The sequence below is a fragment of the Alicyclobacillus shizuokensis NBRC 103103 genome (genome assembly GCF_001552255.1).
Taxonomy (GTDB): Bacteria; Bacillota; Bacilli; order Alicyclobacillales; family Alicyclobacillaceae; genus Alicyclobacillus_G; species Alicyclobacillus_G shizuokensis.
Map to the genome: position 1 here is coordinate 1 of NZ_BCQV01000027.1, position 55290 is coordinate 55290.

At 61.8% G+C, this 55290-nt stretch carries 71 protein-coding genes (1 of these 71 only partly in view); 2 read left to right on the plus strand and 69 right to left on the minus strand.

Annotated features, from left to right (window positions below; translation table 11 throughout):
* Window positions 1-207 precede the first annotated feature (207 nt).
* From glmS to ASH01S_RS11220, 6 genes are all read right to left on the minus strand, one after another.
* Window positions 208-2037, minus strand: coding sequence for a glutamine--fructose-6-phosphate transaminase (isomerizing) (gene glmS / locus ASH01S_RS11195; RefSeq protein WP_067928038.1), 1830 nt, complete (start codon window positions 2035-2037; stop codon window positions 208-210).
* Between the two features lie 632 nt (window positions 2038-2669).
* Window positions 2670-4010, minus strand: coding sequence for a phosphoglucosamine mutase (glmM, locus tag ASH01S_RS11200; protein WP_067928233.1), 1341 nt, complete (start codon window positions 4008-4010; stop codon window positions 2670-2672).
* Between the two features lie 166 nt (window positions 4011-4176).
* The gene (locus tag ASH01S_RS11205) at window positions 4177-5367 is read right to left on the minus strand and encodes a CdaR family protein (protein ID WP_067928041.1); all 1191 of its coding nucleotides are present in this window, start codon (window positions 5365-5367) and stop codon (window positions 4177-4179) included.
* Window positions 5367-6182 carry a diadenylate cyclase CdaA gene (gene cdaA, locus ASH01S_RS11210; RefSeq protein WP_067928237.1) on the minus strand — a complete coding sequence of 272 codons (816 nt, stop codon included), beginning with the start codon at window positions 6180-6182 and terminating at the stop codon, window positions 5367-5369. The genes ASH01S_RS11205 and cdaA overlap by 1 nt, the downstream gene beginning before the upstream one ends.
* Window positions 6183-6288: 106 nt before the next feature.
* Complete coding sequence (locus ASH01S_RS11215; RefSeq protein WP_067928045.1) at window positions 6289-6963, minus strand: SGNH/GDSL hydrolase family protein; 675 nt, start codon at window positions 6961-6963, stop codon at window positions 6289-6291.
* A gap of 163 nt (window positions 6964-7126) precedes the next feature.
* Complete coding sequence (locus tag ASH01S_RS11220) at window positions 7127-7753, minus strand: stage II sporulation protein M (RefSeq protein ID WP_067928048.1); 627 nt, start codon at window positions 7751-7753, stop codon at window positions 7127-7129.
* 119 nt (window positions 7754-7872) lie between these two features.
* Here ASH01S_RS11220 and pdaB point away from each other — a divergent pair, with 119 nt between their 5' ends.
* On the plus strand, window positions 7873-8553 hold the full coding sequence (gene pdaB / locus ASH01S_RS11225; protein ID WP_083517084.1) for a polysaccharide deacetylase family sporulation protein PdaB: 681 nt from the start codon (window positions 7873-7875) through the stop codon (window positions 8551-8553).
* Window positions 8554-8599: 46 nt separating this feature from the next.
* Here the strand turns inward: pdaB and ASH01S_RS11230 are convergent, their stop codons facing one another.
* The gene (locus ASH01S_RS11230; protein WP_067928052.1) at window positions 8600-9262 is read right to left on the minus strand and encodes a KinB-signaling pathway activation protein; all 663 of its coding nucleotides are present in this window, start codon (window positions 9260-9262) and stop codon (window positions 8600-8602) included.
* A gap of 164 nt (window positions 9263-9426) precedes the next feature.
* On the opposite strand from ASH01S_RS11230, the gene gerD reads away from it, so the two are divergent.
* A complete protein-coding gene (gene gerD / locus ASH01S_RS11235; RefSeq protein ID WP_067928056.1) occupies window positions 9427-10107 on the plus strand; it encodes a spore germination lipoprotein GerD in 681 nt (226 codons plus the stop codon).
* A 95-nt stretch (window positions 10108-10202) separates the two neighbouring features.
* Here the strand turns inward: gerD and salA are convergent, their stop codons facing one another.
* The 62 genes from salA to disA all read right to left on the minus strand — a co-directional run.
* Window positions 10203-11288 carry an iron-sulfur carrier protein/transcriptional regulator SalA gene (gene salA, locus ASH01S_RS11240; RefSeq protein WP_067928059.1) on the minus strand — a complete coding sequence of 362 codons (1086 nt, stop codon included), beginning with the start codon at window positions 11286-11288 and terminating at the stop codon, window positions 10203-10205.
* Between the two features lie 41 nt (window positions 11289-11329).
* Window positions 11330-11785 (minus strand): hypothetical protein, encoded by a 456-nt coding sequence (locus ASH01S_RS11245; protein WP_067928062.1) that lies wholly within the window; start codon window positions 11783-11785, stop codon window positions 11330-11332.
* 18 nt (window positions 11786-11803) lie between these two features.
* Entirely contained in the window at window positions 11804-12535 is a 732-nt protein-coding gene (locus tag ASH01S_RS11250) for an N-acetylmuramoyl-L-alanine amidase (RefSeq protein ID WP_157067105.1), read from the minus strand.
* Window positions 12536-12705: 170 nt separating this feature from the next.
* Window positions 12706-13098, minus strand: coding sequence for a 30S ribosomal protein S9 (gene rpsI / locus ASH01S_RS11255; protein WP_067928068.1), 393 nt, complete (start codon window positions 13096-13098; stop codon window positions 12706-12708).
* Window positions 13099-13121: 23 nt separating this feature from the next.
* Window positions 13122-13562, minus strand: coding sequence for a 50S ribosomal protein L13 (gene rplM, locus ASH01S_RS11260; RefSeq protein ID WP_067928071.1), 441 nt, complete (start codon window positions 13560-13562; stop codon window positions 13122-13124).
* Between the two features lie 166 nt (window positions 13563-13728).
* The gene (truA, locus tag ASH01S_RS11265) at window positions 13729-14490 is read right to left on the minus strand and encodes a tRNA pseudouridine(38-40) synthase TruA (RefSeq protein ID WP_067928242.1); all 762 of its coding nucleotides are present in this window, start codon (window positions 14488-14490) and stop codon (window positions 13729-13731) included.
* A gap of 44 nt (window positions 14491-14534) precedes the next feature.
* Entirely contained in the window at window positions 14535-14894 is a 360-nt protein-coding gene (gene rplQ / locus ASH01S_RS11270; RefSeq protein ID WP_067928074.1) for a 50S ribosomal protein L17, read from the minus strand.
* A 54-nt stretch (window positions 14895-14948) separates the two neighbouring features.
* Window positions 14949-15887 carry a DNA-directed RNA polymerase subunit alpha gene (locus ASH01S_RS11275; RefSeq protein WP_067928077.1) on the minus strand — a complete coding sequence of 313 codons (939 nt, stop codon included), beginning with the start codon at window positions 15885-15887 and terminating at the stop codon, window positions 14949-14951.
* 52 nt (window positions 15888-15939) lie between these two features.
* Entirely contained in the window at window positions 15940-16569 is a 630-nt protein-coding gene (gene rpsD / locus ASH01S_RS11280) for a 30S ribosomal protein S4 (RefSeq protein WP_067928080.1), read from the minus strand.
* A 105-nt stretch (window positions 16570-16674) separates the two neighbouring features.
* The gene (gene rpsK / locus ASH01S_RS11285) at window positions 16675-17085 is read right to left on the minus strand and encodes a 30S ribosomal protein S11 (RefSeq protein WP_067928082.1); all 411 of its coding nucleotides are present in this window, start codon (window positions 17083-17085) and stop codon (window positions 16675-16677) included.
* 19 nt (window positions 17086-17104) lie between these two features.
* Window positions 17105-17473 carry a 30S ribosomal protein S13 gene (gene rpsM, locus ASH01S_RS11290; protein WP_067928085.1) on the minus strand — a complete coding sequence of 123 codons (369 nt, stop codon included), beginning with the start codon at window positions 17471-17473 and terminating at the stop codon, window positions 17105-17107.
* Window positions 17474-17641: 168 nt separating this feature from the next.
* Window positions 17642-17755, minus strand: coding sequence for a 50S ribosomal protein L36 (gene rpmJ / locus ASH01S_RS11295; RefSeq protein ID WP_007505902.1), 114 nt, complete (start codon window positions 17753-17755; stop codon window positions 17642-17644).
* A 138-nt stretch (window positions 17756-17893) separates the two neighbouring features.
* Entirely contained in the window at window positions 17894-18112 is a 219-nt protein-coding gene (gene infA / locus ASH01S_RS11300; RefSeq protein WP_026962555.1) for a translation initiation factor IF-1, read from the minus strand.
* Entirely contained in the window at window positions 18099-18413 is a 315-nt protein-coding gene (locus tag ASH01S_RS11305) for a KOW domain-containing RNA-binding protein (protein ID WP_083517079.1), read from the minus strand. Before ASH01S_RS11305 ends, infA begins: the two co-directional genes overlap by 14 nt.
* 29 nt (window positions 18414-18442) lie before the next feature.
* The gene (locus ASH01S_RS11310) at window positions 18443-19093 is read right to left on the minus strand and encodes an adenylate kinase (RefSeq protein WP_067928093.1); all 651 of its coding nucleotides are present in this window, start codon (window positions 19091-19093) and stop codon (window positions 18443-18445) included.
* Window positions 19094-19117: 24 nt separating this feature from the next.
* Window positions 19118-20398, minus strand: a complete 1281-nt coding sequence (gene secY / locus ASH01S_RS11315; RefSeq protein ID WP_067928097.1) for a preprotein translocase subunit SecY — start codon at window positions 20396-20398, stop codon at window positions 19118-19120.
* Window position 20399: 1 nt separating this feature from the next.
* Window positions 20400-20843, minus strand: coding sequence for a 50S ribosomal protein L15 (gene rplO / locus ASH01S_RS11320; protein ID WP_067928244.1), 444 nt, complete (start codon window positions 20841-20843; stop codon window positions 20400-20402).
* A gap of 13 nt (window positions 20844-20856) precedes the next feature.
* Window positions 20857-21051: a 50S ribosomal protein L30 gene (gene rpmD, locus ASH01S_RS11325; RefSeq protein WP_067928100.1), complete on the minus strand. Its 195-nt coding sequence runs from the start codon at window positions 21049-21051 to the stop codon at window positions 20857-20859.
* A 13-nt stretch (window positions 21052-21064) separates the two neighbouring features.
* Window positions 21065-21562: a 30S ribosomal protein S5 gene (gene rpsE, locus ASH01S_RS11330; RefSeq protein WP_067928103.1), complete on the minus strand. Its 498-nt coding sequence runs from the start codon at window positions 21560-21562 to the stop codon at window positions 21065-21067.
* A 19-nt stretch (window positions 21563-21581) separates the two neighbouring features.
* A complete protein-coding gene (gene rplR, locus ASH01S_RS11335; protein WP_067928105.1) occupies window positions 21582-21950 on the minus strand; it encodes a 50S ribosomal protein L18 in 369 nt (122 codons plus the stop codon).
* A gap of 29 nt (window positions 21951-21979) precedes the next feature.
* Window positions 21980-22519, minus strand: a complete 540-nt coding sequence (gene rplF, locus ASH01S_RS11340) for a 50S ribosomal protein L6 (RefSeq protein ID WP_067928108.1) — start codon at window positions 22517-22519, stop codon at window positions 21980-21982.
* A gap of 22 nt (window positions 22520-22541) precedes the next feature.
* Entirely contained in the window at window positions 22542-22940 is a 399-nt protein-coding gene (gene rpsH, locus ASH01S_RS11345) for a 30S ribosomal protein S8 (RefSeq protein ID WP_067928110.1), read from the minus strand.
* Between the two features lie 20 nt (window positions 22941-22960).
* The gene (locus tag ASH01S_RS11350; protein ID WP_026962545.1) at window positions 22961-23146 is read right to left on the minus strand and encodes a type Z 30S ribosomal protein S14; all 186 of its coding nucleotides are present in this window, start codon (window positions 23144-23146) and stop codon (window positions 22961-22963) included.
* A gap of 29 nt (window positions 23147-23175) precedes the next feature.
* Entirely contained in the window at window positions 23176-23718 is a 543-nt protein-coding gene (gene rplE, locus ASH01S_RS11355) for a 50S ribosomal protein L5 (RefSeq protein WP_067928113.1), read from the minus strand.
* 26 nt (window positions 23719-23744) lie between these two features.
* Window positions 23745-24056, minus strand: coding sequence for a 50S ribosomal protein L24 (gene rplX, locus ASH01S_RS11360; protein WP_067928247.1), 312 nt, complete (start codon window positions 24054-24056; stop codon window positions 23745-23747).
* A 38-nt stretch (window positions 24057-24094) separates the two neighbouring features.
* Window positions 24095-24463 carry a 50S ribosomal protein L14 gene (gene rplN, locus ASH01S_RS11365; RefSeq protein WP_067928115.1) on the minus strand — a complete coding sequence of 123 codons (369 nt, stop codon included), beginning with the start codon at window positions 24461-24463 and terminating at the stop codon, window positions 24095-24097.
* A 30-nt stretch (window positions 24464-24493) separates the two neighbouring features.
* On the minus strand, window positions 24494-24754 hold the full coding sequence (gene rpsQ / locus ASH01S_RS11370) for a 30S ribosomal protein S17 (RefSeq protein WP_067928118.1): 261 nt from the start codon (window positions 24752-24754) through the stop codon (window positions 24494-24496).
* Window positions 24755-24773: 19 nt separating this feature from the next.
* Entirely contained in the window at window positions 24774-24971 is a 198-nt protein-coding gene (gene rpmC, locus ASH01S_RS11375; RefSeq protein WP_067928121.1) for a 50S ribosomal protein L29, read from the minus strand.
* Window positions 24958-25395 (minus strand): 50S ribosomal protein L16, encoded by a 438-nt coding sequence (gene rplP, locus ASH01S_RS11380; RefSeq protein ID WP_067928124.1) that lies wholly within the window; start codon window positions 25393-25395, stop codon window positions 24958-24960. The genes rpmC and rplP overlap by 14 nt, the downstream gene beginning before the upstream one ends.
* Window positions 25396-25397: 2 nt before the next feature.
* Window positions 25398-26060 (minus strand): 30S ribosomal protein S3, encoded by a 663-nt coding sequence (rpsC, locus tag ASH01S_RS11385; RefSeq protein ID WP_067928127.1) that lies wholly within the window; start codon window positions 26058-26060, stop codon window positions 25398-25400.
* A gap of 6 nt (window positions 26061-26066) precedes the next feature.
* Window positions 26067-26417 (minus strand): 50S ribosomal protein L22, encoded by a 351-nt coding sequence (gene rplV / locus ASH01S_RS11390; RefSeq protein ID WP_067928130.1) that lies wholly within the window; start codon window positions 26415-26417, stop codon window positions 26067-26069.
* 24 nt (window positions 26418-26441) lie between these two features.
* A complete protein-coding gene (gene rpsS, locus ASH01S_RS11395; protein ID WP_067928132.1) occupies window positions 26442-26723 on the minus strand; it encodes a 30S ribosomal protein S19 in 282 nt (93 codons plus the stop codon).
* An 84-nt stretch (window positions 26724-26807) separates the two neighbouring features.
* Window positions 26808-27638 carry a 50S ribosomal protein L2 gene (gene rplB, locus ASH01S_RS11400; RefSeq protein ID WP_067928137.1) on the minus strand — a complete coding sequence of 277 codons (831 nt, stop codon included), beginning with the start codon at window positions 27636-27638 and terminating at the stop codon, window positions 26808-26810.
* Between the two features lie 36 nt (window positions 27639-27674).
* Complete coding sequence (gene rplW, locus ASH01S_RS11405; RefSeq protein WP_067928140.1) at window positions 27675-27965, minus strand: 50S ribosomal protein L23; 291 nt, start codon at window positions 27963-27965, stop codon at window positions 27675-27677.
* Window positions 27965-28585 (minus strand): 50S ribosomal protein L4, encoded by a 621-nt coding sequence (gene rplD / locus ASH01S_RS11410; RefSeq protein ID WP_067928143.1) that lies wholly within the window; start codon window positions 28583-28585, stop codon window positions 27965-27967. Before rplD ends, rplW begins: the two co-directional genes overlap by 1 nt.
* A gap of 21 nt (window positions 28586-28606) precedes the next feature.
* Window positions 28607-29248: a 50S ribosomal protein L3 gene (rplC, locus tag ASH01S_RS11415; protein ID WP_067928146.1), complete on the minus strand. Its 642-nt coding sequence runs from the start codon at window positions 29246-29248 to the stop codon at window positions 28607-28609.
* A 102-nt stretch (window positions 29249-29350) separates the two neighbouring features.
* Window positions 29351-29659, minus strand: coding sequence for a 30S ribosomal protein S10 (rpsJ, locus tag ASH01S_RS11420; RefSeq protein ID WP_067928149.1), 309 nt, complete (start codon window positions 29657-29659; stop codon window positions 29351-29353).
* A gap of 287 nt (window positions 29660-29946) precedes the next feature.
* Complete coding sequence (gene tuf / locus ASH01S_RS11425; protein WP_067928152.1) at window positions 29947-31134, minus strand: elongation factor Tu; 1188 nt, start codon at window positions 31132-31134, stop codon at window positions 29947-29949.
* A 19-nt stretch (window positions 31135-31153) separates the two neighbouring features.
* Complete coding sequence (gene fusA, locus ASH01S_RS11430; protein WP_067928155.1) at window positions 31154-33229, minus strand: elongation factor G; 2076 nt, start codon at window positions 33227-33229, stop codon at window positions 31154-31156.
* Between the two features lie 51 nt (window positions 33230-33280).
* Entirely contained in the window at window positions 33281-33751 is a 471-nt protein-coding gene (rpsG, locus tag ASH01S_RS11435; protein ID WP_067928158.1) for a 30S ribosomal protein S7, read from the minus strand.
* A 115-nt stretch (window positions 33752-33866) separates the two neighbouring features.
* A complete protein-coding gene (gene rpsL, locus ASH01S_RS11440) occupies window positions 33867-34280 on the minus strand; it encodes a 30S ribosomal protein S12 (protein ID WP_067928161.1) in 414 nt (137 codons plus the stop codon).
* A gap of 147 nt (window positions 34281-34427) precedes the next feature.
* Window positions 34428-34679 (minus strand): ribosomal L7Ae/L30e/S12e/Gadd45 family protein, encoded by a 252-nt coding sequence (locus ASH01S_RS11445; protein ID WP_026962526.1) that lies wholly within the window; start codon window positions 34677-34679, stop codon window positions 34428-34430.
* A 135-nt stretch (window positions 34680-34814) separates the two neighbouring features.
* Window positions 34815-38444: a DNA-directed RNA polymerase subunit beta' gene (gene rpoC / locus ASH01S_RS11450; RefSeq protein ID WP_067928165.1), complete on the minus strand. Its 3630-nt coding sequence runs from the start codon at window positions 38442-38444 to the stop codon at window positions 34815-34817.
* Window positions 38445-38528: 84 nt separating this feature from the next.
* Window positions 38529-42059, minus strand: coding sequence for a DNA-directed RNA polymerase subunit beta (rpoB, locus tag ASH01S_RS11455; RefSeq protein ID WP_067928168.1), 3531 nt, complete (start codon window positions 42057-42059; stop codon window positions 38529-38531).
* A 195-nt stretch (window positions 42060-42254) separates the two neighbouring features.
* Complete coding sequence (locus ASH01S_RS11460) at window positions 42255-43001, minus strand: class I SAM-dependent methyltransferase (RefSeq protein ID WP_245629039.1); 747 nt, start codon at window positions 42999-43001, stop codon at window positions 42255-42257.
* Between the two features lie 41 nt (window positions 43002-43042).
* Window positions 43043-43414 (minus strand): 50S ribosomal protein L7/L12, encoded by a 372-nt coding sequence (gene rplL, locus ASH01S_RS11465; protein ID WP_067928171.1) that lies wholly within the window; start codon window positions 43412-43414, stop codon window positions 43043-43045.
* A 51-nt stretch (window positions 43415-43465) separates the two neighbouring features.
* A complete protein-coding gene (gene rplJ, locus ASH01S_RS11470) occupies window positions 43466-43972 on the minus strand; it encodes a 50S ribosomal protein L10 (protein WP_067928175.1) in 507 nt (168 codons plus the stop codon).
* Between the two features lie 266 nt (window positions 43973-44238).
* Complete coding sequence (gene rplA, locus ASH01S_RS11475) at window positions 44239-44940, minus strand: 50S ribosomal protein L1 (RefSeq protein ID WP_067928177.1); 702 nt, start codon at window positions 44938-44940, stop codon at window positions 44239-44241.
* Window positions 44941-45081: 141 nt separating this feature from the next.
* Window positions 45082-45510: a 50S ribosomal protein L11 gene (rplK, locus tag ASH01S_RS11480; RefSeq protein WP_067928180.1), complete on the minus strand. Its 429-nt coding sequence runs from the start codon at window positions 45508-45510 to the stop codon at window positions 45082-45084.
* A gap of 251 nt (window positions 45511-45761) precedes the next feature.
* A complete protein-coding gene (nusG, locus tag ASH01S_RS11485) occupies window positions 45762-46307 on the minus strand; it encodes a transcription termination/antitermination protein NusG (RefSeq protein ID WP_067928183.1) in 546 nt (181 codons plus the stop codon).
* A gap of 93 nt (window positions 46308-46400) precedes the next feature.
* Entirely contained in the window at window positions 46401-46637 is a 237-nt protein-coding gene (gene secE, locus ASH01S_RS11490; RefSeq protein ID WP_245629040.1) for a preprotein translocase subunit SecE, read from the minus strand.
* 88 nt (window positions 46638-46725) lie between these two features.
* On the minus strand, window positions 46726-46875 hold the full coding sequence (gene rpmG / locus ASH01S_RS11495) for a 50S ribosomal protein L33 (protein ID WP_067928186.1): 150 nt from the start codon (window positions 46873-46875) through the stop codon (window positions 46726-46728).
* A gap of 180 nt (window positions 46876-47055) precedes the next feature.
* Window positions 47056-47706 carry an RNA polymerase sporulation sigma factor SigH gene (gene sigH / locus ASH01S_RS11500; protein ID WP_083517083.1) on the minus strand — a complete coding sequence of 217 codons (651 nt, stop codon included), beginning with the start codon at window positions 47704-47706 and terminating at the stop codon, window positions 47056-47058.
* A gap of 75 nt (window positions 47707-47781) precedes the next feature.
* Complete coding sequence (locus tag ASH01S_RS11505) at window positions 47782-48333, minus strand: NYN domain-containing protein (protein ID WP_067928188.1); 552 nt, start codon at window positions 48331-48333, stop codon at window positions 47782-47784.
* The gene (gene rlmB, locus ASH01S_RS11510; protein WP_067928191.1) at window positions 48305-49045 is read right to left on the minus strand and encodes a 23S rRNA (guanosine(2251)-2'-O)-methyltransferase RlmB; all 741 of its coding nucleotides are present in this window, start codon (window positions 49043-49045) and stop codon (window positions 48305-48307) included. Before rlmB ends, ASH01S_RS11505 begins: the two co-directional genes overlap by 29 nt.
* Window positions 49045-49443 carry a Mini-ribonuclease 3 gene (locus ASH01S_RS11515; protein WP_067928258.1) on the minus strand — a complete coding sequence of 133 codons (399 nt, stop codon included), beginning with the start codon at window positions 49441-49443 and terminating at the stop codon, window positions 49045-49047. The genes rlmB and ASH01S_RS11515 overlap by 1 nt, the downstream gene beginning before the upstream one ends.
* Window positions 49443-50867, minus strand: coding sequence for a cysteine--tRNA ligase (cysS, locus tag ASH01S_RS11520; protein ID WP_067928193.1), 1425 nt, complete (start codon window positions 50865-50867; stop codon window positions 49443-49445). Before cysS ends, ASH01S_RS11515 begins: the two co-directional genes overlap by 1 nt.
* Window positions 50868-50898: 31 nt before the next feature.
* On the minus strand, window positions 50899-52344 hold the full coding sequence (gene gltX / locus ASH01S_RS11525; protein WP_067928196.1) for a glutamate--tRNA ligase: 1446 nt from the start codon (window positions 52342-52344) through the stop codon (window positions 50899-50901).
* Window positions 52341-52856 (minus strand): 2-C-methyl-D-erythritol 2,4-cyclodiphosphate synthase, encoded by a 516-nt coding sequence (ispF, locus tag ASH01S_RS11530; protein WP_067928199.1) that lies wholly within the window; start codon window positions 52854-52856, stop codon window positions 52341-52343. The genes gltX and ispF overlap by 4 nt, the downstream gene beginning before the upstream one ends.
* A 132-nt stretch (window positions 52857-52988) precedes the next feature.
* Window positions 52989-54089 (minus strand): PIN/TRAM domain-containing protein, encoded by a 1101-nt coding sequence (locus tag ASH01S_RS11535; RefSeq protein ID WP_067928203.1) that lies wholly within the window; start codon window positions 54087-54089, stop codon window positions 52989-52991.
* A gap of 348 nt (window positions 54090-54437) precedes the next feature.
* On the minus strand, window positions 54438-55166 hold the full coding sequence (gene pssA, locus ASH01S_RS11540) for a CDP-diacylglycerol--serine O-phosphatidyltransferase (protein WP_067928207.1): 729 nt from the start codon (window positions 55164-55166) through the stop codon (window positions 54438-54440).
* A 53-nt stretch (window positions 55167-55219) separates the two neighbouring features.
* Window positions 55220-55290: the final stretch of a DNA integrity scanning diadenylate cyclase DisA gene (disA, locus tag ASH01S_RS11545; protein WP_067928210.1), read on the minus strand. It continues 1009 nt past the right edge of the window; only the last 71 of its 1080 coding nucleotides appear in the window; the start codon falls outside the window, past its right edge — the gene reads right to left on this strand; it ends in the stop codon at window positions 55220-55222.

The window sequence follows — 55290 nt, forward strand, 5'->3', positions numbered from 1 at the left end:
TTTTTCGCATGTATACATGGTTCGCCACATTATTCAAAACTCCTCTTCAATTTTTCCTGCATGCAAAAAATCCCGTAGTGACAAGGATTTTGCCACTACGGGATACTGAAATCAGGGACAAATGATGTTCCTGAACGGGGACAATATTAGTTCCCGACAGGGTCAATTATTGTTCCGGTCCACAAAACACCCACCGCGCCTGCCGCCCTACTCCACCGTCACGCTCTTTGCCAGGTTGCGCGGCTTGTCGACGTCGTTGCCGCGCGCCACGGCAGCGTAATACGCCAGCAGCTGCAGCGGAATCACCGCCACAATCGGCGCCAACAGGGGGTGCAACCGCGGCAGGTGGAGAACCTTGTCCACCGACTTGGCCAGGTCCTCGTTGCCGGCCCAGGTTACCCCAAGCACGAACGCGTCGCGGGCCTTGACCTCCTTGATGTTGCTCAACGTCTTGTCATACAGCTGCTCCTGCGTGGCCATGGCGATGACCGGCACACCTTCGGTGATAAGGGCCAGCGTCCCGTGCTTCAGCTCGCCTGCTGCATAGGCCTCCGCATGGATGTAGGAGATCTCCTTCAGCTTCAGCGCGCCCTCCAGCGACAGCGAGTAGTCGAGCCCGCGGCCAATGAAAAACGCGTGCTCGACCTCGGCGTAGCGCCGGGCAAACTGCTCCACCTGCGGCGCCGCGTCGAGCACCTGCTCCGCCGCCTGCGGGAGAGCGTCGAGTCCAGCCAAGGCGCCGCGAATGGTCTCCTCGCTCTGCGCCCCCCGCACCTGGGCAAAGTAGAGCGTCAATAGGAACAGAACCACCAGCTGCGTGGTGTACGCTTTGGTCGAGGCCACCGCAATTTCCGGCCCCGCCCAGGTGATAAGCACATCGTCCGCCTCGCGCGCCACTGAACTGCCTACCACGTTGGCGATGGCCAGGACCCGGCGTCCGCGCGCCTTCGCCGCGCGCAGCGCGGCCAGGGTGTCGGCCGTCTCGCCCGACTGGCTCATCACGATGATGAGCGTATGTTCGGTGTCCAGCGGATCGCGGTAGCGGTATTCAGAGGCAATCTCCACGTCCACCGGAATCCGCAGCAGCTGCTCCATCCACGCCTGGCCAACCAGCCCGGCGTGCCACGAGGTGCCGCAGGCGACAATGTGCACGCGGTCCATGTCGCGGATGAACTCCGGACTGAGCCGCAGCTCCTGCAGGTCTACCTGCGATCCATCAGGTGCAATCCGTCCCGCCAACGTGTCGCGAATGGCCTTTGGCTGCTCGTGAATCTCCTTGAGCATAAAGTGCGGGAAGCCCCCGCGCTCCGCGGAGACGGCGTCCCAGGTCACGTGCAGGGGCTGCTTGGCGACTGGCTGCCCGGACAGGGTGAAGCACGCCACGCTGTCGCGGCGTACGACCGCCATCTCACCGTCGTCCAACACGTACACGTCGCGGGTGTACTCCAGGATGGCCGGAATGTCGGAGGCGATGAAGTTCTCCCCCTCCCCAAGGCCGACCACCAGCGGGCTGGCCTTGCGCAGTGCAATCAGGGTGTCAGGGTCTTCGCGGCTCAATACTACGAGGGCGTACGCGCCGCGGATGCGCCCGGCCACCTTGACCATCGTCTGGAACAAATCGCTGTCGTACAGCTCTTCAATCAGGTGCACGACCACTTCCGTGTCCGTTTCGGACTGGAACGTGTGGCCTTTTTGCAGAAGCTCCTCGCGCAGGCTCAGGTAGTTCTCGACAATCCCGTTGTGCACGACCGCGAACCTGCCGTGGCAGTCCTGGTGCGGGTGCGCGTTCTCATCGGACGGCCGCCCGTGCGTGGCCCAGCGCGTGTGGCCGATACCGATGTGGCCGGAGAGCGGGTCCGTCGCCAGGATGTCCTCCAGATTGGCTAGCCGGCCGACCGATTTGGCCACCTGCAGCCGCCCATCGGCCAACACCGCGATGCCGGCCGAGTCGTACCCCCGGTACTCCAGCTTCTGCAGCCCGCCCATCACGACACCCTGCACGTCGCGTGGCCCGATGTAGCCCACGATTCCACACATATGAAATTTTATCCTCCTTCATGGGCCTGCTCGCTCTTGTCCGCAGCGGTCACCCGCTGGTTTTCGAGCTTCGCGTCACAGTGCGGCCCGCACACCGGGAGGCACCCGCCGAATGTTTCGCCAACCTCCACCGCGTCAACTGGATGGTGCCCTCTGCGGCCGGCCCACTGGTCTTGGCAAGCCGCATCCGGTTGCTCCGCGTCCCCATCCAGTCCAGGCGCTTCTCGCCGGAGAGTGTCCCAGATTCACTCCCGCGCGTCTCCGGCAGACCCGTGTCTGCCCCAACGGCCGCTCAGCGCGGCCCTGCAGATTTCTTGGCTGGCCGATCCGTCCCGCGTCCGACCAACCGCGGCATCCCCCCTCTCCCGGTTTCACAAGACGCAAAGCCCACGCGACACAAGGAAATCGACGTCCTAACGGCGGCGAATTGTGGCGCGAGCTCACGCATGCCCACTATATGTGAAAGCCATGCGCGCCGTCAATGGGTTGGCGTCCGTTTGTCATACACATGTCTGATCACCTGCCGCAATCTGGCCCCATCCGCCGCCTCTCGACGCGGTTTTCGCCTCCGTCGGTGGATCTGCACACCCGGTCGGTTTCGGAGCCCGCTGTAGCGCAGCGGATGGACACGTTCAGGCGCCCAACTCGGCGCGGACCACGCGCACGATGCGGCCGACGCACTCCTGCAGCAGCTGCTCTTCCGGGCCCTCCGCCATCACGCGCACAATCGGCTCCGTGCCCGATTCACGCACCAACACGCGCCCATCGCTGCCCAGCCGCTGCTCCGCCTCGGCGAGCGCCGCAAGGATGCGCTCATTGGCCGACCACGCCCGTTTGTCGCGCACGCGCACGTTCTCCAGGATCTGCGGGTAGCGCGTCATCACCTTGCGCAGTTCGGCGAGGGGCTGGCCGCTCCCCACCATGATGTCCACCAGCTGCAGCGCGGTCAGGATGCCATCGCCTGTCGTCGTGTGATTGAGGAAGACGATGTGGCCCGACTGCTCGCCGCCGAGCGTATGTCCTCCGCGGCGCATCGCCTCCATCACGTACCTGTCGCCCACCTGCGTGCGCTCCACATGGATGCCGAGCCGCTCCATCGCCTTGAGGAAACCGAGGTTGCTCATCACCGTCGCCACCACCGTGTCGTGGCTGAGCCGCCCCTGCTCCTTGAGCGCCCGCGCGCAGATGGCCATCACGTAATCCCCGTCGACAACCGCGCCTGTGTGGTCCACGGCAATCAATCGATCCGCGTCCCCATCGAACGTCAATCCCACGTCCGCCCCCAGTTCCAGGACCGCTTTCTGCACCACGTGAGGATGGGTCGATCCGCACCCGACATTGATATTCACGCCGTCCGGGCAGTTGTTGAGCACGCTCACGCGCGCTCCCAGGCGCGTGAACACTTCCGGTGCAATCTCACAGGCGGCGCCGTGAGCGCAATCAAGCACCACGTGCAGGCCGTCAAACCGGTGCTGAACCGTCCCGATTAAAAAGTCGACGTACGTCGCCTTCGCCGGCTCGTCGTGAATCCGGCCAACCGCAGCGCCGACGGGCCGCGGCAACGCATCCATACCGCCCCGAATCGTCTGCTCAATCTCGTCTTCCACCTCGTCGGGCAGCTTGAAGCCGGCATCGCTGAAAAACTTGATCCCGTTGTCCTCGACCGGATTGTGCGAGGCCGAGATCATCACCCCGGCCTGCGCTCCCAGGTGGCGGGTCAAATAGGCGACCCCCGGCGTCGTGATGACCCCCAGCCGCAAGACGTCCGCTCCGATGGAGAGAATGCCGCTGATGAGCGCAGCCTCCAACATGTCGCCCGAGATGCGGGTGTCTTTGCCGACCGCAATGCGCACACCGTGGCGGCCGCCCGTCAACACGTGTGCCCCCGCCCGGCCTAGCTGAAACGCCAGTTCCGGTGTCAATTCGCGGTTGGCGACACCGCGCACCCCGTCTGTGCCAAACAAGCGGGACAATCCCACCGCTCCTTTCCACTGCCACAAACTGACAAACAAGCCTCTCGCAGAATTCGCCATCGAAAACCAAGCCGCTGCAAACAGAAAAACGGCTGCCCGGACTCGCTGCCGGCAGCCGCAGCAACCCAAACCATTTTGCCACACGGACATCCGCCTGGGCAACCGTCTACGATGAGCTGACCTCCACCAGAGCCTGGGACTTCGAGATCTGGACCACATGCAGTCCGTCGGGCACATCCACCTGGATCTCGGCGTGCCCGCTGCCGGCCTTGAGCCCCTTGGCATCCACGTACGCCGCGATGTCGATGGACGATAGGTCGGCGATATTGGACTTCGCACCGCTCACCTGCACCGTCACTCTATCCGGTGACACCACCCTCACGCTCACACCCGCCGGGACGTTGCGCACGCTCACTGGAACCGTGAATGAGCGGACCGCGCTCGGCTCCACCTGCACATGGACCTGAATCATCGACGGAGTCGCCTGCTTCACGCCTGCAGGCAACGGGACCTTGACCGAAACGGTGCGACTGTGGTTGAACCCGGACACATCCACCGGCACCGTGAGGTGCTTGGGCAGGTGGGTCCCGTACAGGGTCACAGACGACACGGACGGTGTAAGGCTTACAACATCGTAGCCGGCGGCTGGCGATCCGCTCGCGCTGGCGGACACGGGGACGTTTTTGTGCGGAGCTAAGATAGGCACATTCACGTGCGCGGTGGACGGCTCCACGATAACCCCGTCAACCGGGTTCCCCCGCCCATCGACAGCAGCCAGGGTCACCTCCTGGGAGACGGTGTCGGTGGCTCCCTGTACGGAGACGAAGGCAGCGACCGTCGCCACCTTGTCCAACGCCTGCTGGGCGCCGCTGGCCTTGACGGTCGCGACGTCGCACTGCGGGGTGCCGACGCTGTAGCCGGCGGCGGGCTGGCCACGGACAATGACGCGGACGGATTGTTGCGTGGTCTTTCGGTCAGCAATCACGACGGTCACAGTGCTGGGGCTGATGCTATATTGCACCAGCGGCATGTGCTGGGCGGTCAACGGCACCTGATGCTGCCCAGGCTTTAGGCCGCGAACATTGGCGACCAGTTGCACTCCGAGCATCTGCTCGGCCAGCGACTCGACGCTGAGGGTGCTGTCATGCACGGCCACGATGGCGGTGGACGGTTGCACCTTGGTGACGACCATGTCGTCCGAGGTCTGCACGTGCACCGCCATGGGGAACTCGGAGACGTTGACATTGTCGGTGGCAGCACCAGAGTCGGGACTTGGCTGCACCGCAAACCAGAGAATACAGCTGAGCACAAGGGCGATGACGCGCAGGACGTTGTTGTTGGACCAAAATCGGTTCACTACGACTCCGCCTTTCGGCTGAGGAACTTGAAGGTGGTGGCGCGTTTGGGCGTGAGAAGCGAGTCGAGCAACTCACGCAGGGCGGCTTCGCTGAGATCCTGGGTGAGAACCCCATCCACCGCCAGGGATACGCGCCCGGTCTCCTCTGACACCACCACCGCCACCGCGTCGGACTGTTCCGTGACGCCGAGCGCGGCGCGGTGGCGAGTTCCCAACTGCCTGTCCAAGTCTCGGCTCTCGGTGAGCGGCAGAAAGCAGCCGGCGGCGACCATCTTGTCACCACGCACCACCACCGCCCCATCGTGCAAAGGCGTGTTGGGAATAAAGGTGTTCAACAGCAGCTCCGTGCTGACTTTGCCTTCGACGAGGGTTCCCGTCTCGATATATTCACTCAAGCCCGTGTTGCGCTCAATGACAATGAGAGCGCCGGTTTTCGTTTTGGAGAGCACCTGGCTGGCCTTCACAATTTCCGAGGCGGCTCGCTTGATATCCTCGTTGTCGGTGGTGAAAGAAAACCAAAAGAACCCGCCGCGGCCGAGCTGTTCCAGAGCCCGCCGCAACTCTGGCTGAAACACCACCGGAATGGCGAATAATCCGAGGGTGATGATTTTGTTCAATAACCAATTCAACGCCTGCAGGTGGAGAAAGTTGCTGACCGCGGTGGCCAGCAGGATGACAATAACCCCTTTGAGCAACTGCACTGCGCGGGTGCCGCGGATGAGGATAAGCAGACGATAGATTACGTACGCGACAATCAGGATGTCAAGCGCGTCAAGTATGCCAAAGTGTCGCAGGATGTCCAACCATGCCGCCATTCTCGCCACCAACTCGCCGGAAAAGTGGAGCCATTCCCTTCCTACCATTGTTTCCTACTCGTTTGTCCACGTCAAGTCACGTCTGGCATTTGGCGGCAGCTGCATTTCAGCGAGTCTTGCTGCGACGGGCGGTGCGGCGGGTCTGCGCGAGCGAACGTCGGTAAGCCGCGAGGAACACGCTTGAGATAGCCGCGTGCCCCTTGTCGTTCGGGTGAATCGGGTTGTTGCGAATGCGAAAATCCCGCAGCTGCCCGCGCCGGTAACAGTCCACGTACTCATGCTCATTTCCGGAATAACGGCCGCGCACATCCGCCAGGATAAGGTGTTCGCGCGTCGCGACGTGACAAATCACCTGGTTCAAGGTGTCGATGCACTCCTTGGCCACCAGCGAATTAGGAAACGGATTGTACATCGTTGCAATCAGGATGGTGGAATCGGGCGAGCGAACGGTCTGCACAATCTGGGTCAAATTATCCTGCACCTGGCCGGCCACGCGCAGCAAGCGCCCACGATTCCCGTCCAGTAGCCAGGGCATGGCTTTGAGAAAGTCGTTGCCGCCAATCAGGATGGTGACCAGCCGCGCCTCCCCCCAGATGCACTCCGGCACATCCTTCAAGGACTTGAGCAACTGACGGGAGGTCCAACCGGGTTTGGCTCGGACAAACATGTTCACTCGCTCCTGCTTGGACAACGCGGCCTGAATGCGATTGACGTAGCGCGCCCTCTCCGAACTCGCGCAGTATCCGTACGTGATGGAATCTCCTAGGGCTGCGTACAGCATCGGCTGTCCTCCCGGTGTGTCATACTTCAACTGTATTTCGACCGATTGTGGGACGTGACGGCGGCCAAGCCAGCAGACTTGCGCGCTTGATTGTGAACCCCTGTCGCGTCACCGGTGGTTCCAGCGTTAGTATGCCCATCCACACGCGTTCGGACACCCAGGCCTACAGGTGCACAATGGCGATGAGACGAGGTGTTACGGCCGCTTCGATGCAGGCGGCGACAAGCAGCAGTCCCAAGATCCATGGCAATTGATGGATAACCCGCGTCCATTCATGGCGCAAAGAGAGCGAATGCGATCTGGCCTGCGGCGAGGCCGAGAGCCGCCGCGTCACGCTGTGCACGGCGGTAAAGCCGAGCTGAAACCCAAGCACGGCGGCCCAGATGATGGCGGTCAACTCGAACACCCCGTGTGGCAGCACCGCGAACAACAGCACCTTCCACCACGGCACGTGCGCCTGCGCCATCGCCAGCGCCGTCGCGTAGCCCAGCAGCACCCCATTCAGCCACAGCATCAGGGCCGGGAACACGCCCAGGAACACGCCGAGGATGATGAGCTCCAAGGCGGCCAGCGCATTGTTGAAAAAGATCGTCCAGATGGCTCCGGCCAGCGACGTCGAGGAGATCCCTTCAGCCGTCCGCTTCAATTTATCTATCGCCGGGCCCAAGGCCCCCTGAAAGTGGTGCGGCCAAACCATGCCGCTGATATACCCCACGACCAGCAACAACAGTGCCAATGCGATGAACCACGGGAACGAATTGTGGCGCCGAGACGCCTTGGATTTCAACATGTATGGACCTCGCTTTCGACGCATACACTGGGCACAGACCTGAACCTGTCCATGGGAGGGAAAACAGCGTGCGCGACGCCAAACGATTCCTGGCCATCAGCAGTATTATCGCCCTGTTCATGGCCGTTTTGTTCGCGGCCTCAGGAGAATTCAAGGCGTTTGCGGCGGAAAAGCCGAGCGCCATTTACAAAGTGGACACCGACCAGAAGGTGGTGGCGCTGACCTTCGACATCTCGTGGGGAGAGAAAGTCCCCGAGCCCGTCCTGGACCTGCTGCAACGGGAGAAAGTTAACAAAGCGACCTTCTTTCTGAGCGGCCCGTGGACCCAACGGCACCCGAAGATAGCCAAACGGATCCACGATATGGGTTATGAGATTGGCAACCACGGCCACCTCCACAAGGACTTCTCCAACTACCCGGACAGCTGGATCCGCCAGCAGGTGGCGTTGTCGGAAAAAGCGATCTACCAAGCCACCGGAGTCAAGACGCGTCTCATCCGCACCCCGAACGGGGACTTCAACCCGCGCGTTATCCAGTGCCTCAACAGCATGGGCTACACGGTCATCCAGTGGAACACCGATTCGTTGGACTGGAAGAACCCGGGTGTACAAGCCATCACCCAGCGGGTATTGACGCGCGCGGTACCGGGCGACATCATCCTCATGCACGCCAGTGATTCGTCCAAACAAATCGTGCAGGCGCTGCCTCAGATTATATCGGGGCTGCGGGCCAAAGGCTACCGGTTTGTCACGGTGTCGGAGCTGCTGGCCCAGGCCAAGGTGCAGTCAAAGGTCGAATGACAATTGGTGGTGCGGAGGATGGGGACCATGCGGCGGGCTGTGGGCATCAGCGGGGCGCGGAAGGCCCCACACCCGCCGCATCAATTCCGCCGCGGTCGCCCCGGCTCCGTTCCTGGGCTTGGCCCGTGGTGGGTTCACGTGGAGGCGCCGGCGTCAGGAGCCGGCCAAAGATCAGAATCATGTACACGTTGCAGGCCATCATCACCATCCCGGTCTGATTGACAATCGCCGCGCCGGCCTGGGACTTGATGACCAACAACCAATCGACAATCGTGAAGACGTACAGGTAAAACACGGTCGGCACAAAGCTCCCCGGACCGGACAACCGTCGTTTCGCCCAGCCACCGGCGATACTCACCGCGAGCGGCCACAATGCCTGCGTGAGGTAGGTCCCGTAGGGAACGGGCAAGTGCGGATGGGCGAGTACCTCCAGCCGATACCGGTACCATACCATGTCAAACACCACCAACAACAGGATGAGGCCCTGCGCCCATCGCCACACGCGCCATGGCAGACTGATGCGGGCGACGAAGTTGAGCGTCAGGAACGCCCAGAATCCCATGAGACTGGTCGTCGCCAAGAACGCGCCTTCGGTCAGCCCCCGATACCAGGTAACATCCACCATCCCAGCGACCGCGCTGACCAAGCCGGAGACAGCTCCCACCAAGACGGTGCTGGCCACCAAAAAGGTGAGTTGATTGAGTCTCATGCGTCCGTCCCTCCGTTTGCCCCCATGATACCGCAAGCCCAGGCACTCAACAATCAATTCCAATGATTCGGTCGCCTCTGGCAAAAGTATAAGCGCCACCCTGCGTCGGCATACTAGCGGCGAGAAGCGGTGCGACGCCCACGAGGCAAGGGGGTGTGTAGCCCATGAAACGGACAGCGATGGTCGGAACACTCGCCCTGCTGGCCGCCATCGGGGCCGGATGCGGATCGAACACGGGCGCTCAGGCAGAGGTGTCAGGAGCCGGCGGCGGTGGCGATCAGGACTATGGGACGACCAAACAGATGGTGGTGGACATCCTGCACTCCAATGAAGGACGCGAGGCCATCACCCAAGCCCTGCAGAACCCACAGACCAGACAGCAGCTGGCGGTGTCCGACACCGATATCCGACAGGCCCTTGAAAAGCAACTGGCAAGCAAGCAGAACCAGTCGTTTTTGGCCCAACAGGCCAAGGACCCTAAATTTGCGGCGGCGCTCGCCCAGGCCGCCAAGCCGGAATTGGTGGCCATCAACAAGCAGCTCATGAAGGATCCGGAATATCAAAAAGACATGCTGGTGCTGCTCAAGTCGCCCGAGTTCACCAACCATCTGCAAAGCCTGCTGCAGACCCCGCAGTTTCGCGGGCAGATCATGAAAATCATGTCGGACGCACTGCAGACGCCGAGTTTCCGCATGCAGTTTGAGCAGTCCCTGAAATCGGCCGTGGCCGACCAGATACAGCAGGCTGGGAAACAGCAGGGCGGTCAATCGGGCGGCCAAACTGGCGGACAGGGAAGCCAGGGAGGAGGCCAAGGAGGACAGAGTGGCGGTGGAGACATGACCTAATCGGCCCCGGGCAACGCCTTCGTACGTGCAAGACCCCGCTCTGAGTGCGGGGCCTTGTGGTCTAATCCGGCATGGTTGCCGCTGATGTCTTCAGTTCAGCGCGCCACGGCATTGTGCGAGGGCAGCGCCAGACGGGCCAGGACCTTGTGGGCGCACTCCTCGTACGCTCGCCCCTGCGGGCTATCGGGCGCAAACAACGAGGACTCGCCCGGCTCCAGGGCCGCAATGGGGACCTGGGCCAGCACCTTGCTGCGTACCTCCGCAGCCACCTGCTCGCCGCCGCCGCGGCCAAACAGGTAGGCCCGCTCACCGCAGCCGGGGCATTCGTACCAAGCCATGTTCTCGACGATCCCGATGACCTCATGCTGCGTCCGCACGGCCATCAGACCGGCCCGTACGGCAACCGCCGCCGCGTCCGCCTGCGGCGTTGTGACAAGGATCTCCTTGCTCTTTGGCAGCAGCTGATGCACGTCGAGCGCTACATCGCCGGTGCCAGGTGGCAGGTCCAGCAGCATGACCTCTATCTCACCCCAGTGCACCTCGGCGAAGAAGTTGCGCAGCATCTTCCCCAGCATCGGCCCGCGCCAGACGACCGGATTGTTCGCCGGGACGAAAAAGTCCATGGACATGATTTTCACCCCGTCCACCTCTATCGGGATGATCAGGTCGTCGATGACGGTTGGGCGCTGCCCCTGGACACCGAAGATGCGGGGGAGACTGAAACCGTAGATATCCGCGTCGATGACGCCAACTTTCAGCCCCGCCGCCGCCAGGGCTCTGGCCAAATTGGCCGTGACGGTGGACTTTCCGACGCCCCCTTTGCCGGACGCCACGGCGATGAATTCCACCCCGGCATCCGGTTTCAGCAATGCCGGCATCTTCTGTTCGCCCGTCTGGGGACCTCGCAACTTGGCGGCGAAGGCGGTCCGTTCCTCATCGGTCATGGTGCCGAGCTTCACCTCGACACTCTGAACCCCCTCAAGCGCCAACAGCTTCTCCCGAACCGCCTGCTCGATGGTGGTTTGCAGCGGACATCCGCCGATGGTCAGGGCAATCTCCACACTCACGTGCGATCCCTGAATGTCAATACGGCGCACCATCTCCAATTCGACGATGCTTTTATGGATTTCCGGGTCTTCGACGTCCCGGAGCGCGTCACGTATGCTCTGTGCATCGACCATCGGTCTACCCCCTCTATGGCAAGGGATGTGTTCTCCCTCTTCTAGTGTACACCAGGGAGCGGGAAAGCGTCGAATTCGTGTCGGATGTTCCCGTCGGGGTCCTGCCAGTACAGCACAATTTGCAGCGGTGGACGTTTGGGACCGACGAACCAAGCGCAGGCGCCGGATGGCAGCGTGTAGGGCGGCTGGGCGAGAGGATTCGTCAACAGGGAGGGGGCCGTCTGCCCACGCGCGGTGATGGCGAGGATGGGCAAGGAATCGCCGGCCAGGCTTTGCAGGCGGACGTGGTGGAGCGTTTGGTGAGACTCGTTCTGCAGGCGATAGACCGGACGGCCGTGCCAGTCCCGGTCGGTCACGAAGAGCCGGCCGACGGTGGAGTGCGGCTTGCTCTGCACCGCCTCGGCCGGCTGGCGGCGCCAACTGGCGAGCATCGACAAACACAGCCAGACGGCGAGAACCACCAGGCAGGCAACCCCCAGCATGCGCCCACGTGTCAACCCAAACCCTCCCAATCCTCAATCGTCAGGCGTTTCCACCGGGGGGACGCCTTCCCCACCCAGGTAACGGATGACAGACAGATACAGCGCCAACGCCACCCGATCCTGATAGGCCGGTGTCTGCAGCTGGCTCGCTTCGTATGGATGGGACAAGAAACCCACCTCGGCCAGCGCCGTGGCCCCGGGCACCCGGCGAAGGATGTAGAGGGTGTCGTTGGCCTTCGGATCGCGCTTGGTGGGCAGGAGTGTCTCTCGGAACGTATTCTGCATCACTGTGGCCAGCCGTTCCCCCTCCGCGTTGCCGCGGTGATAAAGCGTGGTGGCGCCCGACCACTTGGGTGACGGGACGGCGTCGCAGTGGATGACCAGGCACACATCCGGATGGTGACGGCGGATGAACCGGACCCGTTCCCGCAGGTCTCCCTGATGTCGGTTCCGAGCGGCCCTGTCCGCGTCCGTGGCCAAGTCGGTGTCCTCGGTGCGAGTGAGGTAAACGCGGGCGCCAGCCCGCTCGAACCAAACCGCTGTGCGCTTGGCGATAGCCAAGGTAATGGTCTTCTCCCAGACGCCGTTGGCCCCGCGGGCACCGCCATCCGGACCGCCGTGGCCGGCGTCGATCACGATAACGCGCCCGATCAGGTTGGGCTCGGCATCGGACGCCTCAGCAACTGGATGGAAGAATGCAGCCAACAGCCCAAAGCTGCAGGCAGCGGCAACGCAGCTCAGCCGCCAGCGGCGAGTGGCTCTCATCTTCACGCCGACCTCCCCTCCAGGCGCCTTGCGCCCGGAACAGTACTCGTCCCGTACAGTGTATGCAACCTGGCCCAATTCATGAAAAAAGGCACCCGCTTCCGGGGTGCCTTGGGACCTGCCTGCCGGACCGGGGGCCAAGCAATGGACGAGCCCGTATGAAAGCTGGCCTAGCGCTTCGAGAATTGAGGCGCGCGCCGGGCCGCCTTGAGGCCGTATTTCTTCCGTTCTTTCATGCGCGCATCGCGGGTCAAAAGGCCGGCCTTCTTCAGCGTCGGCCGCAGATCTGGATTCACCTGCAACAAGGCGCGGGCAATGCCGTGGCGGACCGCGCCCGCCTGACCTGAAATGCCGCCGCCGTAGACGTTCACGTGTACATCGTAACGGCCGAGCGTCTCGGTCAACAACAGCGGCTGCTTCACGATCAGCCGAAGCGTCTCCAGCGGGAAGTATTCGTTCATGTCACGGTGGTTGACCACAAATTTACCATCGCCCGGCAGGAGCCGCACGCGCGCCACCGAGTGCTTGCGCCGGCCCGTGCCGAGATACTGGACTTGTGCCATAGGTCAGAATCCCTCCTCCGTCGTTATTTGCCCGCAGGCTCCCAGGGAATGGGCTGCTGCGCCTGATGCGGGTGGTCCGGTCCCACGTACAGCTTCAGCTTGGTAAACTGCTTGCGGCCCAAAGAATTGTGCGGCAACATCCCGCGCACCGCGCTCTCCAGGATGCGTTCCGGATGCGTGTGCAGCATATCGATGGCGCGCGTCTCCTTCAGTCCGCCGGGATACCCGGAGTGACGGCGGTACAACTTCTTTTGCCATTTATGGCCAGTAAAGACCACCTTCTCCACGTTGGTGACAATCACAAAGTCACCCGTGTCCACATGCGGTGTAAACTCCGGTTTATGTTTTCCGCGCAGAATGCGCGCGATCTCCGTGGCCAAACGCCCCACGCGCCAGCCGGTAGCGTCAATCACGTACCACTTGCGCTCCACGGCGTTCGGCTTCGCCATGTACGTCGTTCGCATGCCAGTCCCTCCCGATTGCGTCGCAACCGCCGCGCCGGTGCGCGCAGCGGATCGACTCCTCGCGCAAACCATAACCGCGTACCCATCGTGTGTGCGATGATAGACAACCGATTCATCTTTCCTCACTGTAACGGGGGGCAGTGGGTAAAAGACACTGAAGTCTACTTTAGGATAATTTCGGGTGCGCGTCAAGGGCGTATTCGACTCGCCACAGAGTCAGGCCGTGGGGAGGCGCCGTCTGCCCCGCCCGCTGCCGGTCTCGCGCCGCTAGGATGGACGGGATGTCCTGCGGGCTCAGCCGTCCTTGACCGACGTCCACCAGCGTGCCCACGATGATGCGCACCATGTACTGCAGGAATCCGTTTCCTCGGCAGTAGATGTCCAGGTAGCTGCCGCGCACGACAAAGTCGATAGCGCGCAGGGTCCGTCGTTTGTCCTCAATGGGCGTGCCCGCGGCACAGAAACTGGTGAAGTCGTGCTCACCCAGGAGGTGATGCGCCGCTTCGCGCATCGCCGCCTCGTTCAGTTCCCCAGGCACGTGCCACGCATACCGGCGTGTGAAGATATCCTCCTCATCCGCCCGTTGCAGCGTGTAGCGATAGACCTTCCCAGTGGCCGAAAAGCGCGCGTGGAACTCGTCCGGCACCGAATCGGCGGACACCACCATCAGGTCCCTGGGCAACAGGCGCCCCAGCACCCGCGGATACCGTTCCGCAGGGGGGCCATAGGATTGGGTGAAGTGGACCACCTGACCGCGCGCGTGCACGCCCGCGTCTGTCCGTCCAGAACCAAAGACTTCCACGGGGCATCCCAAGACCCGTTGCAGCGCCGCCTCCAGCGTACCCTGCACCGTCCTTAGGTTTCGCTGCCTGGCGAACCCGTGGAAGTCCGTTCCGTCATAAGCGATTACCATGCGAATCTTGGGCATCGGCATCCCCGCCCAGGCTCATCCGCGGACCGCACACCCCTCCGTCACACCAACTCGATGTAAACCATCGGTGCAGCGTCGCCGCGGCGCGGTCCAATCTTCACAATGCGCGTGTAGCCCCCATTACGCTCGGCAAAGCGAGGCGCGATTTCGTCGAACAGCTTCTGGATAACGTCGCGCTCCTCGTTCTCTGCCCGCTCGCGGCGTACAAAGGCGGCCACCTGGCGGCGTGCGTGCAGGTCTCCGCGCTTGCCGAGGGTGATCATCTTGTCCGCCAGACGACGGATCTCTTTCGCCTTGGCTTCCGTCGTCTCAATCCGTCCGTACATCAACAGGTCCGTGACCAAGCTGCGCAAGAGCGCCTTGCGCGCTCCGCTGGGCCGTCCCAACTTGCGATACCCCACCGTGTTCGCCTCCTCGTACCCGATATCGTCTCGACGGCATGGGAACTGTGCGCCTCAATCCTCCTGGCGCAGGCTCAGCCCCATGGCCGCCAATTTCTCAATCACTTCTTCCAACGACTTGCGTCCCAGGTTACGGACCTTCATCATCTCGTCCTCGGTCTTGGAGCATAACTCCCCGACGGTATTGATGCCGGCCCGCTTCAAGCAGTTGTAGGAACGCACCGACAAGTCCAACTCCTCAATCGGGACATCGAGAGACTTGTCAGCCGGCGCGTCTTCGGTCTCCGTCATGAGGTCGGTGTCGCGTGCCTTGTCCGTCAACCCGACAAACAGAGCCAAGTGGTCGGTCAGGATTTTCGCCCCGATACTCACCGCTTCTTCCGGTGCTACGCTGCCATCCGTCCAGACTTCGAGGGTGAGTTTATCGTAGTCGGTGACTTGTCCGACACGGGTGTTCTCCACCGTGAAGTTGACCCGCGTGATCGGCGAGTAGATGGAGTCAATCGGAATCACGCCGATCTCCTGCTGTTCCTCCTTGTTCCGGTCGGCCGGCACATAGCCACGGCCGCGCCCGGCTCGCAATTCGGCATACAGGTGCGCCCCGTCCGTCAAGGTGGCGACATGCAGGTCGGGGTTGATAATTTCCACATCGGAATCCCCGCGGATGTCGCCCGCCTTGATCTCGCCAGGGCCTTCGGCGTCAATCACCAGCCCTTTTTCCTCGTCGGAATGTATCTTCAGCGAGAGCCGCTTGAGATTCAGGATGATCTGCGTGGTGTCTTCCACCACACCGGGGATGGTCGAAAACTCGTGCAATACCCCTTCAATCTTCACCGAACGCACAGCGGCGCCCGGAATGGAAGACAACAGGATACGGCGCAGCGAGTTGCCCAGAGTCGTACCGTATCCCCGCTCCAACGGTTCGACAACAAACTTGCCGTACCCATCGGAGCTCTCCACAACCTCAATGTTCGGCTTCTCCATTTCGATCATCCGTAACCCCCCTCGCTTTGCCTGGCAGCCTCACCGCTCCCGGTCAAGCCCATTACCGCGAGTAGAACTCGACAATCATCTGCTCGGCGACCGGCGCATCAATCTCCTCACGCGCGGGTAGACGCAGGACCTTGGCACTGTAGTTGGCCAGATCGCGCTCCAGCCAAGGGCTGACAGTCTGGGACTCAGCCGCCTCCAACAGCTCCTTGAAGCGAGCGAGGGAACGGCTCTTCTCACGGATGGTGATGACGTCGCCGGCCTTCACCAAGAAGGAAGGAATATTCACACGCCGTCCGTTCACCTCGAAGTGGCCGTGACGCACCAGCTGGCGCGCCTCCGCACGCGACGCGGCAAATCCGAGCCGATAGACCACGTTGTCCAAACGACTCTCCAGCGTCTGCAGCAGGGTCTCGCCGGTAATGCCGGGCCGACGCGCCGCATCCTCGTAGTAACGTTCAAACTGCTTCTCCAATACACCATAGAACCGCCGCGCCTTCTGCTTCTCGCGCAGCTGCAGCCCGTACTCGGACGGGTTGCGCCGGCGTCCCTGGCCGTGCTGACCCGGAGCAGTCGCACGGCGGTCAATCGCACACTTCGGTCCCAGGCAGCGCTCGCCCTTCAGGTACAGCTTCACACCTTCACGGCGGCACAGCCGGCAGACCGGTCCGGTATATCTTGCCATTCTAGTCTTGACACCTCCACTTTCATCTATACCCGTTATAGCCGTAGCTTCCCATTTGCTTTTCAACCTGCAAGGATTTGGCGGCCAGCGCCGCCATCCCACGCGTCAGACTCGGCGGCGCTTGGGCGGCCGGCACCCGTTGTGCGGAATCGGCGTGACGTCGCGAATGCCCGTGACCTCCAGACCAGCAGCCTGCAACGAGCGAATAGCCGCCTCCCGGCCCGCGCCCGGACCTTTCACCGCCACTTCCACCTGCTTCATGCCGTGCTCCATCGCAGTGCGGGCAGCCGCTTCCGCCGCCATCTGGGCGGCAAAGGGCGTGCTTTTCCGCGAGCCTTTGAAGCCCACATTACCAGCCGACGACCAGGAGATCACGTTGCCGCTCTGGTCAGTGATGGAGACAATTGTATTGTTAAAGGTCGACTTGATGTGGGCGACCCCGAATTCCACATTCTTGCGATCCCGCCGCTTCGTGCGGACACTGCCGGACGTCCGGCGTTGATTCCCTCTCGGCATCATCTTACCCCCTCACGGATTACTTCTTCTTGCCCGCCACCGTGCGGCGAGGCCCTTTGCGCGTACGCGCGTTCGTCTTGGTCCGCTGCCCGCGCACCGGCAGACCCCTTCTGTGCCGGAGACCGCGATAGGAACCAATCTCAATCAACCGCTTAATGTTGAGCGCCACCTCGCGCCGGAGATCGCCCTCCACCTTGTAATTGCGGTCAATCGTGTCGCGCAGACGAATAACCTCGTCCTCCGTCAGGTCGCGCACACGCGTGTCCGGGTTGATGCCAGTCTCCTGGAGAATCTTGTTCGCCGTGGTACGGCCAATGCCGTAGATATAGGTCAAACCGATCTCCACTCGTTTGTCGCGAGGCAAGTCGACGCCTGCAATACGAGCCATTCGGCCTTCCACCTCCAACTTGTGTACTGCTACATCACTGCTACATCTGTATATATCAACACGATGACAGCCCCAAGTGGACACACTTGTCCCCTCAGGCAGCCGCGCTGCACCGCGATGCATCCTGCAATCCGTAGACCTACAGACCGCACGCGCCCCGTGGGCGCCTCAGCCTTGACGCTGCTTGTGCTTCGGGTTCTCGCAGATCACCATGACGGTGCCCTTGCGCCGAATCACCTTGCACTTCTCGCAGATCGGTTTGACCGATGGGCGAACCTTCACCACAGATCCCTCCTCCATCCCGGTCCGGCCTTGTCCGCCGTTCCGGGCCGTGTGGGACTCCGGGAGGGCGGTCGTGGACCAGGGTCCACTTTCAACCACTCCATGATACCGGAAATCCCGTAAAATCTCCAGCATCCATTACTTGTACCGATAGGTAATTCTACCACGGGTCAGGTCGTAGGGCGACAGTTCCACTGTCACCCGGTCTCCAGGCAGGATTTTGATGTAGTGCATGCGTATCTTGCCAGAGACGTGGGCGAGAATCTTGTGCCCGTTCTCCAACTCGACACGAAACATGGCGTTGGGCAGAGGCTCTATCACCGTGCCCTCGACCTCAATCACATCATCCTTCGCCATCCACTGCGCCTCCTTCCTCATCTCCATACATTGTCAGCAACTCCGGCAACGCCACGCGCAGGGCATGGCGCAGTTGGGCGTTGGTCACGCGCCCTTGCTTCAGCATTGCGGTCCGCACTTCTTCCGCCACATATGGCGTCCGTCTCAGGTGCAGGACATTCTTCTTTTTGGGTTTATCCGCCTTGCGCATACGGCCATCGGAGATGAGGACAAAGCGGTCTCCGACGTGCCCGATGACGACGGCGAACAAGCCGCTGTCGCGGCCCTTCGCCACCTCTACAATGCGGCCGATCTCAGGCAACTCAGGCTGCCTCAATGTCGTGTCTCACCTCAAGCGCCGAGCTGGTTCAGGATGGTACGCACCTCGGCATACACTTCATCAATGGGGCGTTGCCCGTCCACCTGTCGCAGCAGTCCCCGCTTCCGATAATATTCGACCAGGGGCGCGGTGTGCGCATACTGCTGCAGGCGGGTCTTGACGGCCTCCTCCGTGTCATCGCTGCGCTGATACAACTCGCCTCCACAGCGGTCACAGATGCCCTCCTGGCGGGGTGGCTGGAACACCACATGATACGTGGCGCCGCACTCGCGGCAGATGCGGCGGCCGGTCATGCGGGACAGCAAGACCTCCTGCGGCACGTGGATGTACAACGCCGCGCTCAACCCCAGGCCGATGTCTGCGAGCATCGCGTCTAGCGCCTCCGCCTGCGGCAGCGTGCGTGGAAACCCGTCTAGCAAAAATCCCCGTTCGGCGTCTGGTTGGCGCAGCCGCTCGCGCACCACCTCAATCGTAACATCGTCCGGAACCAATTTCCCACTATCGAGGTACCCTTTGACCTTTTCGCCCAGAGGCGTTCCCATCGCGGCCGCCGCGCGAAACATGTCGCCGGTCGAGATGTGCACCAAGCCGTAGTCGTCGTGAATACGGGCAGCCTGGGTGCCCTTACCTGCCCCGGGCATTCCCAGCAAGACGATTTGCATCCCCGTCTCTCCTCCCAGAATTGATCAACGGATGAACCCGCGATAGTGGCGTTGCAACAGCTGTCCCTCCAACTGCTGCAGCGTCTGCAAAGCGACACCGACAAGGATGAGCAGCGATGTGCCGCCGAAGTAAACAGAGGTTAAACCCGCCCCTGACAAGAGCAGGAACGGCAAGACCGAGATGCCCCCCAAAAAGACAGAGCCAAACACTGTGATCCGGTTGACCACCCGCACAATGTACCGCTCCGTGTCCTCTCCCGGCCGCACCCCCGGGATGTACCCAGCGTGCTTTTGCAGCTGTTCAGCCAGTTGCTGCGGATTGATCTGGACGTGCGTGTAGAAGAACGTGAACAGGATGATGAACACGACCTCCGCCGCGATAAACCACCCTGAGTTCGGGTACAGGTAACGCATGACCCATTCTGCCCACGCCCGGTGCTGGAAGAACGTCGCCGCCATATACGGCAGCATCAGCAGCGAGCTGGCGAAGATGACCGGTATCACGCCGGCCGCGTTCACCTTGAGCGGAATGTGCGTCTGTTGACCGCTATAGATCGTGCGGCCCACCACCCGCTTGGCGTACTGTACCGGAATCTTGCGTTCTGCCTGTTGCACAAACACAATCAACCCGAAGATCAACACCACCCCAGCCGCCAGCAGAAGCACCTTGAGACCGTTCATGAACCAGTCGCCGGGATTAGGAGCGAACCAATTCGAGTAAACCTCCTGGCCGAGCTGGCCAAGACGTGCGATGATGCTGACAAAAATGATAATGGAGATGCCATTGCCGACCCCTTTTTCAGTGATCATCTCGCCAAACCACATCAAAAGGGTATCTCCGGCTGTCAGCGCAATGACGATAAGGATGTACCACCACCAGGTGTCCTCGTAAAGCAGGCCTCCCCTGTGGAACGAGAATGTCAACCCTGCGGCCTGCAGCAAACCCAACGCCACGGTTAGGTAGCGCGTCACCTGCGTGAGCTTGCGCCGACCGGTCTCCCCTTCCTTGCTCCACTCCTCAAAGCGGGGAATCACGCCGGTCTGCAACAACTGCACGATGATGGACGCCGTGATGTACGGCGTCACGCTCATCGCGAAGATTGAGAAGCGGTAAAAGGCACCGCCCGAAAACATGTTCAACAGGTCGAACAGCGGATTCTGGTTGCTGGGATTGTTCAACAGCGCCGTGTTCATATCCGGCACCGGGATGTAGGTGCCAATCCGATAGATGGCTATCATGAACAGAGTAAACAGAATACGCCGCCGCAGGTGCTTGAGCTTCCACAGGTTCAGGAAGGTCTGCAACTCAGATCACCTCAGCGGTGCCGCCTGCCGCTTCAATCTTCGCCTTGGCAGCAGCCGAATACGCGTGCGCCCGGACCGTCAGCTTGACCGTCAGGTCTCCGTTGGCCAACACCTTCAGCCCGTCCTTGAGGTCACGCACAATCCGGTGTTCCTGCAGATACTCCGGCGTGACCACGGTGCCCTCCGGCAGATCGTTCAGCTGCGCCAGGTTCACGATGGCGTACTCCTTACGGAACCTGGCATTCGAAAAGCCGCGCTTGGGCAAGCGCCGAAACAGCGGCGTCTGACCACCCTCAAAGCCGGGACGGACACCGCCCCCCGAACGGGCCCATTGGCCTTTCTGGCCGCGTGTCGAGGTCTTACCCATGCCCGAACTGCTGCCGCGCCCCACACGCTTCCGACTATGGCGCGCGCCTTCGTTCCCCTTCAGTTCATGAAGCTGCACGTAAGCCACCTCCTCATCCATTCGATTCGACGACTTTGACGTCCACCAGGTGGACCACCTTGTCGACCATCCCGCGTATCGTCGGGCTGTCGTCGTGCACAACCGTCTCGTTTACCTTGCGCAAACCCAGAGCGCGCACGGTGCGCCGCTGCGGTTCCGGTCGACCAATGGGACTGCGTTTGAGGGTGATTGCCAATTTGTTCGCCATCGCTGACCCTCCCTTATCCCAGAATTTCTTCGATGCTCTTGCCGCGCAGGCGCGCCACCTCTTCCGCTCGCTTCAGCTGCATGAGGCCGTCCAGCGTCGCGTGCACCATGTTGATAGGGTTGCGCGAGCCCAAGGACTTCGTGACGATGTCCTTGATACCCGCCAACTCGAGCACCGCGCGTGCCGGACCGCCGGCAATCACACCGCTGCCTTCCGGAGCCGGCTTAATCAGCACCCGCGCCGCGCCGAAGTGGCCAATCGCCTCATGTGGAATGGTGGTGCCTTTCATCGGCACCTGAATCAGATTCTTCTTCGCGTCTTCCACCGCCTTGCGGATGGCCTCCGGCACTTCCGACGCCTTGCCCAGACCAGCGCCCACGTGCCCGTTGCCGTCGCCGACGACAATCAAGGCCGAGAACGAGAAGCGACGGCCACCCTTGACCACCTTGGACACGCGATTGACCGTGACCAGCTTCTCCGACAGTTCCAACTGATTCGGATCTATACGCACAACGCCACCTTCCTTCCGCTCAGAATTTCAATCCGGCCGCACGCGCCGCTTCCGCCAGCGCCTGCACCCGTCCGTGGTAGAGATAGCCGCCGCGGTCAAACACGACGGTCTCAATGCCTTTCTCCAGCGCCCGCTTCGCGACCAAGCTCCCGACCTTCTCCGCCGCTTGCACGTTGCCGCCGTTCTGCACCTGCTCGCGCAGTTCAGGGTCCAGTGTGGACGCGCTGACCAGCGTGTGACCGGCCACGTCGTCGATAACTTGGGCATAGATGTGCTTGTTAGACCGGTACACATTCAGACGGGGACGCTCCGGGGTTCCAGAGACGCGCTTGCGCACCCGCAAATGCCGACGCTTGCGAGCCAGATTCCGATCTTCCTTCCTTATCATACCAGCCCCTCCTTCCTGCGAACGTCCGCTTATTTCTTCCCGGTCTTACCGACTTTCCGGCGAACCACTTCGTCCTCGTACTTGATGCCCTTGCCCTTGTACGGCTCCGGCTTGCGGATGCTGCGGACCTTCGCCGCGTACTCGCCGACCAGTTCCTTGTCGATGCCGCGAATCACCAGCTTGTTCGCCGCGGGAACGTCCATCTCAATACCCTCGACCGGATCGAGAACGACGGGGTGGGAGAACCCCAGCGACAAAGTCACCTTGTTGCCGCTCTTGGCCGCACGGTAGCCGACGCCGACCAGTTCCAGGCTCTTACTGTATCCGTTCGTCACGCCCTCCACCATGTTGGCCAGGACGCTGCGCGTGGTGCCGTGGAGGCTGCGGTGCAACTTGTTGTCGCTCGGGCGCTCGACGACAATCTGCCCGTTCTCCACGACCACCTTCATGTCCGGGTGAATCCGCCGAGTCAGTGTGCCTTTGGGGCCCTTGACCACGACCTCCTGGCCCTGGCAGGTGACCTCCACGCCGGACGGGATTTGAATCGGTTTCCGGCCAATTCGGGACATGTTTGCACCTCCGTTCTGCAGTTTACCAGATGTAACAGATAACCTCGCCGCCGACCCCCAGCTTGCGCGCCTCTTTGTCCGTCAAAACGCCCTTGGAAGTCGACAGGATTGCGATGCCGAGGCCGCCCAGCACGCGCGGAATCTCGTCCCGCGAGGCGTACACGCGCCGACCAGGCTTGGAGATCCGCTTCAGGCCCGTGATCACCCGTTCCTGGTTGCGTCCGTACTTGAGGAACAGGCGGATGATGCCCTGCTTGTCGTCCGCGATGAACTCGGCGTCCCGGATGTACCCTTCGCGCTTGAGGATCTCCGCCACCGCGCGCTTGAGGTTGGAACCCGGAACTTCAACTTTATCGTGCCCGACCGCGTTGGCGTTGCGGATACGGGTCAGCATATCAGCGATTGGGTCCGTCATCACCATCGTGAAATACCCCCTTCCTCTTACCAGCTCGCCTTTTTCACGCCCGGCAGCTGACCCTTGTAGGCCAGGTTGCGAAAGCAAATGCGGCAGATGCCAAACTTGCGCAGCACGGAGTGGGGCCGCCCGCAGATGCGGCAGCGCGTGTAGGCCCTTGTGCTGAACTTCGGCTTGCGCTGGGCCTTGGCAATCATCGATTTCTTTGCCACGTCATCAATCCTCCCAAGTTCAATTTGACTCAGGAACGTCGAAACGGCATTCCCATCGCGGTCAGCAGCGCCCGCGCCTCTTCGTCCGTCTTCGCCGTGGTCACAACCACCACTTCTAGCCCGCGCACCTTGTCGACCGTATCATAGTCGATCTCCGGGAAGATCAGCTGTTCGCGCAGACCCAGCGTGTAGTTGCCGCGGCCGTCAAACGCGCGCGGAGACACGCCGCGGAAGTCACGCACCCTCGGCAGGGCGATGTTCATCAATTTATCGAGAAAGTGGTACATCCGCTCGCCGCGCAGCGTCACCTTGGCGCCAATCGGCATGCCGGTGCGGATGCGGAACTGGGCAATCGACTTCTTCGCCCGGGTGACAACCGGCTTCTGACCAGTGATGCGGGTCAGGTCGTCCACCGCGGCATCGATGACCTTCGGGTTCTGCACCGCTTCCCCCAGTCCCATGTTGACCACGACTTTTTCAATCCGCGGGACTTGCATGATGGACTTGTAGTTGAACTGCTTCATCAAATCGCCAACCACGTGGTTCTTGTAGTGCTCCAGCAAACGGGCCACCGGGGTCCCTCCTTTCACCTGGCTACTCAATCAATCACTTCGCCAGACTTTTTCGCGTAACGCACCTTCCGCCCGTCTTCCAACACCTTGTGCCCAATGCGGGTGGGTGCTCCGGTCTTGGGGTCCACGTGCATCACGTTGGAGACGTGAATCGGCGCCTCCTTCTCAATGATGCCGCCCTCCGGATACTTGAAGTTCGGCTTTGTGTGGCGCTTGACAATGTTCACGCCCTCCACCAGCACGCGGCCTTTCTTCGGGAACACCTTGAGCACCTTGCCCGTCTTCGACTTGTCCTTGCCGGCGATGACGACCACTTTGTCGCCGGTCTTCACGTGCAGCTTCGGCATCTTGGCACCCCCAATCCTGCGCTCCTGGCTCACAGCACTTCCGGTGCCAGGGAAATGATTTTCATGAAGTCCCGGTCGCGCAATTCGCGTGCCACCGGCCCGAAAATACGGGTTCCGCGCGGGCTCTTGTCTTCCCGGATGATCACGGCCGCGTTCTCGTCAAACCGGATGTACGATCCGTCCGGACGCCGCAGGCCGCGCTTGCTGCGCACAATGACAGCCTTGACCACGTCGCCCTTCTTGACAACGCCACCGGGTGTTGCGCTCTTCACAGAAGCGACAATCACATCGCCAACGTTCGCCGTCTTGCGGTTGGATCCACCCAGCACACGGAAGCACATGATTTCCTTCGCGCCGGTGTTGTCCGCCACGACCAATCGGGTCTGCGGTTGAATCATCGTCCGACCTCCTCCCAGCGACCGCTATCCTTACAGGACAACAGCCTTCTCCACGATTTCGACCAAGCGCCAGCGCTTCTCCTTGGAAAGCGGGCGCGTCTCCATGATGCGCACCACGTCGCCGACCTTCGCCTCGTTGTTCTCGTCGTGCGCCTTAAACTTCTTGGTTCGGCGCACCGTCTTGCCGTACAACGGGTGCATGACGCGCTCTTCGACGGCCACGACAATGGTCTTGTCCATCTTGTCGCTGACCACTTTGCCTACGCGCACCTTGCGGAAGTTGCGCTCCATTCGACATCCCCCTTTCGAATCAACCGATTCCGAGTTCGCGTTCTTTGAGAACCGTCTTCGCGCGCGCGATGTCTTTGCGGACCTGGCGGATGCGCATCGGATTCTCCAACTGGCCGGTCGCCAGCTGGAAACGCAGATTGAACAGTTCGTCCTTCAACTCGTTGACCTTACTCTCAATCTCCTCGGTGGACAAGTTGCGCAGCTCACTGGCTTTCATCCGCTTCACCACCCACTTCTTCGCGCTTGACGAACTTCGTCTTTATCGGAAGCTTGTGTGCGGCCAAACGCATCGCTTCCCGCGCGACCTCTTCGCTCACACCGGCCAGTTCAAACAGCACCCGGCCCGGCTTAACGACCGCAACCCACTTCTCCGGCGAGCCTTTGCCGCTGCCCATGCGGGTTTCGGCTGGCTTCTGCGTCACCGGCTTGCTCGGGAAGATCTTAATCCAGACCTTGCCGCCGCGCCGGATGTAACGAGTCATCGCGATACGAGCCGCCTCAATCTGGCGGTTGGTCACCCACGCCGGCTCCAGCGCCTGCAGCCCGTACTCGCCAAAAGTCACCTCGTTGCCGCCCTTGGAGACACCCTTCATGCGGCCGCGGTGTTCCTTGCGGTGCTTCACGCGCTTTGGCATCAACATTGTCAGTTGCCCCCTTCCTCAGTGGTCCGACGGCGCTTGGGCAACACTTCGCCGCGGTAAATCCACACCTTCACTCCAATCCGCCCATACGTCGTGTGTGCCTCCGCTAACGCGTAGTCAATATCCGCCCGCAGCGTGTGCAAAGGCACCGTCCCTTCCGAATAGCCCTCCGTCCGCGCGATTTCCGCACCGCCCAAACGGCCCGATACCTGCACGCGGACACCCTTCGCGCCGGCGCGCAGCGAACGCTGCATGGCCTGCTTCATGGCGCGGCGGAAGGCGACGCGCCGCTCCAACTGGCTGGCGATGTTCTCCGCCACCAGACGTGCGGACAGATCCGGCTGTTTGATCTCCGAGATGGAGATGTGCACCCGCTTGCCGGTCAGGGCGCTGAGCGCGTTGCGCAGGGCATCCACTTCCGATCCGCCCTTGCCAATCACCATGCCAGGCTTGGCGGTGTGGATGATGACGTTAATGCGGTTGGCCGCACGCTCGATGTCGACCTCGGCCACCGCCGCGTCCTTCAGGCGCTTGGCGATGTACTCGCGAATCTTCAGGTCTTCGTGCAGTAGGTCTTGATAGTTTTTCTTATCCGCGTACCACTTGGATTCCCAGTCACGGATAATGCCAATGCGCAAACCGACCGGATTGACCTTTTGACCCATGCCGTTTTATCCCTCCTCTTTCTCGGCCACCACGACCGTGATGTGGCTGGTCCGTTTCATGATGCTGTACGCACGACCCTGCGCTCGAGGGTGGAACCGCTTCAAGGTCGGGCCTGGATCGACATAGGCCTCCTTGATGTAGAGACGATTGACGTCCATATTGTGGTTGTTCTCCGCATTGGCAATGGCCGAGCGCACCACTTTCTCCACCACCGGCGAGGCGCCGCGCGGGGTGAGACGAAGGATGGCCAAAGCCTCGCCGACACGCTTGCCGCGAATCAAGTCCACGACCAAGCGCACCTTGCGGGGAGCAATACGGATGTATTTGGCACGCGCACGAGTCTGTGCCGCTTCCATGATGTCACCATCCTTTCCATTCGGTTAACGCGAGCGAGACGAGCGGTCGTCGCCGGCGTGTCCTTTGAACGTACGGGTGGGGGCGAACTCCCCCAGCTTGTGCCCGACCATGTCCTCCGTGATATACACGGGCACGTGCTTGCGCCCATCGTGAACGGCGAAGGTGTGACCGACAAACTGCGGGAAAATGGTTGAACGGCGCGACCACGTCTTGATGACCCGTTTGTCGCCGGTCTTGTTCAGCTCCTCCACCTTTTTCAGCAGATACGCGTCACAAAACGGCCCTTTCTTCAACGAACGTCCCAAAGTGCAGCCTCCTTTCCGCACTGCCGAAGTCTTTTCCATAGGATTGAGTCCGCCCGGCCACCGTCGACAGCCAAACCGAGACGCTTACTGGTTGCGACGGCGGACAATATACTTGTCAGACGGCTTGTTCTTCTTGCGCGTCTTTTTGCCGAGAGTAGGTTTGCCCCAGGGAGACATGGGCGACTTGCGACCGACGGGCGCCTTGCCTTCACCACCACCGTGCGGGTGGTCAACCGGGTTCATCACGACGCCGCGAACCGTCGGGCGGCGGCCCAACCAGCGGGATCGACCGGCCTTGCCGATGCGGATGTTCTCATGATCCAGGTTGCCGACCTGTCCCACGGTGGCCCGGCATTCCAGGCGAATCAGGCGCACCTCGCCCGAGGTCAGACGCACGTGAGCGTAGTCGCCTTCCTTCGCCATCAGCTGCGCCGACGCTCCGGCTGCCCGCACCAGTTGGGCGCCCCGGCCCGGCTTCAGCTCGACGTTGTGAATCACCGTACCGACCGGGATGTTCGCCAGCGGCAGCGCGTTGCCGGGACGAATATCCGCTTCCGGTCCGCTCATCAGCACGTCGCCGACCTTCACCCCGTGCGGCGCGACAATGTAGCGCTTCTCCCCGTCCGCGTAGTGAAGCAGCGCAATGCGCGCACTGCGGTTCGGATCATACTCAATCGTGGCAACCTTAGCAGGAATCCCGTCCTTGTTGCGACGAAAGTCGATGATGCGATAGCGGCGCTTGTGACCGCCGCCGTGGTGGCGGGTCGTAATCTTGCCCTGGTTGTTGCGCCCGGCGTTCTTCTTCAGGGGCGCCAACAGGGATTTTTCCGGCCTGTCTGTGGTGATCTCCTCGAACGTCGACACCGACATGAAGCGGCGTCCGGGAGATGTCGGCCGATACTTCTTGATGCCCACCGTTCCAACCTCCTTCTGTTGCCGATGTATGGCGAATCAGGACTCTTCGCCAAAAATGCGAATCGGCTCCGAATCCGGCCGCAAGGTCACAACAGCCTTCTTCCACTCCGAGGTGCGGCCGACAAAGCGGCCCACCCGCTTGGTCTTACCGGGCACACGCAGGGTGTTGACCTTCAGCACCTTGACGCCAAACAGCTTCTCCACCGCCTGGCGGATTTCCGTCTTGTTGGCCCGTTTGTCCACCTCGAACACATACTTGTTCTGCTCCATCAGCTCAGTGGACTTTTCGGTGATGACCGGACGCTTGATGAGGTCTCTCGGGTCCATTACGCGAACACCTCCTGGACCTTCTCGACGGCGTCACGGGTCAAGACCAGGTGGTCGTGACGGAGAACATCATACACGTTCACACTACCCGCCGAGATATACTTCACATCGGGCAGGTTGCGGGCAGACAACAACGCCTTCTCGTCGACCTCCGCGTCGACAATCAGAGGCTTGTTCAGTTCCAGTCGCTGCAGCAACGCCACCACGTGTTTCGTCTTAATCTCCGGGAGATCCAAGTTGTCCAGGACGACCAACTTGCCCTCGCCGACCTTCGAACTCAGCGCGCTGTACAGCGCCGCCCGCCGCACCTTCTTCGGCAGCTTCATGGTGTATTCGCGCGGTTTGGGTCCGAACACCACACCACCGCCCTTCCACTGTGGCGCGCGGATGCTCCCCTGACGGGCGCGGCCGGTTCCCTTCTGCCGCCACGGCTTACGACCACCGCCCCGCACTTCCGAACGTCCTTTCGTGCTGTGCGTGCCGCGGCGGGCGTTGTTCAGGTACATCAACACCACTTGGTGCATCAAGTCCGAGCGCACCGGCGCAGCGAAGACTTTCTCAGAAAGCTCAATCTCGCCCACCTGCTCGCCGGCCATGTTGTACACGGTCACCTTCGGCATCGGTCTGCCTCCTTTCAAAGGTTATTTCGTATTCGCCGCATTCGCCTTGACGGCACTGCGCACCGTGACGAACGAGTTTTTCGGCCCCGGAATGGAACCCTTGATGAGCAACAGGTTGCGCTCCACGTCCACACGCACCACCGTCAGGTTCTGTACCGTGGTGCGCTCACCGCCCATCCGGCCGGCCATTGTCTGACCCTTGAACACGCGGTTGGGCGCAATCGAACCCAGCGATCCGACCCCGCGATGGTACTTAGAGCCGTGCGCCATCGGTCCACGCGCCTGATTATGCCGCTTGATGGGGCCGGCATACCCCTTGCCTTTGGAGACTCCGGTGACGTCCACGATGTCTCCTTCGCTGAACACGTCCGCGCGCAACTGCTGCCCGACCTCATAGGCATCCACATCGACGCCGCGCAACTCACGTACGTACCGCTTCGCCGCCGTATTCGCCTTCGCCGCGTGCCCCTGTTCCGGCTTGGTGGCGCGGTTAGGCTTCTTATCGCCATAGCCAATCTGGATGGCGCTGTAACCGTCGGTCTCGGGCGTCTTCTTTTGGAGAACGATGCACGGTCCCGCGGCTATCACGGTGACCGGCACCACTCGGCCGTCCTGGTCAAAGACCTGAGTCATGCCGAGCTTGCGACCCAAGATGCCCTTCATGTGTGCACCCCCTACAAACAAGTCCTGTCCCACGGCGCACCACGCGCTCGCGCCGGCACATGCCGCAGGCCAATTTTGTGCATCTTACGCCGTGGATTCAACTCACAGCTTGATTTCGATATCCACGCCAGACGGCAGATCCAAACGCATCAGCGAATCGACCGTCTGCGGCGTCGGATTCTGGATGTCAATCAGCCGCTTGTGCGTACGCATTTCAAACTGCTCGCGCGAGTCCTTGTACTTATGCGGAGCGCGCAGAATTGTGATGATCTGCTTCTCCGTCGGCAGCGGAATCGGACCGGACACACCCGCTCCCGACCGCCGGGCCGTCTCGACAATCTTCTCGGCCGACTGATCCAGAATCTCGTGATCATACGCCTTCAATCGAATGCGGATTTTCTGCCTCGCCATATGTTTCCCCCCCTCGTCGCCCAATCTAGTGGACAGGCTCCCCCGAAGCAACCCTAGTGGTGCCCCATATGGCCATAGGCACATAGGCAACCTCCGGCCTCATCGCCGTAAGAGACCAACATGCGAAATTATACTAAAGGACCGTCAGGAACACAAGATCAACCCACCACCGAGAAGGTATCGCAGAGAGACCATCATGGCGAAAAGGCGAGGGGCTCCCCTCGCCTTTTCGCTTCCTTCTTTCCGACCGGTAGGTGACCGTTTAACTGACGCCACGCATCATCTACTTACGCTTCGATGGAACTTACGACGCCCGCACCGACCGTGCGGCCGCCCTCGCGAATCGCGAAGCGGGTGCCTTCCTCGAGGGCGATAGGCGAAATCAGTTCCACCGCCATCGTCACGTTATCGCCCGGCATCACCATCTCCGTACCCTCCGGCAGGTTCACCACGCCGGTCACGTCCGTCGTCCGGAAGTAAAACTGCGGGCGGTAACCGTTGAAGAACGGAGTGTGGCGGCCGCCTTCTTCCTTCGTCAGGACGTACACCTCAGCCTTGAACTTCGTGTGCGGCTTGATAGAGCCAGGCTTTACGATGACCTGGCCGCGCTCCACATCCTTGCGCTCGATACCGCGCAGCAGCGCGCCGATGTTGTCGCCAGCCTGCGCCTGGTCGAGCAGCTTGCGGAACATCTCGACGCCGGTGACGACCGTCTTCAGAGCGTCGTCGCGGAGACCGACAATCTCCACCTCGTCGCCGACCTTCAACACACCGTGCTCCACACGGCCAGTGGCCACCGTGCCGCGGCCGGTGATGGTGAACACGTCCTCGACCGGCATCAGGAACGGCTTCTCCGTGTCGCGCTCCGGGGTCGGGATGTATTCGTCGACGGCGTCCATCAGTTCCTCAATCTTCTTGACGTACTCCGGATCGCCTTCGAGGGCCTTCAAGGCCGACCCACGAATCACCGGGATGTCGTCGCCCGGGAACTCGTACTCGTTCAGCAGCTCGCGGACTTCCATCTCGACCAGTTCCAACAGCTCTTCGTCATCGACCATGTCGCACTTGTTCAGGAACACGACGATGTAGGGCACGCCTACCTGACGGGCCAGGAGGATATGCTCGCGGGTCTGCGGCATCGGACCGTCAGCGGCCGAGACAACCAGGATGGCGCCGTCCATCTGGGCCGCTCCGGTGATCATGTTCTTCACGTAGTCGGCGTGGCCGGGGCAATCGACGTGCGCGTAGTGACGCTTGTCGGTCTCATACTCCACGTGCGCGGTGTTGATGGTAATGCCGCGCTCGCGCTCTTCCGGAGCCTTGTCGATCTCCTCGTACTTCTGCGCCTGGGCCTTGCCCTTCTGCGCCTGGATGGTCGTGATGGCAGCCGTGAGCGTGGTCTTGCCGTGGTCAACGTGACCAATCGTGCCGACGTTTACGCGGGGCTTGCTGCGGTCAAACTTCTCTTTTGCCATCGAGATTCACTCCTTTTTCTCATTCGCCTTTGTGTTTGGCGATGATCTCCTGGGCGATGTTTTTCGGAACTTCCTCGTACCGAGAAAATTCCATAGTATAGGTACCGCGGCCTTGGGTCCGCGACCGAAGACTGGTCGAGTAACCAAACATCTCTGCCAGCGGCACATACCCGCGAATCACCTGGGCGCCGGCCCGCGCCTCCATGCCTTCGACCCGGCCGCGCCGAGAATTGATGTCGCCCATGATGTCGCCCATGTATTCCTCGGGCACCGTCACCTCGACTCGCATAATCGGTTCGAGCAGTACGGCCCCCGCCTTCTGGGCGCCAGCCTTGAGCGCCATCGATCCGGCGATTTTGAACGCCATTTCCGAGGAGTCCACCTCGTGATACGACCCGTCGTAGAGCGTCACCTTGATGTCGAGCATCGGGTATCCCGCCAGGACGCCGTTCTGCATCGCCTCGCGGATGCCCTCGTCGACCGCAGGGATGTACTCTTTCGGGATAGCGCCGCCGACAATCTTGTTCTCGAACACGTAACCCGCGCCGCGTTCCAGCGGCTCGAGAGTAATCTTGACGTGTCCGTACTGACCGCGGCCACCCGACTGACGGACGAACTTGCCCTCCTGGTCGACCGAGCGAGTAATGGTTTCCTTGTATGCCACCTGGGGTTGACCCACGTTGGCAGCGACTTTAAACTCCCGCTGCAACCGGTCGACAATGATCTCCAGGTGCAGCTCGCCCATGCCCGCGATGATGGTCTGACCCGTCTCCTGGTCCGTCCAGGTCTTGAACGTCGGGTCTTCCTCGGCCAGCTTCGCCAGCGCCAGACCCATTTTATCTTGGTCGGCCTTGGTCTTCGGCTCGATGGCGACATTGATGACCGGCTCCGGGAACTCCATCGATTCCAGGATGACGACATTTTTCTCGTCGCAGAGTGTGTCACCCGTTGTCGTGTCCTTCAGACCCACCGCCGCCGCGATGTCACCGGCGTATACCATGTCGATCTCTTCGCGGTGGTTGGCATGCATCTGCAGGATGCGGCCAATGCGCTCCCGCTTACCCTTCGTCGAATTGAGCACGTACGATCCGTTGCCCAACGTTCCCGAGTACACGCGGAAGAAGGCCAGCTTGCCGACGAATGGATCCGTCATGATCTTGAACGCCAGCGCTGCAAACGGCTCGTCGTCCGAAGAGTGGCGCTCCACCGGTTCACCCTCAGGGGTTGTCCCCTTGATGGCCGGCACATCGGTCGGCGCAGGGAGGTAGTTCACCACCGCGTCGAGCATCGGCTGCACGCCCTTATTGCGATAGGACGATCCGCACAGCACCGGGAACAGCTGCACCGCGCAGGTGCCCTTGCGGATACCCGCCTTCAACTCCTCGACGGTGATCTCCTCACCCTCGAGGTACTTCATCATCAGGTCCTCATCCAACTCGGCGACCGCCTCAATCAGCTTCGTGCGGTATTCCGCCGCCAACTCCTTCATGTCATCGGGAATCTCGCGCGTCTCCGCGGTCGTGCCCAGGTCATCCGTGTAGATGATGGCCCGGTTCTCGACCAGGTCCACCAAGCCCACGAACGAGTCCTCGGCGCCAATCGGCAACTGAATCGGCACCGCGTTGGCACCCAGCCGCGTCTTCATCTGTTCGACGCAATCCAGGAAGTTGGCGCCGAGGATGTCCATCTTATTGACATACGCGATGCGCGGTACGTGATATTTGTCCGCCTGCCGCCAGACCGTCTCGGACTGGGGCTCGACGCCACCCTTCGCGTCAAACACCCCGACGGCTCCGTCGAGAACGCGCAACGAGCGCTCCACCTCGACTGTGAAGTCTACGTGGCCTGGCGTATCAATGATGTTGATGCGGTGGCCGAGCCACTGACAGGTTGTCGCGGCCGACGTAATCGTGATGCCGCGCTCCTGTTCCTGGGCCATCCAGTCCATGGTCGCGGCGCCCTCGTGTACTTCGCCAATCTTGTGCACGCGGCCAGTGTAGAAAAGCACGCGCTCCGTCGTCGTCGTCTTCCCCGCGTCGATGTGCGCGATGATGCCGATGTTGCGCGTCTTTTCCAGAGGAAACTGCCGAGCCAATGAACACCCTCCTTCCGCCTCTGTACTCTCTTGCCTGCGGCGTTCAGGCTCTTACCAACGATAGTGCGCGAACGCCTTGTTGGCCTCCGCCATGCGGTGCGTGTCTTCCTTCTTCTTGACAGCCCCACCGGTGTTGTTGGCGGCATCCACCAGCTCATTGGACAGGCGTTCAATCATCGTCTTCTCGCCACGTTCGCGGGCGTATTGAACGAGCCACCGCAACCCGAGCGTGATCCGTCGCTCCGGACGGACCTCCACCGGCACCTGGTAGTTTGATCCGCCCACGCGGCGCGCTTTGACCTCGAGCACCGGCATCACGTTGCGCAGCGCCTCCTCAAAGACCTCCATCGGGTCTCTCCCGGTGCGCTCGCGCACTCCCTCCAGCGCCGAGTAGACGATGCGCTGGGCTGTGCCCTTCTTGCCGTCCACCATCACTTTGTTGATGAGACGGGTGACCATCTTGTTCCCGTACACGGGATCCGGCATGACGTCCCGCTTCGGAACCGGACCTTTCCGCGGCATGCATGCGCCCCCTTCCTCAATCTGCGCGCGCATCCGAGCCAGGGTGCGACTCATGGCGCCACCCCACCGGCCTGCGCTGTCCGCTGTGTCTGTGTTGCGTCAGAATGACTTCGTCTTACTTCTTAGCGCGTTTTGCCCCGTACTTCGAACGGCCCTGCTGGCGGTCCCTGACGCCCGCCGTATCAAGGGCACCACGGATGATGTGGTAACGTACCCCCGGCAGGTCCTTGACACGGCCGCCGCGAACCAGCACGACGGAGTGTTCCTGCAGGTTGTGGCCTTCACCCGGGATGTAGGCCGTGACCTCATACGTATTCGTCAAACGCACACGCGCGTACTTCCGCAGAGCCGAATTCGGCTTCTTGGGGGTCATCGTCCCCACGCGGGTGCAGACCCCGCGCTTCTGCGGCGAAGGCAGGTCGGTCAGCTTCTTCTCAAAGCTGTTGTACCCCTTCTGCAACGCCGGTGCGGTCGATTTCTTCACCATCACTTTGCGGCCCTTCCGGACCAATTGATTGATGGTTGGCATCGTTGCACCTCCTTCCAAAGATCCAATCGCGGTGTGAGACGCGATTGTCATGTCCACAGTGCCTGGTGGTCCGTGTCCGCGCAGACAGACACCTGGGCTATGACGCACGGCGCAAAGCTTTTTGCAAGCCGCGGCCACAGGCTCTCTTTACTCTTCGAGGATGGCTGCTGTGGCCGCTCCCACCTCGATACCGCAAGCCTTGCCGAGTTCCTTCATGGATTCAATCCACTCTACGGGAATTCCGCGTTCACGGGCCAGCGCCACTACAGGACGGGTGACCCGCTCTTCCGCATCCTTCGCGACAAAGACCTGTACCACCTGTTGTTGCTGGAGTGCCTTCGTCGTCTGGTTGGTCCCGATGATACGTTTCCTCGCGAGGCGTATGCGTTCGAGAGACATGGCAAAGCCTCCCCCAAAATAACGACCATGCTCAAGGCACACTCAACGATTCTATCACCGCGAAAAGCGGGCTGTCAACAAGCGGCTGACGGGTCGAAGCGGGCCCGCGGGGCGGCCTGCGCCCCGCGTTTTCGCTCACTCACTGACCGAGACCGTGCTCGCTTCCTGCTCCTCCATCGGTTCTTCCAGCGCCACGTCGTCATCCGATTCCACTCGCAGACGGCGATAGCGGGCCATGCCGGTGCCAGCCGGAATCAGTTTGCCGATGATCACGTTCTCCTTCAGGCCGAGCAGCCGGTCCACCTTGCCCTTGATGGCCGCCTCGGTCAATACCCGGGTTGTCTCCTGGAACGACGCGGCCGACAGGAACGAATCGGTCTCCAGGGACGCCTTCGTGATGCCAAGCAGGGCCGGGCGCGCCACCGCCGGCTCGCGGCCCTCAAGCAGCACCTTTTGGTTGGCCTGTTCGAACTCGTGCAAATCCACGTACGTCCCGGGCAACAGGTCTGTGTCTCCCGCGTCGAGGATGCGCACCTTGCGCAGCATTTGCCGCACCATGACCTCGACGTGCTTGTCGTTGATGTCCACGCCCTGCATCCGATAGACGCGCTGCACCTCGCGCAGCAGGTAGTTCTGTACGCCCTGCAGGCCGCGCACGCGCAACATTTCTTTCGGATCGACCGAGCCTTCGGTCAGCTCGTCGCCGGCCGCGAGCACCTGGCCGACGCTGACGCGAATGCGCGATCCGTACGGGATGGCGTACACCTTGGTCTCGCTCTCGCCCTCAACCTCGATTTCTCGCCTGTCCTTGCCCTCGCGGATATCGACGACCTTGCCGTCAAACTCGGTGATGACCGCCTGGCCCTTCGGATTGCGGGCCTCAAACAGCTCCTGCACGCGGGGCAAACCCTGGGTGATGTCGTCGCCGGCGACGCCACCGGTGTGGAATGTGCGCATCGTCAGCTGCGTGCCCGGCTCGCCGATGGACTGGGCCGCGATGATGCCGACCGACTCGCCGATTTCCACCTCTTTGCCGGTAGCCAGGTTGCGGCCGTAGCATTTCACGCACACGCCATGGCGGGTGCGGCAAGTGAGCACAGAGCGGATGACGACTTCCTTGATGCCCGCCTCCTCAATGCGAGCGGCGGTCTCCGCATCAATCATCTCGTTCTTGCCGACCAACTTCTCGCCCGTCTCCGGATGATACACGTCTTGGAAGGCGATGCGCCCATCCAGGCGATCCCGCAAGTCCTCGATGACCTCGCGGCCGTCGCGGATCTCCATCACCTTGAGCCCCTTGTCGGTGCCGCAGTCTTCCTCGCGCACGATGACGTCTTGTGCGACGTCCACCAGGCGGCGCGTGAGGTACCCGGAGTCTGCCGTGCGCAGCGCCGTGTCGGCCAGCCCCTTACGGGCACCGTGCGTCGACATGAAGTACTCCAGCACCGTCAGTCCCTCGCGGAAATTGGACTTGATGGGCAGCCCGATGATGCGTCCGGACGGGTTAGCCATCAGGCCGCGCATGCCGGCCAACTGCGTGATCTGCGACGTGCTGCCGCGGGCTCCCGAGGTCGCCATCATGTAAATCGGGTTCAGCTCATGCATGCTCTGCATCAGCGTATCGGTGACCCGCTCCTTCGCCTCGGTCCAGATCTGGCTGAAGGAGATGTACTTCTCGTCGTCCGTGATCAGGCCGCGCCGGTACTGGACCTCCAGCTTGTGCTGACGCTCGTCGGCCTCGGCGATGATGGTCTTCTTTTCTTCCGGCACGATGATGTCCGCGACCGAGATGGTGATGCCGGCCAAGGTCGAGTGGTGAAAGCCGAGCCGCTTGACCTTGTCCAGGATCTCCGACGTGGTCGTGGTGCCGTAGCGCCGGAAGCACTCGGCCAGGATGTTCCCCAGGTCCTTCTTGATGATGGCCTTGGCAATGGGGCGTTGGGCCGCGGCTTCGCGCAGGTTCACGCCCTTTTCGAACACGAACGTCTCGTCCGGCGTCCCGTCGACCAGGTTGGACCGGGCGCCCGAGTGCAGATACGGGAAATCACTCGGGAAGATTTCATTGAAGATCAGCTTCCCGGGCGTCGTGATCAGCATGGCCTGCCGCTGACGCTCGTCCTTCCACACCTTTCCCAGGCTGGCTGCCGGCAGGACAATCCGGGCGTGCAGGCTGACTTCCCGCTGCTGCACGGCCATCTGCACCTCGGCCGGGTCCGTGAAGACACGACCCTCACCCTTGTCACCGGGCAGCTCGATGGTCAGGTAATACGGCCCCAGAACCATGTCCTGCGTCGGCGTGACGACCGGCTTGCCGGAGGCTGGGCTCAGGATGTTATGCGCAGCCAGCATGAGCAGGCGCGCCTCGGCCTGCGCCTCGGCCGACAACGGCACGTGCACCGCCATCTGGTCCCCGTCGAAGTCGGCGTTGTAAGCCGTGCACACCAGCGGGTGCAGCTTGATGGCGCGGCCCTCCACGAGCACCGGCTCAAACGCCTGAATGCCCAGGCGGTGCAGCGTCGGGGCCCGGTTGAGCAGAACAGGGTGCTCCTTGATGACGTCCTCCACCACGTCCCAGACCTCGGGCGAGACGCGCTCCACCTTGCGCTTGGCGCTCTTGATGTTATGCGCCAGACCGCGGGCCACCAGCTCCTTCATCACGAACGGCTTGAACAGTTCCAGGGCCATCTCCTTCGGCAGGCCGCACTGGAACATGCGCAGCTCCGGCCCCACGACGATAACGGACCGGCCCGAGTAGTCGACGCGCTTGCCGAGCAGGTTCTGGCGGAACCGACCCTGTTTGCCCTTGAGCATGTGCGAGAGCGACTTGAGCGGGCGGTTACCGGGACCGGTCACGGGACGACCGCGGCGACCGTTGTCAATCAGGGCGTCGACCGCCTCCTGCAGCATTCGCTTCTCGTTCTGGACGATGATGTCGGGGGCGCCCAAGTCCAACAGCCGCTTCAGGCGGTTGTTGCGGTTGATGACCCGCCGGTAAAGGTCGTTTAGGTCCGATGTGGCAAACCGTCCGCCGTCCAGTTGCACCATCGGCCGCAGGTCGGGCGGAATGACCGGCAGCGCCTCGAGAATCATCCACTCCGGACGGTTGCCCGAGCTGCGGAACGCCTCCAGCACCTCCAGCCGCTTGATGGCGCGGTTGCGGCGTTGGCCCTGCGCAGTGCGCAGTTCCTCCTTCAGTGTCTCGACCTCGCGGTCGAGGTCAATCTCCACCAGCAGCTTCTTAATCGCCTCCGCGCCCATGCCGGCCTCGAAGGCGTAACCGTACTTGTCCCGGTAGGAGCGATACTCCTTCTCGCTGAGCAGCTGCTTCTTCTCCAGCGGGGTGTCACCCGGATCGGTGACGACATAGGAGGCGAAGTAGATGACCTCTTCGAGTGCCCGCGGCGACATGTCGAGCACCAAGCCCATGCGGCTGGGAATGCCCTTGAAGTACCAGATGTGCGACACCGGGGCGGCCAGCTCAATGTGACCCATGCGCTCGCGACGCACCTTGGAGCGCGTGACCTCGACACCGCAACGGTCGCAGACGACGCCCTTGTAGCGAACCCGCTTGTACTTGCCACAGTGGCACTCCCAGTCCTTGGTGGGTCCGAAGATCTTTTCGCAGAACAGCCCTTCCTTCTCCGGGCGCAGCGTGCGGTAGTTGATGGTCTCCGGTTTTTTCACTTCCCCATGCGACCAAGAGCGGATCTTCTCCGGCGAGGCGAGACCAATCTTCATAAACTCGAAGTTGTTGACGTCTAACAAAGGGGAATCCTCCCTTTCGGCAAACTCGTCGTTGCGCACTCGGACGCAGGCCCGGCAGCCAGGCGCGCCGGCACCTGCGTTACATCAGTCCCCGACTTCGCGCACCTCGAGGTTGAGGTTCAGTTTTTCACCCGCGTCTTCGTCATCATCGCTCTCCCGGATGACAATCTCCTGCTCGTCCTCGCTGAGGATCTTCACGTCCATGCCCAGGCTCTGCAGTTCCTTGATGAGCACCTTGAACGACTCTGGGACCCCTGGCTCCGGCACGTTCTCGCCCTTCACGATAGCCTCGTAGGTCTTGACCCGGCCCACCACGTCGTCCGACTTGACGGTGAGAATCTCCTGCAGAGTGTAGGCGGCCCCGTACGCCTCCAGCGCCCACACCTCCATCTCGCCGAAACGCTGTCCGCCAAACTGGGCCTTGCCGCCGAGCGGCTGCTGCGTGACCAGCGAGTATGGACCGGTGGAACGGGCGTGAATCTTGTCGTCGACCAGGTGGGCCAGCTTGAGCATGTACACGTACCCGACCGTTACCCGGTTGTCGAACGGTTCGCCCGTGCGTCCGTCGTACAACACCTGCTTGCCGTCCCGGGCAAACCCGGCCTCCTCCAGGGTGTCGAACACGTCCTCGGCGGTCGCGCCGTCGAACACCGGTGTCGCGATGTGCACGCCGAGCGCCTTCGCCGCCATGCCCAGGTGCGTCTCCAGCACCTGCCCGATGTTCATACGCGACGGCACGCCCAACGGGTTGAGGACGATTTCGACGGGTGTTCCGTCCTCCAGGAACGGCATGTCTTCCTCCGGCAGGATGCGCGCCACGACACCCTTGTTCCCGTGCCGGCCGGCCATCTTGTCGCCTTCGGAGATCTTGCGCTTCTGGGCAATGTAAACCCGCACCAGCTGATTGACACCGGCCGGTAGTTCGTCCCCGTTCTCGCGCGTGAACACCTTGACATCGACCACGATGCCGGCGCCGCCGTGCGGCACGCGCAGCGACGTGTCGCGCACCTCCCGCGCCTTCTCGCCGAAGATGGCGTGCAACAACCGCTCTTCCGCTGTCAGTTCGGTCACGCCTTTGGGCGTCACCTTGCCGACCAGGATGTCGCCCGCTTGAATCTCGGCGCCGATACGGATGATCCCGCGCTCGTCCAAGTTTTTCAGGGCATCCTCGCCGACGTTCGGGATGTCGCGCGTGATTTCCTCCGGACCCAGCTTGGTATCGCGCGCCTCCAACTCGTACTCCTCGATGTGAATCGAGGTATAGATGTCTTCCTTGGCCACCTTCTCGGACAGCAGGATGGCGTCCTCGTAGTTGTAGCCTTCCCAGGTCATGAACGCCACCAGCACGTTGCGGCCCAGGGCCAGCTCGCCGTTCTCCGTCGCGGGACCGTCGGCCAGGATGTCGCCAGCCTCCACTCTCTGCCCCTCACGCACGATCGGGCGTTGGTTGATGCAGGTGTTTTGGTTGGACCGCGTGTACTTGAGCAGCTTGTATTTATCCAAATCACCGGCGACCGGTTTGCCGTCCACAATGTGCTCCGTCCGCACCCAGATCTCGCGCGCCGTCACGCGTTCGACCACGCCGCCGCGCCGGGCCACCACGCACACGCCCGAGTCTTTGGCCGACTGGTGCTCCATGCCGGTACCGACCAGCGGCGCCTCCGTCACCAGCAGCGGCACCGCCTGCCGCTGCATGTTGGAACCCATCAGCGCGCGGTTGGCGTCGTCGTTCTCGAGGAACGGAATGAGCGCCGTCGCGACGGAGACCACCTGCTTCGGCGAGACGTCCATATAATCGACACGTTGCCAGGGCACCGTAATGACGTCCTCGCGGAACCGGGCCACCACTTCGTCCGCCGCAAACCGGCCGTCTTCTGTCAGCGGCGCGTTGGCCTGCGCGATGACATAGTTCTCTTCCTCATCGGCCGTGAGGTAGTCGATGTGGTCCGTGACCACGCCGGTGTCCGGATCGACCCGGCGATAAGGCGTCTCGATGAACCCGTACTCGTTGATCCGCGCGTACGTCGACAGCGAGTTGATGAGCCCGATGTTCGGTCCCTCCGGCGTCTCAATCGGACACATACGGCCATAGTGCGAATAGTGCACGTCACGCACCTCATAGCCGGCGCGCTCGCGCGTAAGACCGCCCGGCCCCAGAGCAGACAGGCGCCGCTTATGCGTCAATTCCGCCAGCGGGTTGGTCTGGTCCATGAACTGGGAAAGCTGGCTGGACCCGAAGAACTCTTTGATCGCCGCAATCACCGGCCGGATGTTGATGAGCGCCTGCGGCGTGATGGCGCTGGCGTCCTGAATCGACATCCGCTCGCGCACCACCCGCTCCATGCGGGAGAGACCGATGCGGAACTGGTTTTGCAGCAGCTCGCCGACCGAGCGCAGGCGGCGGTTGCCCAGGTGGTCGATGTCGTCGGTGGTGCCGACGCCGTGCAACAGATTAAAGAAGTAGCTGACCGCGGACAGGATATCCGCCGGCGTGATGTGCTTGACGTTTTTGGGGATGTCTCCGTTGCCGACAACGTGCAGGATGCGCCCGTCCTCGTTGGGGGCGAAGATCTTCACCACCTGCACCGGGATCTCGTCCTCATCGGTCAACTCCGGCGTCGCCCGCAGGCGCACGCGACCGACGTTGCCCTCCAGACGCGGCAGAAGCTTGTCGAGCGTACGGCGGTCGAGAATCTCACCGGCTTCAGCGATGATTTCATTGGTATCCGCGTCCACCAAGGTCTCTGCCAAGCGTTGGTTGAGCAAGCGATTCTTGATGTGCAGCTTTTTGTTCATCTTGTAGCGGCCGACGTTGGCCAAGTCGTAGCGCTTCGGGTCAAAGAACCGGGAGGCCAAAAGCGCCCGCGCGTTCTCCATCGTCGGCGGCTCGCCCGGACGCAGGCGCTCGTAAATTTCAATCAGCGCGCGTTCGGTCGAATCCGTGGTATCCTTGTCCAGGGTGTTGCGCAGGTACTCGTCCTCGCCGAGGAAGTTGATAATCTCCTGGTCGGTGCCGAGACCCAAGGCGCGCAGCAGGACAGTAATCGGCAGTTTACGGGTGCGGTCAATGCGAACATAGACGATGTCCTTGGCGTCGGTCTCAAACTCGAGCCACGCGCCACGGTTTGGAATGACGGTCGCCGCAAACGTCTGCTTGCCGTTTTTGTCGATTTTGCTGTTAAAATAGACGCTGGGGGAACGGACAAGCTGACTGACAATCACGCGTTCGGCGCCGTTGATGATGAAGGTGCCGGTCTCGGTCATGAGTGGGAAGTCGCCCATGAACACTTCCTGCTCCTTGACCTCGCCCGTCTCCTTGTTGAGCAGGCGCACCTTGACCCGCAGCGGAGCCGCATAGGTCACGTCACGCTCTTTGGACTCCTCCACGTCGTATTTGGGCTCGCCGAGGCTGTAATCAATGAACTCCAGCACGAGATTGCCGGTAAAGTCCTGAATGGGAGAGATGTCCGCGAACATTTCGCGCAGCCCTTCCTCAAGGAACCACTGGTAGGACTTCTGTTGAATCTCAATCAGATTCGGCAGATCCAATACCTCGTGAATACGGGCGTACGACCGACGTTCGCGCCAGCCATACTTGACCATGTGTCCTCGCAAAGCCGTCACCTCTCATGCCGATTTCAACATGCCCTAGACAATACAAAAATAAAATGAGGTTGCTTTGAACCACATTTTTCTTCGCCGCGCTATTCATCTATGGTCATCTATCGTCGATACGTTTGATGGTCACACATCCCCCGTCCATACGATAGAATTTGCATTAAAAAACTCTATCATAGCCAATTCTGGATGTCAATACTTTGTGCAACAAATCACGTGGTACCCGCCCGATTTCTCGACCGTCTCGACCTGCGGAAAGATCCGGCCTAACTCGGCCCGGGCACTGTCCGCCCCCTGTTTCTTCTGAATGACGACCCACAGCTGCCCACCCTGGCCGAGGTGATCGAAAGATTCGCGGAACAGGCGATACACGGTCGCCTTGCCGGCGCGCACCGGCGGATTGAGCAGCACCGCGTCGGCCAGCACCTCGTCCGCGCCGGCAAACCCGTCGCTCTTGAGCACCTGGGCCCTATCCGTCGCAAACGCCAGATTGCGCCGCGCGAGATCCAACGCCCGTTGGTTGACATCCAGCAGCAGCCAGTGCGTCTCCGGATACACCCGCGCCAGTATCGCCGCCACCGCACCGTAGCCGCAGCCCAGGTCCACCATCAGCCCGCGCTCCGGCAACACAACCGCTTCCACCAGCACGCGCGTGCCAAAATCGAGCCCGCGCTTGGAAAAGACACCGCTGTCGGTGACCAGATCCAGCGCCTGGCCGCGTGCCCGGACAGAGATGGTGCGCTGCCTGTGCTGGCTGTTCGGCTGGGTCGAAAAATAATGGTCGTGCAAAGCGCGCACCCCTGTCTCCCATAAGTAAGTCGCGCGGACAAGCCGCGGCGCCTCGTGCATCCGTCGCCGCTGCATCCGGGCAGGGCTGTGCCGCCCCGCCGGCGGCCGATACGGCGAGTGGGCGCCGCCGAGAATCCGGCCGACGCCCACCGCGCACGCTCGATTCCACCGCCATCGACGGAAAGGCGGACTTACTTGATTTCGACAGTCGCCCCCGCCTCTTCCAACTTCGCCTTGATGGCTTCGGCGTCCTCTTTGGACACCTTTTCCTTGATCGGCTTCGGCGTGTTGTCCACCAGCTCTTTCGCTTCTTTCAGGCCCAGACCGGTAATCTCGCGGACCACCTTGATGACACCGATCTTCGACGCGCCGGCGCCCGTCAGGACGACATCGAACTCGGTCTGCTCGGCCGTCTCTTCGGCGCCGCCGGCGGCCGGTCCGCCGACCACAGCGACCGGCGCCGCAGCCGTCACGCCGAACTCATCCTCAATAGCCTTGACCAAATCGTTCAGCTCTAAAACCGTCATGCCCTTCAGGGCTTCGATGAATTCCTCTTTCGTCATCTCGTTGCACGCCTCCTTGATATCGAGAGATGGGGGATTGCAGCTGTCGGCTCATTCCGCCGCCGCTTCTCCGCCCTGTTGCTCCGCCACCTGCTTGACGGCGTACGCCAGGTTGCGCACCGGCGCCTGTATGACGCTGAGCAGCATCGCCAGCAACCCTTCGCGGGACGGCAGATTCGCCAGCCCCTCGACTTCCGCGCCAGAAATGATGCGGCCCTCGACCAGTCCGCCTTTCAGCTCCAGCGCCTTGTGTTTACGCGCGAACTCATGCAGCACCTTCGCGGGTGCGACCGGATCGTCGTAACCGAAGGCGAGCGCCGACGGACCGACGAAAAACTCTTGCAAACCCGGCACCTCAGCCTTCTCTGCGGCCCGGCGCGTCATGGTGTTCTTGAGCACCTTGAACTCGACGCCGGCCTCACGCAGCTGCTTGCGCAGCTCGTTCGACTCAGCCACGTTCAAGCCGCGATAGTCGGCCACTATGACCGCCTTGCTGCGGCTGAACTTGTCTGCAATCTCCTGCACCAACTGTTCCTTCTCTTGGCGTACTGTCGACATGACAACCCCACCTCCCTTGCTGAATTCGGATGAACCGCGGCCGCGAGACATAAAAAACGCGCCGCCGCAGACGCAGGGCGCGATTCTCATCCATGTGGAACCAACGAATCGCGAACCTCGGCAGGCGAAAGGCTCTGCGCCTTTCATTAGCCGCACCCACGCGGGCCTGCTGTCTACGGTTCATCCGTTATATCGTTCTGTGCATCCTGGTTCTCATAGTAACGGGTGCCCGCCCGACGGTCAAGTCAACGCGGGCCGGCCCGAACTCACTCCGCCCCGGACAAGCGCTGCACGCTCACCTTGATGCCAGGCCCCATCGTGCTTGAGATCGACAGGTTGCGGAAATACTGCCCCTTCGCCGCGGGTGGCTTCGCCTTCTGCAGGGCGTCGACCAGCGTACGCAGGTTGCCGAGCAGCTGCTCCACGTCAAACGACACCTTCCCAATCGGAACGTGGATGTTCCCGGCCTTATCCAGCCGATACTCAATCTTACCGGCTTTTATCTCCTCGACCGCGCGAGCCACGTCAAATGTGACCGTACCGGTCTTCGGATTGGGCATCAGGCCCTTGGGACCGAGGATACGCCCCAAACGGCCGACCGACCCCATCATGTCGGGCGTCGCGACGACCACATCGAAGTCCATCCACCCTTGGGAGACCCGCTGAATCAGGTCGTCGTCACCGACGAAGTCGGCACCCGCCGCCTGTGCCTCTTTGGCCTTCTCGCCCTTGGCGAACACCAGAACGCGCGCCGTCTTGCCCGTCCCGTGCGGCAGGACCACGGCGCCACGAATCTGCTGATCCTGCTTCTTCGGGTCCACCCCGAGCCGGACCGCAGCCTCAACTGTCTCGTCAAACTTGGCGGTGGCGACCTGCTTCAGCAGCTCAATCGCCTCACGCGGATCGTATTCTTGCGCGCGATCCACCTGTTTGACCGCCTCTTGGAACCGTTTCGATTTCCGAGCCATCCGTGTCACCTCCATGTGGTAATGCGGTGCAAGACCTCCCACAAGGGAACTCCAACCTGCGCGGAGCTGCGCCCCGCGCCCACTACGCCAAAGAACGGGCAGTCCTCAGGCCTCTCGAGACCGACCTGAGACGGCCGCCCGTCAATCTTCAATCACAATCCCCATGCTGCGAGCGGTGCCTTCGACCATCCGCATCGCCGCCTCCACCGAAGCCGCGTTCAGGTCCGGCATCTTCTGCTCCGCAATCTCGCGCACTTTGGCGCGCTTGAGTGTGGCGACCTTCTTCTTGTTCGGCTCGGACGATCCAGACTCAATTCCGGCCGCCTTCTTCAACAACACCGCGGCCGGCGGTGTCTTGAGTTCGAACGTGTAAGAGCGGTCTTCATACACGTACAGCACGACCGGGATGATGAGCCCCACCTGATCCGCGGTACGCGCATTGAATTCTTTGCAAAAACCCATGATGTTGCCGACCTGGGCCTGGCCGAGAGCCGGACCGACCGGCGGCGCCGGGGTGGCCTTGCCTGCAGGAATCTGCAGCTTGACGACCTTGATAATCTTCTTCGGCAACCTGTCCACCTCCTTTGCCACATGCTGTGGTGATGCGGGCGTTCGCCCTCCCACGTGGACCCGGCCAAACGGCCACCCGCCCCGCGGCGGATAGGGGCAAACCCATAATGCGGTCCACATATATCAGCCGCAGGCAACGCCTTGGCGCGTGCCGCAGCACAGAACGGGCCGACCCGGTGTGTGCACGGGACGAACCCTGTTTCTGCCTCGATTTCGGCTCCAGGATGTTTCCAGCGGTGGTCCGCAGAGGCTCAGACGAGTTTTTCCACCTGCGTGAAATCCAGCTCCAGCGGAGTGTCCCGCCCGAACATGGAAACCAGTACACGGAGTTTCTCTTGGTCCAGGTTGATCTCTTCCACAGTGCCCACGAGGTCCGCGAACGGGCCGTGGGTGATGCGCACCGCCTCGCCGATCTCGTAATCCACGCGCGGCTTGACCTCCACGGCTCCCATCTGCGCCAGAATGGCGTTGACCTCCGACGGCAGGAGCGGCACCGGCTTCGAGCCACCGCCGGCGGAGCCGACGAACCCGGTGACGCCCGGCGTATTGCGCACGACGTACCAGGAGTCGTCAGTCATAATCATCTCGACCAGGACGTAGCCCGGAAACACCTTGCGCTGTACGACGCGGCGCTTTCCGTTCTTGACCTCCAACTCGTCCTCCGTCGGCACGACGATGCGGAAGATCTTGTCCTCCATGCCCATCGTCTGTACGCGGCTCTCCAGGTTATTTTTCACCTTGTTCTCGTAACCCGAGTAGGTGTGAATCACATACCACTGCTTCTCGAGATTCTCCATGGCGAGGGCGGACCGCCCCGCACCCCCCTATCCCAAGTCGTTTCCAACTCGTCCGGGCGGCACTCCACAGACCACCGACATGGCGTCTGGCCCTCAGAGGATGCCGACGCGGGACGCCGCCCAGCTGACGAGGATGTCAAAGAGCCAGACCAGCAACCCCATCACCAGACAGGTCGCCAAGGCGGCGGCCGTGTAGACCACAACCTCGTTGCGCCGCGGCCAGCGCACCCGTTTCAGTTCCGCAATCGATTCGGCAAAAAACGAGATGACGCCGGTGCGGCGCCGTTTGGGCTGGATTCCGTTTTCTGGAGTGATGTGCTGTTCCGCCAACTGTCAGACCCCTCTTCGCCGACATGCTCTTCGTCCCGCAGCGGCATCCGCTTCCCCCATCCGAACACCGGAGCACCGTCGAGATCGCTCAGCGGGTCTCGCGGTGCACCGTGTGGCCTTTGCAGTATGGGCAAAACTTCCGGAGTTCCAGACGGTCCGGATCGTTCTTTTTGTTCTTCACCGTCGTATAATTGCGTTGCTTGCAGTCGGTGCAAGCCATGGTAATGACGACACGCACTTTGGGACACCTCCCTCGCCGACACGTTGCCAGGCGGCACCGCTGTAAAGCAGACACGAACCTTGGCAGACTTTAAATACCTTATCACAGGGGATGACAAGTGTCAACATAACGAGAGGGCAGATTTGGCGGTCCTGACAGCCGGCCGCCCCGTGGATGCTCGCATGCGCGACCGTTCACTCAAGCGTACACATTGCGGTAAGCGAGGTACTTTTCCAATTTCCGCTTCACCCGCTGCAACGCGTTGTCGATAGATTTCACGTGCCGGTCGAGATCGACCGCGATTTCCTGGTAGGAGCGCCCGTCCAAGTACAGCATCAACACCTTGCGTTCCAAGTCGCTGAGCAATTCCGACATCGTGACCTCGATAGCGTCGAACTCCTCTTGATGGATGACCATATCCTCCGGGTCGGAAACGCGCACCGTCGAGAGGACATCCAGCAACGTTCTGTCCGAATCCTCGTCATAGATGGGCTTGTCAAGGGAGACATAGGAGTTCAAAGGGATGTGCTTTTGCCTGGTCGCGGTTTTGATAGCGGTGATAATCTGACGAGTGACACACAGCTCGGCGAACGCCTTGAACGACGTCAGCTTGTCCTCCCGATAATCGCGCACAGACTTAAACAGGCCTATCATGCCTTCCTGGACGATGTCTTCCCGGTCGGCCCCGATGAGGAAGTAAGATCGGGCCTTGGCCCGGACGAAGTTGCGGTATTTGTGAACGAGAAATTCCAGGGCTGCATTGTCCCCTCGGTGGACGGCCGCGACCAATTCCTCGTCAGTCATGTCCTCGTAGCGTTTGAGCGGCCCCGTGTGCGCCTGCGTAGACAAAGCGAATCACCCCGAATCCGGCTCTGGATGTGTGGACATTATACATTATGTAATCTCGCAGAATCAACGCTAGACTTACTGCCGGCGCCAGTCTTCCAGCTTTTTTGCCACTTCCTCACTCAAAGCCTCGTCCAAACGCGGCCGGGCCGCCTGCACCTCGGCCGCCTGGCGGGAAATCTGCTGTTTGGCGTCGCGCAGGCGCTTCAGCAGTTCCCCCGCGCTGATGCGCAGGGCTCCCCCGCCGAAGGCAACCTGCTGCTCCGCAGCGTCCGAGGTCGCGACCGTGATGTGGTGAAACTGGTCGCGCAACTCATAGACCAGCCGCTCGATTCGCTCGTCCGCGGTCTCCCCAGGAGCGGTGTAGATCGTGCGCCCCCAGCTATGCTGCTCGTCCACCGCCCTGTCCGGCGTATGGCCGGCGTCAAACACAACCACCACCTGCTGGCCGGAAAACGTCCCGTATTCGGACAGGTCCGCAATCAACTCGTCGCGTTTCGCCTCCAGGTTGGAGATGGCTCCCAACGGCTGCTGCGCCCGGCGCGCCAGGACATTGTAACCGTCGACAATCAGGCAGGCGCTGTGCCGCCCGCCATGGGCGCTAACGCTGGCGCTGCCGGACGACTTCATACAGGAGCACCCCCGCCGCAACCGATGCATTCAGGCTCTGTACGCTTCCCTGCATCGGCAGGCGCACAAGGTAGTCGCAGTGCTCCTTGACCAGCCGACTGAGCCCTTTGCCTTCCGCCCCGATGACCACCGCCGTCGGCCCCGTGTAATCGACCTGGGTGTAACCCGTTTCCGCGGCCACATCGGTCCCCACCAGCCAATAGCCGGCCGACTTCAGCCGCTCCATCGCCTGCACCAGGTTGCTGACGCGCGCCACCGGCACGTACTCGAGCGCCCCCGCGGCCGCCTTGGCCACCACTTCGGACAGGGGAGCGGAGCGGCGCTTGGCGACCACCACCCCTTGCACCCCGGTGGCGTCCGCCGTGCGCAGGATGGCGCCGAGGTTGTGCGGATCGGCCACACCGTCAAGCAGCACCAAAAGCGGCGTCGATCCCGGTCGCGGGGCCAGCACCTCGTCGAACTCCGCGTAGGTGTGGGCGGCCGCGTAGGCCACCACCCCTTGATGCTGGACGCCTGCCAAACGGGCCAGGCTGGCGCGGGGCGCCCGCTGCACGACGATGCCGGCGCGCCGGGCGCGGGCGAGGATCTCCTGCAGGCTGCCGCCCTCAGCTCCTTCGGCGACGACAATTCGGGAAATCGGCCGACCGGCCTTTAGCGCCTCCAGCACGGGGCGGCGACCTGCCAGCAGGTGGGACGGCTTGTCCGTGGTCATCACTCAACCTCCCATTCATCGGTCAGCGCCAGCGCCCGTTCGCATACCGCTTGCAGCCGCTCGTCTTGGCCGCTGGCGTACAGGTAGCCGAGCAGGCTCTCGAACCCGGTGCTGTGGCGATAGGACAGTACGTCCGTACTCTTGCGCACATGCCCGGCCTTGGCGTTGCGCCCGCGGCGCAGGAACGACCGCTCCATATCCGTCAGCTCCGGCCACAGCGCCTCCGCCAAGCGCGCCTGGGTATCTGCGCGGACGTAGCGGACGGCCGCCTTATGCAGGTCGTCGGGCCTGCGCCGTCCGCGGCCCATCACGTGTTGGCGCACCATCAATTCCCAGACCGCGTCACCCAAATAGGCGAGCGCCAGGGGCGACAGCTCCTGCCATGGGACGCCCGCCATCACCGCCGGTACCACCGCGTTCCCTGGGGCGTATCTTCAATCGTCACGCCCATGGCGGCCAACTGGTCGCGGATAGCATCGGCGCGGGCGAAATCCCGGCGCGCGCGGGCCTCCCGTCTCTCCTCGAGCAGCGCGGCGATATCCGCCTCCAGCAGCTCCGGCCCGAAGTCGGGCGCTATGCCCAGCACGTCGAGCAGTTCCTTGAGCACCCCCCGCCAGCGGCGAATGCCGGCGGATGAGACCAAGTCCTGCTCCAGGTACAGATTGGCCTGGCGGACTCCCTCAAAAATCGCGGCGATGCCGTCGGCCGAATTGAAGTCGTCGTCCATGGCCCGGATGAACTGGCTGCGTACGGCGTCCGCACGGGCGGCCACCTCCGCCTCGTCGTCCGGCAGGTTGACGGCCAGATACTGCGGTAGATCAGCCAGTCCCTGCTCGCGGTGGTTGAGATTGCGCAGGCAGCGGCGGATGCGCTCCAGCGCCTGCTCCGCCTGGTCCATTGCCTCTTCCGTATAGTTGAGCGGGTGACGGTATTGGGCGGACAGCAGGAAAAACCGGATAGCCAAAGCCGGTCTGCGCTCCAATAGATCGCGCGTCATGATGAAGTTGCCGGTCGACTTGGACATCTTCTCGCCGTTGATGTTGAGCGTTCCGTTGTGCAGCCAGTAGCGGGCAAACGGCTTGTGATTGTGCGCTTCGCTCTGGGCGATCTCGTTCTCATGGTGCGGAAAGACGAGATCCCGGCCGCCGGCGTGAATGTCAATCTGCTCCCCCAAATAGATGTAGTTCATCACCGAGCACTCAATGTGCCACCCTGGGCGCCCCGGGCCCCAGGGGCTGTCCCAAAACTCTTCGTGCGGTTTGGCCGCCTTCCAGAGCGCGAAATCCGCGGGGTTTTTCTTATACTCATTGACCTCAATGCGGAACCCGGCCTGCATCTCGTCAATGGACTGGTGCGACAGCTTGCCGTACTCGGGAAAAGAGGAGGTGTCAAAGTAGACGTCCCCGCCTTCCACGTACGCGTGCCCATTGACGATAAGGTCCTCAATGAAGCGGATGATCTCGGGAATGCACTCGGTCACCCGCGGGTGCACGCTGGCGCGGCGGATGCCCAGCCGCTCCGCGTCTTCGAAGTAGGCCCGGATGTACGTGTCGGCTACCTCACGCACCCCGATACCCAGCTCATTGGCGCGCTGGATGATACGGTCGTCGACATCCGTGAAGTTTTGCACGTAGCGCACCTCGTACCCGCGGTACTCCAGATAGCGGCGAATCATATCAAACACGACGAACATCCGCGCATTGCCGATGTGAAACAGGTTGTATACGGTCGGACCGCAAGCGTAGAACCTCACCTTGCCCGGCTCCAGCGTCTCCAGCGGTTCCTTGTTGCGAGTCAGGCTGTTGTATAGCCAAATCGCCACATTCTAACCTCCTCCCACTCCCGACAGCATCCTATGCCAGTGCGTCCGTCAGCCGTGCCTCCACCCATGCCCGTGGCAGCAGGCTGACCGTCTGCTGCAAATCGGGGCCATGCACGGTGCCGGTAAGGGCCGCCCGCACCGGCATGAACAAGCCCCGGCCGCGCACGCCCAATTCCTCTTGGATGCGGCGAAAACGGGCACGGCTGCCCTCGGCCGTCCAGGGCTCCACTCCGGATTGAACCAACTCCAGGTAGCGGCGCACCACCGCCTTGGCGCTGTCCTCTGCGAGCACCGCCTCCGCCTCTGGGGAGAGTTCGACACTGGGTGTAAAGAACCCGGACGCCAAATCGACAAACTCGTCCGCGCACGCCAACTGCTCCTGGTAGAGCCGCACCACCCCGGCCAACCACTCGCGGCCGCAGCCGGGCGGATACGCCACTCCGCGCTCGCGAAGCCGCGCCGCAATCAGGTTCAGCACCCGGTCCAAATCGGCCACCTTGAAGTACTGATTGGCCATCCAGTGCAGCTTCTGCGCGTCGAAAACGGCGCCGCTGGCTCCCACTCGGTCGAAGTCAAAGCGCCGGCAAAGCTCCGCCAGCGGTAGGATCTCCTGCTCGTCCCCAGGCGACCAACCAAGCAACGCGAGAAAGTTGACGAGCGCCTCCGGCAGGTAGCCCTGCTGCCGGTAGACGTGAACCGGGAGCACGTCCGGATCGCGCTTGCTCAATTTCTTCCGGTGTTCGTTGAGCACCTGGGGCAGGTGGGCGAATACGGGCACCGGCCAATCGAGAGCCTGGTACACTAACAACTGCCTGGGCGTGTTGGAGAGGTGTTCTTCGCCGCGGATGACGTGCGTGATCTCCATCTCGGCGTCGTCCACGACCACCTGGAAGTTGTAGGTCGGCATCCCGTTCGTTTTGACGATGACAAAGTCGCCCAAATCATCACTCGCAAACTCCACGCGGCCGCGAATCGCATCGTTGACGGACAAGGTCTGCCCGCTCGGCACGGCCAACCGCCAAGTGTGCGCCAGGCCTTCGTCGAGGCGCCGTTGCCGCTCCCGCTCCGACAGGCGCCGGCAGCGTCCACTGTAGCGCGGGGCCACCCCCTGCCGCAACGCCGCTTGCCGATCCGCCTCCAACTCGTCGGCTGTGCAAAAACATGGGTACGCCCAGCCCGTTTCGACCAGGCGCGCCAGCGCCGCCTGGTACCTGGGCAGCCGTTCGGTGCATCGGTATGGACCGTGCGGCCCGCCGATGTCCGGCCCTTCGTCCCAATCGATGCCCAGCCAGCGAAAGCCGTCCAGCATCTCGGCCTCCGCCCCTTCGACGTGCCGCTCCGTATCGGTATCTTCGATGCGCAGCAGAAACTGGCCACCGTGATGGCGGGCAAACAGCCAGTTGAACAGGGCTGTGCGGACCCCGCCGATATGTAAGTGTCCGGTTGGGCTGGGCGCATAGCGCACGCGGACGGTCATAGTTCACCATCCCCCGCCTCTTCGCTGCCGCCATCCGCCAGCACAGGTTGCAATATGACCACCGCCTGCGCCGCTACCCCTTCCTCGCGGCCGACAAAGCCCAGCCGCTCGGTCGTCGTGGCCTTGACGCTGATGCGCCCGGTCTGCACCTGAAACAAATTGGCCATGACCTGGCGCATAGCTGGGATGTGGGGAGCCAGTTTAGGGCGCTCGCACAACACCATCACGTCCAGATTGCCCAGCCGGTAGCCCTGTTCGCGCACCTTCCCGTACACCTCGCGCGCGAGCCGACGGCTGTCGGCGCCGCGGAAGCGCGGGTCTGTGTTGGGAAAGTGCTGCCCGATGTCCCCAAGCGCCAGGGCGCCCAGCATAGCGTCCATCACAGCGTGCAACACCACGTCCGCGTCGGAGTGGCCGTCCAGGCCGCGCTCATACGGGATGGCCACGCCGCCGAGGACGAGCGGCCGCTCCTCCACCAGCGGATGCACATCAAAACCGATGCCAATTCGCACCCGAATGCCCCCTCACCTACGAAAAGACCGGCACACACAGCGCCGGTCCCGATCTACATCGCCTCATTGCGTACGTACCTGATTATATACCACATTGTCCCGCCGTACACCAACCTGAGCCCGACAAAACGCCTACAGCGCCTTTTCCAGCAGCTTCGGCTTGGCGAAAATCATCCGCCCGGCCGAAGTCTGCAAGACGCTCGTGACCAACACCTCGACACGGCCGCCGATGTACTCGCGGCCCCCTTCGATGACAATCATCGTACCGTCGTCCAAGTAGGCCACGCCCTGGTTGTGCTCCTTGCCGTCTTTGATCACCTGCACGTTCAACTCTTCACCCGGCAGCACAATCGGCTTCAACGCGTTGGCCAGGTCATTGATGTTCAGCACGTGCACGCCCTGCAGTTCGCACACCTTGTTGAGATTGAAATCGTTGGTGACCACCTTGCCCTGAATCTGCTTCGCGAGACGCACCAGCTTGCTGTCCACCTCTTGAATGTCGTCGAAGTCCTTTTCCAGTACCTGCACGCGCACCTTGGAATCCTTTTGGATCCTTCCCAACACATCCAGGCCGCGGCGGCCGCGGTTGCGCTTGAGGACGTCCGACGAGTCTGCGATGTGCTGCAATTCCTCCAGCACAAACGAAGGAATGACCAGCACACCGTCGAGAAATCCAGTTTCGACCAGGTCGGCGATGCGTCCGTCGATGATCACGCTCGTATCGAGCAGCTTCGCCTCGCCGGGGCGAAACCCGGTCTTTTTGTCCCGATCCTTGTCTTTGTCCTTGTCTTTATCTCGGTGCGGCAGTTTGCCCGCGAACACATTCACCAGTTCTTCCCGCTTGGTGAAGCCGATGCGCAAACCGATGTACGCCAACAGCAGCGTGACGAAGAATTGTATCGGCAGCCCGACCAACGGAATTGTGCGCAAAGCCGAAGTGAACAGGTACGCGACCAAGAGTCCAATCACCATCCCGATGGTGCCGCTGATGATGTCCGCCAGTGGCGTCTTTTGCAGTTTGTCTTCCAGCCAGCGAATGAGCGCGGTGAGGTAGTTGACCAGCCAGGTGGTGGTCAGAACCAAGATGGCGCCACCGAGCGCTGCGCCGAACAACCGGGAAGTGAACGGGCGCGAGGACAGATGGAAGACTTGCGTGAATAAGTCCGGGGCAAAGGTGTACCCGAGGACTATGCCAATCACCGCAAAGAACAAATGGACGAATCTCTTCAACATACGAATGTTTCACCTCCTCAATACGAGTATGGGCAAAATTCGGATGGTCAAACCGGTCCGAATGGAACACGCTATGTGAAAAGTTTTCTTGCACCACATCAGCCCCGCGTCAGCTCCGTCTGCATCTGACCTTAACGGTTGATCCTTGAATCGGGCTCAAAATCCGGCCGACCGGCGGAAAAACCGTAAAAATAAGGATAAAGCGACGAGGAACCCGTCCAGATGAACCCAGACCTCTGCAAAATATTGGGGTGCTATCTCTAGTGTAACACCCGCCCGCCAAATGCGTCAAAACCCCGCGCCCGAGGAAACACCGCGGACTCGGGGTGGATGAACGCGTGTGGCCCTTCACTTCCATTCAGGTTTGTACGGTTTGATGTCCGCATCGCGCCGGCTCCTGTGCAGGCGCCGGTGCAGCGCGTAGCCAAAGCCGCAGACCGCGTACAGGGCGAGGGGGACAAAGATCAGCCGGTTGAGCCCCACATAGTGGTAACGGAACACCAGATACACGCAGCCGACCAACAGCGGCACCACAATTACCGCAGAGCGCGGGAGAGCCACCCTCTTAAAGTTCGGGTACCGCGTACGGCTGACCATCAGCAAGGCGAGGATGAGCATGCCGATGGGCAGGGCCACTTTCGAATAGCGGATGATATCCCCGTATAACGCCATGGTCGCCAGGATGCCGCCGGCTGCGGTGATGGGAAGACCCACAAAACATGTGGCCGAGCGGGCCTGGATGTTAAACCGCGCCAAACGCAGAGCGCCACAGACCGGAAACAGGACGGCCAGCAGCGTGCCGACCCAACCCAAATATTGCAGGACCTCTTGGTACATGATGAAGGACGGGGCAATTCCAAATGTTACAATATCAGATAATGAGTCCAGTTCTTTTCCAAACGCACTTTCAGCGTGCAGCCAACGGGCAGCCCGTCCATCCAATCCATCCAGGACCATTCCGGCAATGACCAGGAGGGCCGCCTCCGCGGTGTTGCCACGGAACGCGCCAAGCATCGCCACAAACCCGATAATCAAGTTCCCAACAGTCAACAGACTTGGGATGGCTTTGACAAACAATGAACACCCTCCTTGGACGATCCGCCCGACCGCCACCTACCGCGTCCCCGCGCCTAGATGTGGCGATCAATGAACACCTGTTCCTGAATCCGCTTCAGGCCTTCTCGCGTCGTGCGGGCGCGCA

Excerpts from the sequence above, each read along its gene's own strand:
- rplD (WP_067928143.1), bottom strand. The coding sequence starts at position 28,585 with ATGCCGAAGGTGACCGTGTACAACATGGCCGGCGAGCAGGTGGGCGAG.
- rpsL (WP_067928161.1), bottom strand. The coding sequence starts at position 34,280 with ATGCCAACCATCAATCAATTGGTCCGGAAGGGCCGCAAAGTGATGGTG.
- ASH01S_RS11445 (WP_026962526.1), bottom strand. The coding sequence starts at position 34,679 with ATGTCTCTCGAACGCATACGCCTCGCGAGGAAACGTATCATCGGGACC.
- rplM (WP_067928071.1), bottom strand. The coding sequence starts at position 13,562 with ATGCGAACGACGTACATGGCGAAGCCGAACGCCGTGGAGCGCAAGTGG.
- tuf (WP_067928152.1), bottom strand. The coding sequence starts at position 31,134 with ATGGCAAAAGAGAAGTTTGACCGCAGCAAGCCCCGCGTAAACGTCGGC.
- truA (WP_067928242.1), bottom strand. The coding sequence starts at position 14,490 with ATGCCCAAGATTCGCATGGTAATCGCTTATGACGGAACGGACTTCCAC.
- rplW (WP_067928140.1), bottom strand. The coding sequence starts at position 27,965 with ATGGACCCGAGAGACCTCATCAAGCGTCCGGTCATCACCGAAAAGTCC.
- ASH01S_RS11220 (WP_067928048.1), bottom strand. The coding sequence starts at position 7,753 with ATGTTGAAATCCAAGGCGTCTCGGCGCCACAATTCGTTCCCGTGGTTC.
- ASH01S_RS11515 (WP_067928258.1), bottom strand. The coding sequence starts at position 49,443 with ATGGCGGGCGTCCCATGGCAGGAGCTGTCGCCCCTGGCGCTCGCCTAT.
- rpmC (WP_067928121.1), bottom strand. The coding sequence starts at position 24,971 with ATGAAAGCCAGTGAGCTGCGCAACTTGTCCACCGAGGAGATTGAGAGT.
- gltX (WP_067928196.1), bottom strand. The coding sequence starts at position 52,344 with ATGACCGTCCGCGTGCGCTATGCGCCCAGCCCAACCGGACACTTACAT.
- rplN (WP_067928115.1), bottom strand. The coding sequence starts at position 24,463 with ATGATTCAACCGCAGACCCGATTGGTCGTGGCGGACAACACCGGCGCG.
- rplF (WP_067928108.1), bottom strand. The coding sequence starts at position 22,519 with ATGTCCCGAATTGGCCGGAAACCGATTCAAATCCCGTCCGGCGTGGAG.
- ASH01S_RS11215 (WP_067928045.1), bottom strand. The coding sequence starts at position 6,963 with ATGCTGTACGCAGCCCTAGGAGATTCCATCACGTACGGATACTGCGCG.
- ASH01S_RS11310 (WP_067928093.1), bottom strand. The coding sequence starts at position 19,093 with ATGCAAATCGTCTTGCTGGGAATGCCCGGGGCAGGTAAGGGCACCCAG.
- ASH01S_RS11250 (WP_157067105.1), bottom strand. The coding sequence starts at position 12,535 with ATGAGAGCCACTCGCCGCTGGCGGCTGAGCTGCGTTGCCGCTGCCTGC.
- infA (WP_026962555.1), bottom strand. The coding sequence starts at position 18,112 with ATGGCGAAGGATGATGTGATTGAGGTCGAGGGCACGGTGATAGAGCCT.
- nusG (WP_067928183.1), bottom strand. The coding sequence starts at position 46,307 with ATGGAGAATCTCGAGAAGCAGTGGTATGTGATTCACACCTACTCGGGT.
- ASH01S_RS11230 (WP_067928052.1), bottom strand. The coding sequence starts at position 9,262 with ATGAGACTCAATCAACTCACCTTTTTGGTGGCCAGCACCGTCTTGGTG.
- rpsQ (WP_067928118.1), bottom strand. The coding sequence starts at position 24,754 with ATGGAGCGCAACTTCCGCAAGGTGCGCGTAGGCAAAGTGGTCAGCGAC.
- glmS (WP_067928038.1), bottom strand. The coding sequence starts at position 2,037 with ATGTGTGGAATCGTGGGCTACATCGGGCCACGCGACGTGCAGGGTGTC.
- rplJ (WP_067928175.1), bottom strand. The coding sequence starts at position 43,972 with ATGTCGACAGTACGCCAAGAGAAGGAACAGTTGGTGCAGGAGATTGCA.
- rplV (WP_067928130.1), bottom strand. The coding sequence starts at position 26,417 with ATGGAAGCGGCACAGACTCGTGCGCGTGCCAAATACATCCGTATTGCT.
- rplR (WP_067928105.1), bottom strand. The coding sequence starts at position 21,950 with ATGATAAGGAAGGAAGATCGGAATCTGGCTCGCAAGCGTCGGCATTTG.
- rpsH (WP_067928110.1), bottom strand. The coding sequence starts at position 22,940 with ATGGTGATGACGGACCCAATCGCTGATATGCTGACCCGTATCCGCAAC.
- rpsC (WP_067928127.1), bottom strand. The coding sequence starts at position 26,060 with ATGGGTCAAAAGGTCAATCCGGTCGGTTTGCGCATTGGCATTATCCGT.
- rplC (WP_067928146.1), bottom strand. The coding sequence starts at position 29,248 with ATGAAGGGCATCTTGGGTCGCAAGCTCGGCATGACTCAGGTCTTTGAC.
- ASH01S_RS11275 (WP_067928077.1), bottom strand. The coding sequence starts at position 15,887 with ATGATCGAAATGGAGAAGCCGAACATTGAGGTTGTGGAGAGCTCCGAT.
- rpsD (WP_067928080.1), bottom strand. The coding sequence starts at position 16,569 with ATGGCAAGATATACCGGACCGGTCTGCCGGCTGTGCCGCCGTGAAGGT.
- salA (WP_067928059.1), bottom strand. The coding sequence starts at position 11,288 with ATGGTCGATGCACAGAGCATACGTGACGCGCTCCGGGACGTCGAAGAC.
- cdaA (WP_067928237.1), bottom strand. The coding sequence starts at position 6,182 with ATGGCGGCATGGTTGGACATCCTGCGACACTTTGGCATACTTGACGCG.
- ASH01S_RS11535 (WP_067928203.1), bottom strand. The coding sequence starts at position 54,089 with ATGTTGAAGAGATTCGTCCATTTGTTCTTTGCGGTGATTGGCATAGTC.
- pdaB (WP_083517084.1), top strand. The coding sequence starts at position 7,873 with ATGGCCGTTTTGTTCGCGGCCTCAGGAGAATTCAAGGCGTTTGCGGCG.
- rpsJ (WP_067928149.1), bottom strand. The coding sequence starts at position 29,659 with ATGGCGAGGCAGAAAATCCGCATTCGATTGAAGGCGTATGATCACGAG.
- rpsI (WP_067928068.1), bottom strand. The coding sequence starts at position 13,098 with ATGGCACAAGTCCAGTATCTCGGCACGGGCCGGCGCAAGCACTCGGTG.
- rplP (WP_067928124.1), bottom strand. The coding sequence starts at position 25,395 with ATGTTGATGCCAAAGCGCGTGAAGCACCGCAAGGAACACCGCGGCCGC.
- rpsM (WP_067928085.1), bottom strand. The coding sequence starts at position 17,473 with ATGGCTCGTATTGCAGGCGTCGACTTGCCTCGCGACAAACGAGTGGAG.
- gerD (WP_067928056.1), top strand. The coding sequence starts at position 9,427 with ATGAAACGGACAGCGATGGTCGGAACACTCGCCCTGCTGGCCGCCATC.
- rplA (WP_067928177.1), bottom strand. The coding sequence starts at position 44,940 with ATGGCTCGGAAATCGAAACGGTTCCAAGAGGCGGTCAAACAGGTGGAT.
- ASH01S_RS11505 (WP_067928188.1), bottom strand. The coding sequence starts at position 48,333 with ATGAAGTCGTCCGGCAGCGCCAGCGTTAGCGCCCATGGCGGGCGGCAC.
- rpsG (WP_067928158.1), bottom strand. The coding sequence starts at position 33,751 with ATGCCGCGGAAAGGTCCGGTTCCGAAGCGGGACGTCATGCCGGATCCC.
- rpmD (WP_067928100.1), bottom strand. The coding sequence starts at position 21,051 with ATGGCGAACAAATTGGCAATCACCCTCAAACGCAGTCCCATTGGTCGA.
- rplL (WP_067928171.1), bottom strand. The coding sequence starts at position 43,414 with ATGACGAAAGAGGAATTCATCGAAGCCCTGAAGGGCATGACGGTTTTA.
- rlmB (WP_067928191.1), bottom strand. The coding sequence starts at position 49,045 with ATGACCACGGACAAGCCGTCCCACCTGCTGGCAGGTCGCCGCCCCGTG.
- rpsK (WP_067928082.1), bottom strand. The coding sequence starts at position 17,085 with ATGCCGAGAGGGAATCAACGCCGGACGTCCGGCAGTGTCCGCACGAAG.